We start from the raw sequence: 45,118 nt of genomic DNA on the forward strand, positions 1-45,118 counted from the left end.
TGATCAGGCAGTTGATCAGGCAGTTGGGCAAAAGCCGCGCAATGGTCGAGATCGACGCCTCGTTGGAGACGAAGCCGGAGGTGAAGACGAGGGCGGCTTCCTTGTCGTGCAGGTCGGCCAGTTCCAGCTCGAGCTCGACCAGCGGGTTGCTGGTGCCGGAAATGTTGCGGGTGCCGCCGGCGCCCGATCCCATCTTGCCGGCTGCGGCCTGGAATGCGGCGATGACGTCGGGATGCTGGCCCATGCCGAGATAGTCGTTGGAGCACCAGACGGTGATTTCCTCGGCGCGGCCGTTGGAACGCCAGATGGCACGGGGAAATTTGCCGACGATGCGCTCGAGGTCGGCGAAGACGCGGTAGCGACGCTCTGCATGGAGCTGGTCGATCGCTTCCTCGAAGAACCGCTGATAATTCATGTCGACTTTCCTTTGCCGATTGAGCATTCGCTGGTGCCGCCGCACCGTCCTCCCGCCGCCTGGAATTTGTAGCCGTTTGCGCGAAAGGCCGACCTTGATTCATGTCAATATCAAGGAGCCTGAGATGTCTTTTGGCTCAGTTCGATATGAACCTATGCAGTGATCCGGTGCGCAGGACGGAACGCGTCACGCCGCCAAAGGTCATTTCCCGCATCCGGCTGTGGCCATAGCCACCCAGAACGATCAGATCGGCCTCAATCTCCTGACAAATCCGGAGGAGCAGTTCCGCCGGTTCGGAGCGCCGTGCATCCAAGACTTCCGATCGCGCCCTAACGCCGTGCCGTCTCAGGAAAAGCTCGACGTCCGCAACATCTTCGGCGGGTGTGGCGTCCCCGTTATTCACGGTGGCGAGAACGACATCCCTGGCGGCGATCAGGAAGGGCAAGGCGTCGACGACCGAGCGCCGCGCTTCCCGCGTGTCGTTCCATGCAATCAAGATCCTTTCGGCCTTGACCGGAGCACAGGTTTCCGATGCCACAAGTATCGGGCGGCCGGCTGCGAGAATGAGACCTGCCGTGTCCAGGGTGCGATGATAATCGACCACCAGATCGGTCGCCGGCGAGCCGGTTATGATCAGGTCGGCGGCACGTGCATTGAGGCCAAGTCGCCCGGTCGGATTCCCTATTTCACCGCGCCACGTGGCACGATTGCTGCCATTGACGGTGCCTAGAAATTCCTCTCTCAAGCCGTCGAGGCGGCCTTCAATCTGCTCCACTTGAGCCCACATCGCCCTAGCCGAGGCCTGATTGTCGACGCCAGTTGGGATGACGAAATGGGGCTCTGCCGCACAGAAGCCGATCAGATCGGCATCATGCCGTTGAGCAAGATCCCACGCCATCGCGATGCGCGGCGTGGCGATGCTGTCCACGTCCAACTGAACCATGATCGTTTTGAAAGCCATCGCGGCACCCTTTTGCGTCGAAGCGAGCTAGCCACAACGGAAGGGCAGCGACTTTGATGCGTGTCAAACGCTCCAACGGACCAGCGGCGCTCGATTGCTCGCACATTCCGGCAAGGTCATGCGCGGGTTGATCCGGATCAATGACCCGCCAACGAATGGGACTAGCATCGTGTGGCGCAGATTTTGTTTGCGCGCCTCACACGGAGTGTATCGATCATGCAGACCCATCTCGAACCGTCGCAATTCGGCATGCAACTGTTGCCGATGGCGGAAAATAGTCAGAAGGTCGTCATCTCTGCGGCGTCGCTTCATGCGCACGCCTTCAAGGCTATGATGCGCTATCAGATCGAAACGCTCGCGTTTCTCAAGAACCGCTACGAGCAGGATGTTAAGCTCGCCGACGATCTCGTCGCCGGTTTCGAATTCAACGATGCCTTCGATATCTTCTCCGCCTTCCTGCAGAATGCGACATCTGAATACGCTTTGGAAGCCGGCAAGGTCGCGGCGCTGACCTCCAAGCTCGCGTCAGAAACGGCCAGACGCTTGCGCAAGGAAGCCAGAACCTCAATCGAGGACGTGGCGGCGAAGACAATTGCGTAAATCTGAACGCGGAGGCCTGCAATAATGAGTGGCTATAGGAGCATTGGGCGCCGCTGGCGGCGACGTAGATCGGTTTGCGCACTTGCGGCGGTGTTGCTTGGTTCGGTGCTGCCTGCACAGGCCAACAGCCTGACAGAGCGCGGTCAGGCATTGGTTGAGTTCAATTGCGCCCGCTGCCACGCCACTGGAAAAACCGACACGAGCAGCCACCCCGACGCGCCCGCCTTTCGAACCTTGTCAAAGCGCTATCCGATTGCTGATCTCGAGGAGGCCCTGGCTGAAGGCATTTTGACCGGCCATCCTGACATGCCCGAGTGGATTGCCAGCCCCGACCAGATCGAGGCAATCATCGCTTATATCAGCAGCTTGCAGCAACCGTGATCGAGGCGACGGAAGGCGAATGAGCCTGACGCGCTCCGTTGAGCGATCGACCGCAACGCCGATTGCGGCGCCAGCAGGTTAGCCCCAAAGCGGGCTAGGGCAGCATCCGGTCAGCGGCACGGAAGAATGTCCGCGCATGCGCCACGATCTGGGCCTGCGTAGGATGATCTGCCGGTTCAATGCCGACGATGCGATCCTTCAAGTGCGGATGGTGGTCGCGGATATGCTTGGCCAGTTCGTCCTTTGCCGATCCTGACCCCATAATCAGCCATTCCTTCGCCGGCAGCAGGGCGTTTAGAACATCGTGGAAGAAGGCCGCGTTTTCCGGTCCGCGCTTGCCATCGACGGTGCCTGCCTTGTTGTGGGTCTGGTGATGCGCAAGCGTCGTGGCAAGATGCAGGCTCTCTGCTGTCTCACGGTTGAAGAAAAACACCTTGGCTTCGCGATGGTCCAGCCAGACGACGGCATGTTGGATCTGCATGTTGATGCATCCTTAAGGCTATTGTTGAGGGGTGTGCGCTAGCGTCGCCGTGAGGCGTCGAATGCCTCACGCGGATCGGAGCCCCAATGCCAGGATCGAGCCGGGTTCGATGACGGCATTTGCTGTGGCGACAATTGAGCGGCCACCTGCCGGCGTGACAATCTCGTGAAGCGCGTCTTCGACGCGAAGTTCGGCTATTCGCTCGGACGCCCATAGCGCTTCGTCGACTTTCATGTACTGCATCGCATTTCTCCTTTGCGTCGAATGATAGGCCAGTCGCCAACCTGCTCCTTGATCACGATCAAGGAGCAGACAGGATGCAAGCCCACGCGCAGGCGATGGCGGCTACACAGACACATGAGTGAAACCTCGTCCCACAATCGCATCACGCAATTTCAGAAATGATCCAGATCAAGGCGCAAACCCGCGCTTGAGAGATCATCGGACCATGTGGACCCCAATACCAAGCGCACCATATGGTCGCGAACTCGAACTCGCCGTCTTTGACGAGGAGGGAATGCATGCGCTCGTATTTCCGTGCATGAAGAGTCGCGAAGGCTGGAAAAACGCCACTACCGGCGCCCGTGTTGACATACGGCCCACCCACTGGCGCGATTGGCAGGAGGAAAAGGCTCAGGCCAGAGCTGGCAACCCCCTCGAAGGCTCTCCCTAGGGCCTGGCTTCCACGATCAGCGCCATGCGCACAAGATGTGACAGGCTGCCCGCGCCCATCTTGCTCATGACATTGGCGCGATGGATCTCGACCGTGCGCGGGCTGATCCCAAGGTCATAGGCGATCGTCTTGTTCGGCAGGCCCGACACAAGCCCGTCCAGAACTTGCCGCTCGCGCTCCGACAAGGTTGCCAAACGCCCGCGGATATCCGCGGACTGCGGATGCGCTGCATTCGCCTGGTTGCGATTAGCCAACGCGGAGCGGATAGCGCCAATCAGCATCTCGTCATCGAACGGCTTTTCGATGAAATCGGAAGCCCCCTCCTTCATAGCTTGAACGGCGAGCGCCACATCGGCATGGCCCGTCATGACGATCACCGGAATCGTATGACCGCCCGCTCTGAGCTGGCGCAGGAACTCGATGCCGTCTATGCCCGGCATGCGTACGTCGGTGACAATGCAACCGTCGAGATTGTTCGGCGCCGTCGAGAGAAAAGCTGTGGCCGATTCGTGCAGGCGCACAGCGAAGTCCGCTGTCGCCAGAAGAAACCCAAGCGACTTGCGGACATCGATGTCGTCGTCGACCACGTGCACCAGATCATTATCGGCCATTAGAGACCTCTTCCTTCCCGACGATGCGCAAGGTGAACCGAAAGGCGGTTCCCCCAGTAGGCACTGCCTCGGCCCATATGTGTCCGCCGTGCGATTCAACGATGGTGCGGCAAATGGAAAGGCCGACACCCATGCCTTGCTTCTTGGTGGTTACGAATGGCTGGAAAAGTTGTGCCGAGACCTCCGGCGCGAGGCCCGGGCCAGTGTCGATCACGCTCACCTCGGCCATCCCATCATCGCGGGCAACGGTCTCGACTTTCAATTCGCGGCGCGGGGCATCCTGCATGGCCTCCACGGCGTTGCGCAACAGGTTGAGCAGAACCTGCTGAATCTGGATACGGTCTGTGAGGACCAGCTCGGCGGCAGGGTCAAGCTTGTAGCTGACGAGGACATTTATCTCCCGCGCACCGACCAGGGCCAGCGACGAGGCTTCCTCGATCAGCGCTGGCAGGTGTTCAACCTGACGCTCGCTTTCGCCTCGTGCAACAAAATCCCTGAGATGACGAATGACGTCTCCTGCCCGAAGGGCCTGCTCGGCTGCCTTCTCCACCGCATCCCGCAGCATGGGCGCGTTCTCTTCCTGGCTCTTTTCGAGCAGCCGGCGACTGCCCTTGAGGTAGTTCGTAATGGCGGTCAATGGCTGGTTGATCTCATGAGCAAGCGTCGAGGCCATTTCGCCAAGTGCGGTAAACCGCGCCATGTGGAGCAGCTCCTGCTGCTGCTCTTGAATTCTTGCTTCTGCCCGGTGGCGTTCGGTGAGGTCGCGGCAAAAGCCGGTGAAGAAGCGTCCGGTTCCCGGATGCATCTCGCCGACGGAAAGCTCCATCGGGAAGGTCGTGCCATCCTTGCGCGCCCCGGTAACGGTGCGGCCGAGCCCGATGATCCGGCGCTCTCCCGTCGTCAGGTAGCGAAGCAGATAGGCATCATGCTCGTCGCGATAGGGCGGCGGCATCAGCATTTTCACGTTTTGGCCAATAACTTCGCCTGACTGATAGCCGAACAGCGTCTCGGCTGCGGTGCTGAAGGACTGGATCCGGCCCTGTTCATCAATGACGACCATTGCGTCCGGCACCGTGGCCAGGATCGATCGCAGGTGATCTTCGCGCAACAGAAGAGCTGCGTTTGCAAAGGAGAGTTCGCTGACATCCGTGCCTTCAACGAAGATCGCGGTAATGCGGCCATCGTCGGCCTTGATCGGCTGATAGACAAAATCCAGGATGCGTTCTTCGACCGGCCCGTCGGCCTTGTTGCGAAGGCCGACCTTAACGCTCTGGCCCCTATATGGCTCGCCGGTCGTGTACACGTGGTCCAGATGTTCGAAAAATTCATGTCCTTCGAGCTCGGGAAAGGCCTCCCGCACCGACTTTCCAATCACCTGCCTGCCGCCGATCAAACGCTGGTAGGCGGCATTGGTCACTTCGAAAACATGACCTGGCTCGCGCATCAGAGCTATAAAGCCCGGAGCCTGATCGAACATTCGTGACAAGAGTGATTTCAGTGTCGTCCCGCCGGGCGACAGACTGAGCTCTTCGTCTTTGATCACCTGAAGTTCCTGCGTTCGAGACGGTGCTACCCAGGCTAACTATCACTACTCTGAGCGCACGCAAAACGGTTCGGGACGACGTCTTCGACGCAGTTGCAGTTTGCGGGCGCAATTGGCGGTCTTTGACCCGCATCAAGGCATCCGGCGCTGGCGAATGCAATTCTTCACGCATTCGACCAAATCAGCGAAAGGCACCCGGAATGTCTTACAAATCAATCATCGTGAACCTCGCCGTCGATGCGAACCCGGCACCCATTGTGCGGGTGGGGATCGAACTTGCCGAACGATTTGGAGCTCATCTTGTCGGACTGGCAGCGGCGGATGTCCCGCCTCTCGTCGCGACAGGCGACGGCATGGTCTACGAAGGCGAAGTCATGCAGATCCAGAGAACGGAAATCGAAAAGCGGCTTGCGGAATTGCGTGCCGAGTTCGAGGAACTGGTGCCGGCTTCGATTACCAGCGAATGGGGGCAAGCGGTCTGCAGTCCGACCCGGTTCCTCAGTGTTTCGGCCAGAGCAGCCGACCTCATCGTCACCAGCGGTGTAGATGGAGACAACGTCTTTCGCGCCGTGGATATCGGCAGCCTCGCGCTGGGTGCCGGGCGGCCAGTCCTGGTCACCGCAGGCAACATCGAGCATATCCGCGCAAAAACCGTGCTGGTTGCCTGGAAGGACACCAGGGAGGCACGGCGTGCGATAGCAGATGCACTGCCATTTCTGGGCAAGGCCAACGAAGTTGTCGTCGCCACGATAGACACCAACCGCGACGAAACCAGCCGTGACAGCCTCGACGATGTCGTCGTGTTTCTTGAACATCATGGCATCAAGGCGCGAACCGAGCTGATCGCCGGCGAGGCTGACGGCGACCGGCTGTTGACATTCGCCCGCTCGATCCATGCGGATCTGATCGTCTCTGGCGCCTATGGCCATAGCCGCTTGCGGGAATGGGCGTTTGGCGGTGTCACCCGCACATTGATCGAAGAGAGCAGCATCAACCGCTTCATGTCGTATTGATGATAAGCGAAACCGACCAGCAATCCGTCGCGCCAGACGGTGCCTATTGGTCGCTTGAGGCCAATGAACTCCTGCGCCGCCTCAAGTCGTCTGCCTCGGGCCTGGCCGGTTCCGAGGCGGCATCGAGGCTCGCAAAATTCGGCCGAAACACACCGGCGTCGAAGTCAAATGCGTCGGCTCTGATCGTGCTTGCCCGGCAGTTCCGTAGCCCGCTGGTCCTGATCCTCATTTTCGCGGCCAGCGTGTCCGCCTTCGTCGGAGAGGACCAGGAGGCCGCGATCATCGGCGCGATCGTCCTGGCAAGCTGCGTCCTGAGCTTCACCCAGGAGTATGGTGCGTCGCGGGCAACCGAAGCGCTGAAACAGCGTATTTCGCGCAAGGCTATTGTGTTGCGTGATGGCGTCGAATGCTCGGTTGCTGCCGAAGATATCGTGCCGGGCGACTTGATCCGCCTGTCGGCCGGAAACCTCATTCCTGCGGACGGTATCATTCTGGACGCGCGCGATTTCAATGTCAGCGAGGCCGTGCTGACCGGTGAAACCTTTCCCGTTGTGAAGGCACCGGGGCGGTCGGCGCCCGAGGCTTCGGTCGCACAGCGCGGCAATGCGGTCTTTACGGGCACATCAGTCCGCAGCGGCACTGCAACCGTGCTTGCGGCAGCGACGGGCGCCAACACTGAATTTGCATCGATCGCTGCGGCCCTGGAGCGCCAAATCCCAGAAACGGGGTTTGCTCGGGGCATAAGACTGTTCGGCTATCTGATGACAGAGATCATGCTGGCGATTGTCATCCTGGTGTTTTTCGCCAACCTGATGCTGCATCGTCCGCTGATTGAATCGCTGCTGTTTTCCTTGGCGCTGGCGGTTGGTCTTACGCCGGAGCTCCTTCCGGCCATTATCAGTGTGACGTTGGCTAGAGGGGCTCGCGCGATGGCTGCCAATGGCGTCATCGTGCGCCGTCTCGACGCCATCGAGAATTTGGGCAGCATGGACGTGCTCTGCACCGACAAGACCGGCACGCTGACGGAGGGCGTGATCCACCTCGATGGATGGCTTGATGTCGACGGCAATCCGTCAACCGACATTCTGCTTTGGGCACGTCTCAACGCGACCTTGCAGACCGGATTGAAGAACCCGCTGGACGAAGCGATCGCCGGTGCGCCGGGCGAGGGCGCATCATTGGCTGCTTTCACCAAGGTCGACGAGATCCCCTATGATTTCATTCGCAAGCGCTTGTCAGTTGTTGTGCGGACCAAGGATGCCGAAGATCTTCTGATCACCAAGGGCGCCGTACTAAATGTCCTCGAAACGTGCGGCTTCGTCAGCACGGTGAAAGGGCTGGAACCCCTCGATGAGAAGCAGCGTGCGGCGATCGACGAACGATTCCGGCGCTGGAGCGCGGACGGCTACCGCGTCCTGGGTCTGGCAATCCGTCGATTTGAGAGCCGGAAAACGTTCAGCAGGAAAGACGAAATCGATCTCGTCTTCGCAGGCTTCCTGCTTTTCCTCGACCCGCCAAAGGAAGGCGTCAAGGAGACGCTAGTCGAGCTCGCCCACCGCGGCATCGCGGTAAAAGTCATTTCGGGCGACAACCGCTACGTTGCCGCACACCTGGCGCAAGCGGTCGGCTTGCACGCCAACAGGATCATGACCGGCGAGCAGCTTTCGAAATTGACCAAGAGCGCGCTCTTTGCGTGCGTGCAACACACCGATCTCTTCGTCGAGATCGACCCCAACCAGAAGGAGCGCATCGTTCAGGCCTTGCGGAGCAGGGGCCATGTCGTTGGCTACCTTGGCGACGGCATCAATGATGCGCCCGCCCTTCATGAGGCAGACATAGGGATCTCGGTCGACACCGCTGTCGATGTCGCGCGCGAAGCGGCCGATATCATCCTTCTCAAGCAAGATCTGGGCGTACTCGTGCGCGGCGTCGACGGCGGCCGCATGACATTCGCCAATACGATGAAGTACATTTCAATTACCACCAGCGCCAATTTCGGCAACATGATCAGCATGGCTGTCGCCTCGCTGTTCCTGCCTTTCCTGCCGCTTCTGGCAAAGCAGATACTGCTCAACAATTTCCTTTCTGACGTTCCTTCGCTCGCCATCGCAAGTGACAATGTCGATGCCGACCAACTGCGCCGGCCTCGCCAGTGGGACATCCGTTTTGTGAGGCGGTTCATGATCAGCTTTGGCCTGGTCAGTTCGCTGTTCGACTTCGCGACCTTCGCGTTCCTTCTGTTTTTCGCCCATGTCACCGAGGCCGCATTCCAGACCGCCTGGTTTGTCGAGTCGTTGCTGACGGAGCTAGCCATCGTGCTCATTGTGCGCACGCACAGGGCTTTCTGGGCGAGCCGCCCAAGCCCGTTGCTTGCCTGGCTTACCCTGGGTGTCGGAGTTGTGGCGATCATGATCCCCTATCTGCCGTTTGCAGCCTGGTTCGGCTTCGTGCCTTTGCCACTGCCGGTGCTTGCCGGGCTTGTCGCAATCACCGCGCTCTATCTGCTGGCCTCGGAGGCGACCAAGCGCTGGTTCTTCGGACAAGAGCGCCGCCAGTCGCACCGGGAGAGGGGGAGGCAGCTGATCGACAGAGGGCCCAAGCCTCATGCGGCCTACCCGAGATTATAGGCCGCGCGGAGAGGCTTGAAGCGATGATGAAAAGAAGCGCGGGCATTCTGCCCTATCGTAGGTCGAACAAGGAACTGCAGGTGCTGCTCGTCCATCCGGGCGGCCCATTCTGGCAAAGCCGCGATCTTGGCGCCTGGTCCATCGCCAAGGGCGAATATGACGAAGGCGAACAGCCAGAAGCCGCGGCGCGGCGCGAATTCAAGGAAGAGACGGGTTGGGAGCCCAAGGGGGCCCTGCTCAACCTGGGTGAGTTGCGCCAGCGAAAAAGCAAACTCATCACTGCTTTCGCGCTGGAAGGCGATTTCGATACCGCGACGTTGCGCAGCAACATGTTTGAGATGGAATGGCCACGACGCAGCGGCCGCATTCATTCGTTTCCCGAGGTGGATCGTGGTGAATGGCTGGATCTCGACCTGGCCCGGGAAAAACTGCTTGCCGGTCAGCGGCCCTTTCTCGACCGCCTTGTCGCTTCGGTTTTGCGCCTCACCGCCTGTTGATCGAGATCAACGCCGCCGGCCGCCAACATCGCAATGATGGCCACTAGGCAGGAGTGATCAACATGACCTTTCTCGATTATCTGATTTCAGTTGACGCCAGGACCGCTTTAATGGGTCGCATGATGCAGAAGCTTGGCGTCGACAAACAATTGAAGTCGGTGCCGGGCCATGCGGCCGTCACCACTCGGGCGGTGGAGCGCTGCCGCTCCTGTGGGCATCAGGACGAATGCTCGGTCTGGCTCGACGAACATCAGCAAGCAGATAACCCACCAGACTATTGCCGCAACAGCGACTTGATCGCGCGACTGCAGCACGCAGCCGGCCAACGGTAGGGTCTCGAGCGCCCAGCCTTGACGAAGTCGGTGCCGTCTGTGTCCTTGACGAGAGTCGACGCAAACCGACCATTTGCAGATGACAGGTTTTACATCTCACGAGACCAGGCAGTTTGGACAACCTATTTCTTCTAGAAGCATTTCTGCTCTTTGTGGCACCAGGACCAACAAACGCCCTTTTGATGGCGGGGGCGGTCAAGGGAGAGAATGCGATCAAGCTTTTGGCCGCTCAGGCATGCGGATACGGGATCGCATCCGCGTGCTGGTTTTCGCTGCGTCCCGTTGTGTCGCCGGATGCCATTCAAATACTTAGGCTGGTTGCAGCCGCATGGCTCGTGTTTCTTGGCCTGCGTCTGACGGCGAGCGCCAGGATCAACGCTTCCAAGAACGGCGACGCCATTTCTGTTGCGGCGACCAGTGCCCTGAATCCGAAAGCATTTATTTATTGCCTGGCTATCGTGCCGATTAACATTGAGCCACGTGCGCTGGGGATCTTCTGGGTTGCGCTCCTGGTGATGACAGCTGCCACCGGATCGGTGTGGCTTCTGCTGGGTCGGCGCTTCAGCGGAGGCAAAAGAATGGCAGAAAGAGTTGCGGGCGCGGCACTTGTTGCATTCGCCCTGTTGCTCCTTCGACCATTGATACCTCTGGTCGCGATCTGAGCGCGGCGAGGCCTGGGCGATCATTGGCAGGTCACCGTGGCAATGGTGTCTCGCCTTGCCGCAGGAGTTTTATGACGTGACTTTTCTTGACTCCGCTACGAAACAAGGATGACGGACACGGGATCGGCGCAGAAGAGACCATCCTCGACCGCTTTGACGCCAGCGACGTTTTCGGCCGCAACAATGGCCGCCTGGCGCTCACGTTCGTCGAGGATGGCGCCGCTCAGTTTCACCACGCCATTGTTCACCGTCACGTTGATCAAGTCCTTGCCGGCCCATTTCTGCGCCGCTAGCTCGGTCGTGATGTTCTGCCGAATCAGTTCGTCATCGATGGCTGCAGGGGCGGCATCGGGAAGAACGCTGAGCAATACCCGCAGAAGATCAGAGCGGGTGATGATACCCACGACTTTCCCATCGTCGACGACCGGAATGCGTTTGATGTGCCGACGCGTCATGAGGTCGACGACCTCGGCGAGCGATGCGGTAGGGGATGCTGTGACGACATCTTGCGACATCACTTCCTCGATCCGTCGGCCATTGGCGCGGACATATTCATCGGCGGCCTTTCCGGGGCTGACGAGAAACTCCAGCCAGCGCGAGCGCTTGCGCTGCGTGCCCAACTCTCCGCGACGCAGGAAATCGCTCTCGCTGACCATCCCCACCAAGGTGCCGTCGCCGCGAATGACGGGAAAGCCGCTGATCTTCTTGAAGAGCATCAACCCGGCCGCCTCGGCAATCGATGCAGACGGGTCTACGCTGACGACTGGCTTGCTCATTATGGCTTCGGCTTGCATGTTCGCTCTCCGGAGTTTTCCAAACCTCCGGCTTCTTAGAATTCCCATGCATGAAGCGCCTTGATCTGAATCATTTTGCAATCGGGGCAAATGGTCCAAATGTGGGGTCGCGAATGACGGGGCGCGCGCCTGTCAGCCAGCGATAGCGGTCTTGGCGACGTTCACGCCAAGTTCGTAGACAAGAAGTCCGCCGTAGTAGGCCGTCGCAGTGACCAGCACCGCCCCGCAAATTTCAATCAGAGGAATGGCGATCGATACAGTTCGAAACTCGCGGTTCCGGATCCAAAGTGCGAGCCTCACCAGACCCCAGATCAGGAAGGCAAAGGCAGTAATACCCCCCAGGCTTTCGTGGACTTCCGCGATATCGCTGCTGAAGCCGGCCGCTTCGGCGTGATCCAGGGCAAGACCGCCGAAGAACCAGGTCCCAATGGCGAAAACCCCGGCAGCAAGGGCCACAAAAGTAGAGATCGTGCCGGCGCCCGATTTCCTGGTGACGGCGTTGCCGCCGGCCAAAGCCACAAGGTCGATAGCTGCAAGCATGTAGATCAGAACAATAGGGAAATGAACAAGAACGGGGTGGATCTGTTGAATGGGTATCACGAAAACTCTCCGGAAAATCGGTAGGGATGGTTGCCAGCCTTGCAGCGAGCCTAGGCCAACGACATTTGCGCTCATTCTGCGCTGCGGCGGGCCACGCACTGCGAACGAGAGGTCTAGTCGTTTTCGTCGGCCTCGCCGCCCTGCCGGTCGTCGCAAGCGTCGTCATCACCCTTGATGGCTTTCGGGGCGGTTGCATCCTGCATCGGGATGGCCTGCAGGTCGATCGGGTCGGACGGGTCAACAGATGCTGGCGCCCCACATGATCCTTCGTCCGATTCAGCGGCCGCCGGCAGGGCAAAGGTTGTGAGGCCTGCAAGTGCTGCAAGGACAAACATGGAATTGCGCATGGTCTGGTATCCTTCTCGGCGCGGCCATGATTGGACGCGATAATGCGTTGATATGGATCCTTCGCTTGCTGCGGGCTGAGGATGATTGACAGCAAATTGAAAGCTTGAACGTGCGACATGCCTTGCCGATGAAAAGCCAGTTGAAGCGTTTGGCGGTGCTGGGTCTCGCTGGACTTGTCTTGGCCATGCCTGTCGCTGCCCGTGCCGATGAGGACGATGACGGCGACCATGACCGGGCACGGGATTTGTACGAGCACGGCGAGATCAAGGGCCTTGCCGACATACTGGACGTTGTCCGCGCCCAAGCTCCCGGCGATGTCGTGGCGGTCGATCTCATCCGCAAAGCCAACACATGGGTCTACCGATTCCAGGTCGTCGGTGCCGATGGCCGGCGAAAGACCGTCGACGTCGACGCCGGTGCCGGTGTCATCATGCGCGATGGGGAGGGCGACTGATGAAGATACTCCTCGCCGAAGACGAGCCCCGTATCGCTGCCGATATCGCGACCGCCCTCAAGGCGTCCGGAATGGCGGTCGATGTCGTAAAGGATGGTGAAGCTGCCTGGTTCGCAGGCGATGTCGAGAATTATGACGCCGCGATTCTGGATCTCGGATTGCCCAAGCTCGATGGCCTCACGATCTTGAAACGTTGGCGGGCCAACGCCCGCCGGTTTCCGGTTCTCATCCTGACCGCAAGGGGGATGTGGACGGAGCGCGTCGAGGGCATCAACTCCGGCGCCGATGACTATCTTCCCAAGCCTTTTGAAATGGAAGAACTGCTCGCCCGGTTGCGGGCCATCCTGCGGCGCTCGGCAGGGCAGGCGGCACCCGTTTTGAGGTCTGGCCCGCTGCTTCTGGACACGCGCCAGATGCGCATTTCGCTGCGCGGCATTCCCGTTTCCCTGTCGCCGCTGGAGTACCGGCTCCTGGCGTTTCTGATGCATCATGCAGGACGAGTGGTGGCGCCGACCGAACTGGCTGAGCATCTTTACGATTCGGGCAACGACCGCGATCCAAACGCGATCGAGGTCATTGTCGCGCGATTGCGACGGAAGCTCGGCAGCGATGTCATCGAAACACGACGCGGGTTCGGGTACCTGATGCCCGATGATGCCGCCTGATGGGCAACTCGATCCGCTTCCGGCTGTGGTTGGCGGCAACCATCTCGATCCTTGTCGCACTCGGCATCGCCGGCGCCGGCTTGCGCTATCTGTTCGAACTTCACGTCGAGCGGCGCGTGGTGGGCGAGCTGACGGTCGACCTCAATGAACTGATCGGCGCAACGACCTTTACAAGCGATGGCCGCCTTGTCGTGAGCCCAGTGCTGACCGACCCGCGGTTTGCCAATCCACTCTCCGGTTACTACTGGCAGGTGGAGGACATCGCCACCGGCAGCCTCGAGCGTTCGCGATCATTGTGGGACGCCAAGCTGCTCCTGCCTGCCCGGAGCGCAAGCGGTGGGCTGCGAACGGTCGAGGAGTTCACGGGCCCGGGCGGAGAACTCAGTATTGCGGTCGAGCGTACGATCATCGATGCCGGTGGCCGCTCCTTTCGCGCCATCGTGGCGGAAGATCATCGAACCGTTGAGGCGTCTGTAAGCGAATATGTTCGTGATCTTGCTCCGGCTCTCCTGATGCTCGCGGCAGTCCTCATGGCCGCCTTTTTCATCCAGATCACCATCGGCCTTGCGCCGCTGGAGACCTTGCGGGTCGCCGTCGGAAGCGTGATTGCGCAGCGAACGGCACGGCTCGATGTGGTGGCACCAAGCGAGGTGCAGCCGCTCGCTGACGAAATCAATCGTCTTCTCGATGCCCAGGAGAAGGCTCTGGCACGAGCCCGCTCGCGCGCCACCGATCTGGCGCACGGCCTCAAGACGCCCCTGCAAGTGCTGTCGGCCGACATTCGTGCCTTGCGCAAGAAAGGCGAGACGGATCTGGCCGACGAGATCGAGAAGAGCGCCGGAGCGATCCGGCGCCATGTCGAGCGGGAGCTGGCGCGCGCCCGCCTCGCGCCCGGCGTCTCGGGCAAGGCATCCTGCCTTGTGTCTGACGTCGCGGCCGGCGTCGTTGCCGTCGTCAGACGGACGCCAAGCGGCAAGCAGCTTTCATTCACGATGAAGGTCGCGGAGGATCTGGTGGCGCCAATCGATGAAGGCGACCTGTCGGAAATCCTGGGTAATCTGATCGAGAATGCCGCGCGCTATGCAAAGTCGTCAGTCCGTGTCGATGCATCCGCAACCGCCGGCGAGGTGATCGTCACTGTCGCCGATGATGGCCCAGGTATAGCGGATGCCGATCGGGAGTCCGCCATGTCGCGTGGCGTCCAGCTCGACAGCAAGGGCGGCAGCGGCGGTCTCGGCCTGGCCATCGTTTCCGACATCGTTGAAGCTTATGGCGGCCGCCTTGCCATGGCCAACGCCGATCCGGGTCTGGTCGTGACCATTTCCTTGCCGCGCCACGGTTGAGCGTGCTTCAGGCAAAGCCGGGGAAATAGTCGACCTTTATCCTCGAGCGGCGAACGCCCATGGCCAGCAGCTTCTGGCGCAGCGCCTTGACCATTGCCTGCGGGCCGGAAATGTAGAAAGTGCGCTCGAGATAATCGGGCATGGCCAGACGGATCAGGCGCTCATCGATGTATCCGTGATACTGCCCGCGCTCGCTGCCACGCGCCACCGCGTGGACCGTCTTGATACCAAGTTCCTGCCTGGCCGCGCCAAGCACATCGCGATATGCGATGTCCTGCTGTCCCTCGGTTCCGTAGAGGATGACGATCGGTCGCCGCTCCTTGCGATCGAGCAGATATTGCAGCATCGAGCGGAACGGCGTGATGCCTATGCCTCCGGCCAGGAAAGCGATCTTGGTTTCGCGACGGGCGGGCAGTGTGAAGTTGCCGGCCAGTTGCGCGGCGTGGATCGTGCTGCCCGGCTTCATGGTCATCAATTCGCGCTTGAAGGCGCTTGATTGCGGATAGAACTTGACGCCGAGCCGGACCGTTTCCTCCGTCGGCGCCGAGGCCACCGTGAAATAACGGCGGTTGCCGCGATTGTCGGCACGATCGAGGCCAAGCGTCCATTCAAGATATTGGCCGGCCTCAAAGGCGAGCTTGCGCGGCGACCGGAAGATGAAGTCAAAGCTATCGACGGCCGATTGCTCGATGCGTTCGAGCGTCAGCACGAAGCGACCCTTGGGTCCTGCCGCATAGGCAAACAGGTTGCCGGCGAGCAGCGCCAGTTCCGGTGTGAAATAGAACGAACCGATATGGATGTTGGGAGCAAACAGAAAGCCGACGATGGCGGCAAAGGCGAGGCGCGGCCATCGCATCGTCGGCGCCGTCAGCGGCTCGGTCAGCATCACGAAGGCAAAGAACAGCAGAGGTGACGAACCCAGTGTCTCCGTAAGTGCGGTCCAGTACTGCGACGGATCGCTGGTTGCCAGAATGGTCGCCAGCGCCACGACAAAAAAGGTCGAGACAAGATCAAGCCGGCGCAGTTTGCGGACAATGAGCATGCCGCCGAGCAGAACGAGCGGAAGCAACGGCAGATTGCCGCCAACCCACCAGGTGGCTGATTGGTCGAGCAGCAGCGCCGACAGCGCCACGCCCAGCGCAGCCGGATTGAAAAGGTGCTTCCGGCCGATGGCGAGAATGAATTTGGATGAAATCGCCCAGACGGACGCGAATCCCACCGCTGCGATTCCCTTGATGTCGGTGGTGGCTACCGGATCGAGGATGAGCGCAAGGATGAGCGCGGTGATGTAGACGGACTCGTTGTTGGCCGGGACCGCAAAGACATGCGCAAAGACCTTGTTGGTGAGCCAGCAGGCGGCCAGCGCCAAAGTCATTGTGAAGGCGAGCGCAATCGGATCATTTGGCACAAGCTTGGCGAAGCCGAGCACGAGCGCTGCACCGACCAGCGCCATCAGATAGTAGAGAACCAGCCGGTACATGGTCAGATGATCGAGAACTCGGTCGATGGTTTTGATCATGGCAGGCAAAGGGCTCCGAACCCGGTTGTCGGTGTGGCGCGGCCATTGGTGTCGATTACATAGCCCTCCAGGCCGGGCGTCTGCTCGATGAAGAGAATGCCCTCCCGGCCCATGGCGAAGGCAGCAGTGGCGAAACGATCGGCTTCGAGCACATCGGCGCCGATGACGGTCAGGCTGACGATGTCCTGGATCGGACTGTCAATTGCATGCGGGTTGTAGATGTGTTGACCCCGCACATAGGTTCCGGAGGTCGCCAGTCCGCGACCACGGGGATAGACGATTTTTACGATCTCGTGGGCGTCGAAGGGATTGCGGATGCCGACGCTCCAGTCCTGACCCGAGGCATTCTTGCCGCAGGACTGCACGTCGCCTCCTGCCTCGATGAAGAAATCGCGGATGCCGGCTCGCTGAACGATGGCTGCCGCGTTGCGGATTGCCCAGCCCTTGACGATGCCCGATGGATCGAGCGATCCGTCGGGCTTGCGAATATCGAAGTATCCGCCGGTCTCGTCTTTCGTCTGCCGCGCGAGAGCAAACACTTCGGTCATCTCGCCGCTCCACTCGACGACCGGAACGTCGCCGCGGTTGATGGCCGTGATTTCGCTGTCGGCCCGGTATGTGCTGAAGCGCCGATCGATATGCTCGAAATAGCCGAAGACCGTCTCGATCAGCTCATCGCTCGACGCGCCGCCGACGTCGACCGTAATGGGCATTCCCATCAAAATACGCGTTTCGCGCATGGACCTAGGACGACGCTTTCTTCAGCGCGCCGCGCAGCGACTGGATGAAGGCCCTGCTGGTCAGGGTCGCGCCCGAAATGATGTCGACATTGGCGCTTTGGGCGCGGATCGCTTCGTCGCGCAGCATGGGCAGCGCCTGCCTGTTGATGCTGACGGAGGTGCGGCGATCGGATGGATATTTGAGCACTTTCAGCGCCGTAAGCTGTCCGCCCTGCACGAGGGCCTGAATCTGGATGATGCCGTAATAGGCATCGGCGGGCGGGCCAGTGTAGACGCCGTCGGCATAGGCCTGTGCGGCGAGCTTCATGCCGACCCGGACAACATGTGCGGGCGCCTCCGGATATGCCGGCCGCTGCTGCGGGACAGGTATGTAGACGGCAGGAGTTATGGCGAATGAAGGCGTTGACGACGCAGTATTGCTGACAGCCGGCAGTACTGGCTGCTTCGGTGGCGCCGGCGATGGTTGTGGTGCCACCCCAACTGCTGTCTGCTCCACGGGATCATTTGGCCGTCTGGCGTCAACTGCTATGCCCGCCGTCGTTTCCCTTGCGATCGGGAACCTTGTCCTGAACTGGGGTGAGGGCGCCGGCAAGGTCCGGAACACCGGCGCGGTTGAGCCTGGCGCCTCTGTCGCGTCTGCCGGCAGCGCCGAACCAAGCACATCTTCGGCTGGCCGTTTGCCGGCTTGATCCCAGACATAGGCGCCGGAGGCGGCGATCACCAGAAGTGACAGAGCAATCTGTTTCATCGGAATTGTGCTTCCACGTTGAACCTTGCAGAGGCGACCCATCTGGTGCGCTTCGGGTGCAATATCCCACGACCAAGCTTACAACTGGCTGTCAGCCGAGGACGAACTCCGAGGGCCGTGAAAGCTCAAGGGACGGCAAAGTGACTTGTCCTAGATCAAGATCGTCGCATAAGCAGCGAGGTAGGAAGGTTCTCTCAAACGAGGTAGCTGCCTATGACTGTTGCCCACGAGCCGGCCGGATACACCGGAACCCAGATAGTGCTGCATTGGATTATCGCGGTGCTGATCGTTCTGCAGCTTGTGATCGGTGAGGACATCAAGCCGGCTTACCGGGCGTTCTCGCGCGGCACCGAGCCGGCAGCTGGCGACATCCTTAACGCGAACATTCATGTCTATGTCGGTTTGGCCGTTCTGGTGCTGGCGACCTGGCGGTTTGCGATCCGTCTACGGGATGGTGTGCCGGCGGCGCCGCCCGAAGAGAGCGTCTTGTTGAAGCGGATTGCCGCGGCAGCCCATTTCCTGCTGTATCTTTTCATTTTCGGGATGCCGATTACCGGGGCGCTGGCTTGGTACTTCAGCTTTCGAGTGATGGGGGAGATTCACGAACTCGCCAAGCCGGTGATCATCATTGTCGTCGGCCTGCATGCCGCAGCCGCGCTGTGGCAACATTTCTATGCAAAATCGGATGTGCTGGTCAGAATGCTGCGACCTGCCGGACGGCGTGCGCAGTGATGTCATGAGCCGCCTGCACAATGAAAACCATCTCGTATCGCGCGTCGGCTGGTTGCGTGCCGCCGTGCTCGGCGCCAATGACGGCATCGTTTCGACGGCCAGCCTGATCGTTGGCGTGGCGGCGGCCAATGCCGCGGCCTCCAATGTTCTGGTGGCTGGCGTCGCCGGACTGGTCGCCGGTGCGATGTCGATGGCGGCGGGCGAGTATGTCTCGGTCAGTTCGCAGTCTGATACCGAACAAGCCGACCTTGCCCGCGAGAAAGGGGAACTGGCGACGCAGCCAGATTTCGAGCGACAGGAACTTGCGGAGATCTATGTCAAACGTGGCTTGGAACCAGCGCTTGCCTTGCAGGTCGCCGACCAATTGATGGCGAAGGACGCGCTCGGCGCCCACGCTCGTGACGAACTCGGTATTTCGGAGGTGACGACGGCCAGACCGATCCAGGCCGCGCTGACCTCTGCGGCAGCATTTTCGGTTGGCGCGGCCATGCCATTGGCGATGGTGCTTGTTACGCCGGCCGCCTGGCTTGCCGCAACGGTGTCTGTTGCCTCGCTCCTGTTCCTGGCGGTTCTGGGCGCCATTGGGGCCAAGGCCGGCGGCGCCAATGTGTTGAGGGCAACTGTTCGCGTCACCTTCTGGGGGGCGCTGGCAATGGCGCTGACCGCCGGTATTGGTGCCATCGTTGGTACTGCCATCTGACGGTTTTGCGACCTTGATCCCGACCTCCGCCAACGGCGCTTTTCCTCCCGCAATATAGTCTCGAGAGGGTTCGGCCCATTTCTACGAAGTTGCGCAAGCACAACGAAGGCGGCGCGCGCGGGATGTATCACGAGGCTTCGCAAATCGCGGAGACCCTATCGTGAAGGAACTCAGTTCGATCGGGCGGGACATGATCGTCGACGAGATCATGCGGAAATGGCCGGCAACGGTGGCGGTGATGCTGAGCTACAGGATGCTTTGCGTTGGCTGCCCGATCGGCACTTTCCATACCGTTGCCGAAGCATGCCGCGAACATCGGATCGACGAGGCCCGCTTCATTTTGGACCTGGAATCGGCTGTTCGAGGCGAACGGTGAGGATCACCCCTTGCTGCGGTTCTCGGCCAGAACCACAAGGCGATGCGCATCTTTCACGGTGACTTTCTGGCGCCCGCTGACGATTATTCCATTGTCTTCCCACTTGCTGAGCAGGCGGCTGACGGTGTGCAGCGTCGTTCCCGTCATCTCGGCAATATCCTGCCTCGAAATCGGGAAGTCGATTTCGATGCCGCTGTCGGTCTTTCGGCCGGTCTGGTTTGCCAACCGCAACAAGGCATGCGCAACACGCTGCTCCACCTGCTCCGTGGACATCTCCACCACCCGCGTCTGCGCCTCCTGCAGCCTGGCTCCCACTGTCCTGTAGGTGGTTGCCCCAAACGCCGGGAACCGTCGCGCCAGCTCTGGCCAAAGAGCGTTGGGCCAGGCCAGCACCACGCAGTCGACAGCCGCGACAGCGCTGGCGGGATAGGTCGTCCGGCCAAGCGCCGCGGCGACACCAAAAATCTCGCCTTCGCTGATGTATCTGGCGATGACCTGCTGCCCATCCGGCGTGGTGCGGACGACGCGTATGTGGCCAGAGATCAGCACGAAAAACGAATGGGCCTCGGTTTCCTGCTCGAAGATGGCGGAGTCCTTGGCGTAGCGTGACGATCGAGCGCCTTTGAGAATCTCGCTTTGCTCCTGGGGGGCCATCCCCTGGAAGAGCGGCAGCTGCGATATCAGCGATCGGTCCAGCGCAACCAAGCGGATTTCCTCACAGGCCTACGGTCCGCACCAATCGTGCGGCAAACCTTCTTATCCCGAGTTTGCGTCAGCGCAAATTGTCCCCGGCCGTATCAGGCTAAATGGCATGGAACGGCGCAATGCCGCTAAGACGGAACAAAGGACAAATCGATGAAATTCTCCATTCTCGCTGCAGCAATCTCCATCCTGGCGCTCTCCAGCGGCGCAAGCGCGGAAGAGCATGTGGTGCAAATGCTCAACAAGGGCGAAAAAGGCGCAATGGTTTTCCAGCCGGCCTTCGTCAGGGCGGCACCCGGCGATACCGTCAAGTTCGTGCCGACCGACAAGGGCCACGACGCGGAGTCGATCAAGGGAATGATCCCGGATGGTGCTGAGCCTTTCAAGGGAAAGACCAACGAGGAAATCACCGTCACACTGACCCAGGAAGGCGTCTACGGCGTCAAATGCGCGCCCCACTACGGCATGGGCATGGTCGCACTCATCGTTGTCGGCAAGCCGGCCAACCTCGATGCCGCAAAGGCGGTCAAGCACGCAGGGAAGGCAAAGACGGTGTTCGCGGATCTGTTCACCCAGATTCCCGCCAACTGACCAGCAATCGAGTACAGCCATGCCTGCCGCGTGAAAGGGCAGGTGTGGGCCGGATGGACCGTGGACGGCGGTTCATCCGGCCCTGTTCGTTTGAGGATGCAGATCATGGGAATTCCCCGCCTTAGGGCCTACACCGGGCCTGCATTTCTTTCCTACGGGTTCAGGCCCTTCTTCTTTCTCGGGCCGCTTTATGCCGCGCTCTCCATTCTGCTTTGGCTGCCGATGTATGCGGGCGAAATCGATGCTCATAGTGTTTTTGTTCCCGTCGACTGGCACATACACGAGATGCTGTTCGGCTATCTGCCGGCGATCGTCACCGGGTTCCTGCTGACCGCGATTCCGAACTGGACCGGTCGGCTGCCTGTGCAAGGCTTGCCGTTGCTGGCCCTGGTTGTCCTGTGGCTTGCCGGCCGCATCGCTGTCTTCTTCTCGGCGGATATTGGCTGGCAAACAGCCGCTGTGATTGACGGCTCTTTTCTGCTTGCGGTCGCCGCGGCGGCGGCCCGCGAAATCGTTGCCGGACGCAACTGGCGCAATCTCAAGGTGTTGCTGCCGCTTGCGGCTCTGGCGTGCGCCAACGGCGCGTTCCATATCGAAGCGCACCTCGAAGGAACATCCGATATTAGCCGCCGGCTCGGCATGGCTGCGGCGATCATGCTCATCACGCTGATCGGGGGGCGCATCATTCCGAGCTTCACCCGCAACTGGCTCGTTCGCGAAAATCCGGGCAGGCTTCCCGCGCCGTTCGATCGTTTCGACATCGCGTCGCTTGTCATCTCAGCCATGGCGCTGGGGGCGTGGACGTTCGCTCCCGACCGCGGCGCGTCAGCAACGCTCATGGCCGTCGCGGCAGTCTGCCAGGCATGGCGTCTGTCGCGCTGGGCTGGCGAGCGTACACTGCGGGATCCGTTGGTGCTGGTTCTGCATCTTGCGTATGCCTTCGTGCCGGTCGGTCTTGCCCTGGTGTCGGCGTCGATCTTCTTTCCCGATGCCGTGCCGGCGGCTGCAGGACTTCACGCGCTCGGGACTGGTGCTATAGGCTCGATGACGCTTGCCGTGATGACCCGCGCGACGCTCGGCCACACCGGGCAAAAGCTCAAGGCTGGCAAAGGCGCCTTGTTCATCTTCGCCACCATCCTTCTGGCGGGAACATTGAGAATCCTGGCCGCCTTCGTGCCCTATGACGTGGTGATCGACATGGCCGGCACCGCATGGGTGGCGGCATTTGCAAGCTTCATCCTGATCTACGGAACCGCGTTGATGACGCCAAAGGCACGGTGAGGCGACGGGTAGAGTAGGCGACAGGCGAAATGCGATGGAGCAGACGCTTCTATTTTTTCACGCAATGCCGAGGTAGCCGAGGAAACGGTTCGCCCATCCTCGATGGTCCCGGACCAGCCTGAATCCCAGATTGTCGGGAGGTGTGCCAACGGCGCAGCCTCCGCTTTTCCCGTCGCCGACGAAGTTCGACATGTAGGCCCTGTGAAGCCCTTCAAGGACGTGGACGCCGCAATTGTCGACCGAACTCGCGACACCGGTTCCACCCGCAGCCAATGTGGTGCGGACATAGCAGGTCGAAGTCCACTCCCAGACGTTGCCGGAAAAGTCGGCGAGGCCTAAGGAATTCACACCAAAGGAGCCACAGCTCCTGGGCAAGGGGTCCGGTTTGCGATTGAGGTCCACCTCGGCCTTGTAGCTGGTGAGCCAACGCCTGGCGGGATTGTTGGCATCGTTTTCGACACCCTCAAATTCCCCTGCGAACCGCTCGGCCGCAGCAAACGCCCACTCCTCATCGGATGGCAGCCGCCAGTCGTCGCCTGTCGCCTTCGAATACCATTGGGCGTAGGCATTGGCGTCGAGATAGCTCACTCCGGTAACGGGAGCATCGGGCGGGATCGCGCGCGTCTCCTGTGCCGGCTGACAGCCGCCAGCCGCCACACAGGTTGCATAGTCTGACGCGCTGACCTGATAGGTCATGATTTCGATAGGTTTGTTGAACTGTCGGCTGAGTCGCGGATTTGCTTGCGGTCGCCCATTCCTCAGGAACTCGCCCGGCAGGGGATAGGCGATCGAACCGGCGGCCAAGGTAACTGTCGTGGCGGCGGGGTGGGACTGTCGATGTCCGTTCCGGCTGATGGCGGACAAGCCCATCGGAACCGTTGCGGCCGCCGTGGCGACCGAAACAACCTTCAGGATGAAAGGAGACATGGCTTTGCCCATGCCCGGACAGCGATGCTGTCCGGGCAAATTGGAGTGCCGTCAGTTGGTGGCGATGGGTTTAGGCGCCTCGACCTGTGTCATCAGGTCGTCGTCCCACTCGCCCTCGACCATGAAGTGAGCGGTCGCCCCGAGTTCTACGGCTTCGATCAGATTGTGGTTGACGTAAGCGTAGACCCCGGGCTGCAGGAATGTATAGAGCGCCGAGCCTGCCGAACCGCCGCGGATGAACCAGGTTTCCAGATCCTTGGCCGGCGGGTTGGCAAATTTTCCTTGTTCCCAGACATAGTCGCCGTGTCCACCGATGAGATGTGGCCGCGTATCGCGGTTGGCCTGTGAATGGACGATCAAGACGGTTTCGCCGACCTTGGCTTTCATGGCGTTGTCACCGGTCAGCGATCCGACCTTGCCGTTGAACACGACATGCGTCGGGATCAACCCGCGCATGACCTTGACGATGTCATCGTAGCCGTCGCCGGCCGATTCGTAGCTCTTGAAATTGCCCTTCTCGTCGCGGGGAATATAGAAGTCGCTCTCGCCGATGTAGAAGATCTTGTCGTACTTGATCGGCTCGCCCTTGTCGTTCCTGAGCCCGTCGCGCGGCAGCACCATGATTGCGCCATTCATGCCGGAGACGACATGCCACGGGATCATCGGACCACCTGGCGCACAGTGATAGACAAATGTTCCCGTTCGCGTCGCCTTGAAGCGCAGGGTCACCTGTTCGCCGGGATTGATCAGTGTGAGGGCGCCGCCGCCAAGCGCACCGGTCGCGGCGTGGAAGTCGATGTTGTGGGCAAGTGTGTTGGTATCGGGGTTGATCAGCGTCAGTTCGACATAGTCGTCCTGGTGCACGACCATCAGCGGGCCGGGGATCGAGCCGTCATAGGTCATCGCATTGAGCTTCGTGCCATCGGCATCGATGACAACAGGCTTTTCCTCGATCGTCATGGTGAACTCGAGGATTTTCGGTCCGCCCTTGGCGATCTGATCATGCGGATGCACGAAAGGCGGTGCCACGAGCTGGATCTTTTCGCGGGGGAGCCCCTGAATGTCTGCCTTTGTAACCGTTGCCGACAATGCCGGCAGTGCCGTCACGGCGGCAGCGCCAATGGCTGCTCCGAAAAGGGCCTCGCGTCGCGTGATCATGTCAGTCTCCTGTCTTTCCACCGTTGCAGATGAGTAGAAGCTATCTGACCTGACGCAGCGTTTCTTTGCGCTGGCGCAAATTGGCGGAGTTCGGATTAGGCGGCCGCAGCCTCGGAAGTAGCAATCTTGCGGGTTATACTCTGGCGAAGAAAAGCTAGTGTTGGGGGACCGGCACTCGGATCCCACTTCGTTCTGGATTAGCGGTCGCTCTTGTCTTCCCGATCGATGAGGATCCTCTCGGCTGCTCCATCAAGATCTTCATACTGGCCACTTTTCAAAGCCCACAGGAAGCCCCCAAGGCCAAGTGCCCCAAGGAAGAGGGCTACGGGTATGAGGTAGGTGAGGTTTGTCATGACAAGCGGGCCAGTTCGTTGAAGTCGGATTGCCTGTTCCGGCGAACGTCTTTTGCCGGTGAATTCGGCATAGAAGTCTGCAATCGCAGTGCATTTCCGATGACAAGCAGTGATGAGGCGGACATGGCGATCGCCGCGATAAGAGGCGTGACATGCCCCAGAATGGCGATTGGCACGGCGACAGCATTGTAGACGATCGCGATCGCGATGTTCTCGCGTATCAGGGTTCCTGCCTTGCGTGAGACGCCCAGAGCGAGTGGGACAGCGAGAAGGCTTTCGCGCAGGAAGACGAAGTCGGCTGTGTTGCGGCCAATGTCGGCGGCGGTGGCTGGTGCAATCGACACATGTGCCGCGCTCAGCGCAGGGGTGTCGTTGAGGCCATCGCCAACCATCAGAACTCTATGTCCGTCTTTGGCCATGGTCTCGATGCGTTCGACCTTGCCTGACGGCAGCAGGCACGGAACGAAGTCGTCGACACCGAGCATTCTTGCAACTTCGCCGCAGGCGCCAGCAGTGTCACCCGACAGCATTTCCACCGACACCCCGGCGTGGTTCAGTTGCTCGATGGCCGCCCTGGCGTCGGCACGTAACGCGTCTTCGAAATCAAAGGTCGCGACAATGAACCCGTCTTTTGTCAGGACCGTTCCGCCATAGCCATGTTTGCCTTCGCCACCGGTTCGGGCCTTCCATCCAGCCCATCCACGTCGACCCAGTCGCCAGGTGCTTCCGGCGTCAATAGCTTCGATACCAAATCCGGGGTGCTCGGTGACCGCTTCGAATTTGTGTTGCCTTCCAGAAGCGGCGAAGCCGGCTATGGCCTTCGAAAAAGGGTGGCGGGAATGCGCGGCCATGTCTGCCGCGATTGCCAGCATGCCCGTATCGATGGAAGCCGAATTCACCAACCGAGGCTGGCCGAGCGTGAGTGTTCCGGTCTTGTCGAACACTGCGGTATCAATCGTCGCCAGGCGTTCCATGGCCGAACCATCCTTGACCATGATGCCGTTCTCGAACAAGCGCCGCGCGGCGACCACCTGAACGATCGGCACGGCCAGGCCGAGCGCGCACGGGCATGTGATGATGAGAACGGCAATAGCGATGGTAATCGCCCGGTGCCAGTCGCCCGTCGCCGCCATCCAGCCAAGGAATGTTGCGAAGGCGGTGAGATGAACCACAGGAGCATAGAGCGCTGAAACGCGATCGGCGATCCGGCGATAGTGCGCGCGGCCCCCCTCTGCGGCCTCCATCAGCCGAACCATTTCCGCCAGGAACGAATCCTTGGCGGCGGCTGTCGCCTCGATCGTCAGTGAGCCGGTAAGATTGAGGACACCGGCCTGCACGGTCTCGCCTGGCGCCACGTTTCTGGGCGTGCTCTCGCCAGAGACCACAGAGCAATCCAGATCCGACGCGCCATGAGTGATCTTGCCGTCGACGGGGATCCTCTCACCAGCCGCTATCAGCAGCTGCATTCCCGGTTCGATCTCGCCTACCGGCAGGTATTCGCGGGCGCCATTGCCGCGCAGCACCATGGCGCCACGCGCGGCCAGCTGTGACAGGCCTTTCACGGCGGTCCGGGCGCGTTCGCGCATCACGTGATCCAGCGTGCGGCCGATCAACAGGAAGAACAGCAGCGACACCGACGCGTCGAAATAGGCGTGGTCGCCATGGTTGATTGTCTCATAGAGGCTCATGGCATAGGCCAGCGAAACCCCAACCGCTATCGGTACGTCCATGTTCATGCGGCCGTGGCGCAATGCGTTCCAGGCCGAGCGGAAGAAGATGCCGCCGGCGAAGGCCAGCGCGGGAATGGCGATCAGCGCCGAGACCCAGTGAAACAGGTCGCGGGTCGCACCCTCTGCGCCGGACCAGACCGAGACCGAAAGCAGCATGATGTTGCCAGCCGCAAAGCCGGCAACAGCGACGGCGCGGATCAGCTCCGAAAGCATCTTGTCTTTCTCTTCGACCTCGGGCTCGAACAGGTGCGCCTGGTAGCCCAGCCGTCCCAGCGCGGCGACGAATGGTGGTACTTCGTTCCCACGCCAGCGGACCGCGACCCGCTTCGTCGACAGGTTGACACGAACGGCCTCGACTTGATCGAGCTTTGCCAGTGCTGTCTCGATCGCCTGGATGCAGGCCGCGCAATGAACCGTCGGCACTGAAAGGTCGGTCTGGCGAAGATCATCGCCAAGCGATCGGCTTGCCAGCCTGATCTCCTGGCTGGACGGCAGGACCGATGTGGTGCTGGTCAGATCCAGCGCCATTTCAGCGCCCGGTGCACAACAGCTCATTTCAACGCTCCATGGGAAATCATGATCCTGCGGACTTCGCGGTAGGGCTCTGCCAGACCGGCGTCGGCGTCGACTTCGACGATCCAGACGCCGTCCTTCGGCATGTGCTGTGCGGCGAATTCCTGGCCCGAGGCGAGAGCAAGAATGACGGCCTTGTCCTCTTTCTCGTAGGCGGGATGGCGAAACAGCACCTTAACGCCATGCAGGGGAACCGGCTTGCCGGCGGCGTCGGTGAGGCCATAGCGGACTTCACCCCATGCGATGGTCAGTTTGCCGGTCCAGCCCAAGGCTGCCTGCGCGCGCCCTTCCTCTGCCTTCTTGTTGAACTGCTGGCTCGCCACATAGGTGTTTTCAACGACAAGTCCGGTCCAGCTTGTGTTGGCGAGCGTCGCCATCGTCAGGTTGACCGCGATGACCACGCCGAAGAAGGCAAGGATGAAGGCCAACATGTGCCTGCCGGTGAATTCCCGGGGTTTTTGAGCTTTGACGGTCATCTGGCGATCTCCGGCGCGTTGAAGGTGGCGGTGTATTCGTCGGCCTCGAAGCTCGCCTTGTCCTCGACACGGAATTTGAAGGTTTGCGCTATGCTCTGGATCTGACCCGCGGGCTGGCGCACGAAGACCTTCAGCATTTTCAGGCGGTCGGGCTCGACCGGAATGGCAAAGGAGCGGCCTGGCTGGATGTCGTCGCCGACCACACTCATGTCAGCCCCTTGCAGGCCTTGCATCGTGACGACGATGGTCCTTGGCTCGGGGATCATGTTGAGCAGCTTGACTGTATAGCCATTGCGGATCGAACCGTCGGACAGCGTGACGAATTGCGGATTGCGGTCATGCAGCACGTTGACTTCGAGCCGATCGCGCGTCAGCAGCGAATACAGCAGGCCCAGGCCGATCAGCGACCACATGCCCATGTAGACGTAGGTGCGCGGCCGAAAGATCTTGCGGATATGGAAATGCGCCACCTTGTCGGAGAACAGCCCATCAGCGGCCCGGACCAGCGACGGATCGACTGAACTGGTGCCGCCGGCGGTCGCCAGCATCATGTTTGCGTTGTAGTCGGAAAGCGTTGCGTAGGAGATCAGCCCGCGCTCCTTGCCGATCTTGTCCATGACTCCGTCACAGGCGTCGATGCAAAGCGCACAGGTGATGCATTCGAGTTGCTGGCCGTCGCGAATGTCGATCCCCATCGGACAGACAGCGACACAGGCATTGCAGTCGACGCAGTCGCCGACGGGCTGCCCTGCGGCAAGAACCTTCTTGGCATGACGTGAGCGCGGTTCGCCGCGCCAGTCATTGTAGGTGACGGTGAGCGAACTTTCGTCGAGCATGGCCGCCTGGATGCGCGGCCATGGGCACATATAGGTGCAGACCTGCTCACGCATCAGCCCGCCGAACGTATAAGTCGTTGCCGTCAGCACTGCGACGGTGATGTAGGCGACAGGTGCCGCGGTGCCGGTGAAGAGCTCGCCAATCAGCGTCGGCGCGTCGGCGAAATAGAAGATCCATGCGCCGCCGGTCGCCGCGCCTATGACCAGCCAGATGGCGTGCTTCGATACACGCAGCACGAGCTTGCGGGCGGTCCAGGGGCCGGCATCGAGCTTGATACGAGCATTGCGGTCACCCTCGATGGCGCGCTCGACGACCAGAAACAGATCGACCCAGACGGTCTGCGGGCATGTGTAGCCGCACCAGGCACGACCGACAGTCGACGTGATCAGGAAAAGACCGATGCCGGCCATGACCAGGAGGCCGGCCACATAGTAAAATTCCTGGGGCCAGATCTCGATGAAGAAGAAGTAGAAGCGCCGATTGGCGAGATCGAGCAGCACCGCCTGGTCCGGGGCAAACGGACCCCGATCCCATCGCAACCACGGCGTTAAATAATAGATGCCGAGCGTGATCGCCATCACGATCCATTTGAACTGGCGAAAGCTTCCTGAAGCCCGCTTCGGAAAAATCTTCTTGCGCGCGGCATACATTGGCTGGCGCACACGGGCGGAGTTGACCGCCTCGGCCTCAAGCCGTTCCACCTGCGTATTATCCAGCACCGCTATCTCCAGTCGCGCAGCCTCTCATATCGCCGGGGGCAATCGGCCTGATTCTCTCAGGCAGGTATGCCAAATGCTGCGTTGAGTAGACTTTGCCGTGGACTGGGTTACGCCGCGTTGATGCAGGTCAATCGCCGGGACCGCAATACAAGTCGAGGCCCGGACCAGCCGGGCCTCGTCGCCTTGACGGGAAGGCAGGGAATAGGCCCCGTTCCTATTCCCCTCCGCCAAGCGAATGGATATAGACCGCCAGTTCCTTGACCTTGGTCTCGCCCAGGCGTCCGCCCCAGGCCGGCATCACGCCCTGTTTCGGCGCGCGGACCTGTGCGGCGATGGCTGTTTCGCCCGAGCCATAGAGCCAGATGGCATCGGTCAGATCGGGAGCCCCGAGTTCCTTGTTGCCTTTTGCGTTGTCGCCATGACAGGCCACGCAATTTTCGGCAAAGACCTTGGCGCCAGGCTCGATCAGGCTGGCGTCCTGGGCCTTGCCGGAAAGGCTGGCGATGTAGGCACTGACCTGAGCGATCTGGTCAGCGGTAATGATGTCACCAAAGGCTGGCATTTCCGACAGCCGCGTGTCGGGGTCGGACGCAAAACGGACCCCGTGCGTGATCGTCTGCTGGATCTGCTCGGCCTTGCCGCCCCACAGCCAGTCATCGTCATTGAGGTTGGGGAAGCCAGCCGAGCCCTGGGCGCCTGAGCCATGGCACTGTACGCAATTGACCTTGAAGGCCGCGCCGCCGGCCGCGACGGCGAACTCGCGCAACGCATCGTCCGCGGCAATCTCCGAGACGCTCTTCGACTCTACCGCCGCGACATACTTGCCCTTCGCGACTTCAGCCACGGCCAGTTCGTTCTTGACCTCGTTGCGGCTGGAATAGCCGAGCACACCCTTGGTTGCCGAGTGCAGCAGAGGCCATGCCGGATAGGCGATGGTGTAGCCGATTGCCCAGACCACAGTGATGTAGAACGTCCAGACCCACCAGCGCGGCAGGGGGTTGTTCAACTCTCGAATGCCGTCCCATTCGTGGCCGGTGGTCGAGATGCCAGAGATTTCATCGATATGCTCGTCGCTCATGATCACTCGTCCTCAAGGGGAATCCGGGCAGCTTCGTCGGCCAGCTTGCGGCTGCCGGGGCGGAGTGCGAAGGCAATTGCGCCGACAAAGAAAAGCGCCATGGCGACCAGACCCCAGCTGTCGGCAAACTCTCGCATCAAATTGTAATCCATGAATAAAACTCCCTCAGCGGTAGCCGGCGGCTTCGTCGTAATTCTTGAAATCGACCAGCGTGCCAAGCATCTGCAGATAGGCGACGAGGGCATCCATTTCGGTGACCTGTTGCGGGTTGCCGTCGAAGTCGCCGACCTTGGCTTTCGGATAGCGCGCCTCAAGGCCCGAACTATCGGCGTTCGGGTCGGCCTGTGCCATCAGATCGGCGTTGGCATGCGCGATCATGTCGTCGGTGTAGGGGACGCCAACGCGTGCGTTGGCAACCAGATGCGTCGAGAAGTCCTTCACATCGATCGGCGCGTCTTTAAGGAACGCGTAGCTCGGCATGATCGATTCCGGCACGACCGAACGTGGGTCGGAAAGGTGATCGACGTGCCAGACATTGGAGTAGCGGTCGCCAACCCGGGCGAGGTCCGGTCCGGTGCGCTTCGATCCCCACTGGAAAGGATGATCGTACATCGACTCGGCCGCCAGGCTGTAGTGGCCATAGCGTTCAACCTCGTCGCGGAACGGCCTGATCATCTGGCTGTGGCAGAGGTAACAACCCTCGCGCACATAGATGTTTCGCCCGGCAAGTTCGAGCGGTGAGTAAGGCCGCATGCCTTCCACCTTCTCGATCGTGTTGTCGAGATAGAAGAGCGGTGCGATCTCGACGATGCCGCCGACGGTCACCACAAGGAGGGAGCCGACGAGAAGAAGCGTGGCGTTCTTCTCGATCAGTGCGTGTTTGTCCATCAAGCCCATTTTTTGGCTCCTTATTCGGCAGGCTGAAGGGCGGGAACGGAGCCGGGTAGAGGCTCCTCCTCGCGCTGGTATCCAAGGATCGTCATGGTGATGTTCCAGGCCATGATCAGGGCGCCGGAGAGGTACATGGCTCCGCCGATGGCGCGCATGACATAGTAGGGGTGCATGGCGGCGACGGTTTCGGCGAAGGAGTAGACCAGGAAGCCCTGCTCGTCGTATTCGCGCCACATCAGGCCCTGCATGATGCCGGACACCCACATGACCGCGGCGTAGACAACGATGCCGAGCGTCGCCAGCCAGAAGTGCCAGGTGACGAGCCGCAGCGAGTAGAGACGTTGACGGTTCCACAGCTTCGGCACCATGAAGTAGATTGCGCCGAACGAGATCATGCCGACCCAGCCGAGGGCACCGGAGTGAACGTGGCCAATGGTCCAGTCGGTATAGTGCGACAGCGAATTGACCGCCTTGATCGACATCATCGGACCTTCGAAGGTCGACATGCCGTAGAAGGCGATAGCCATCACCATCATGCGGATGATGGGATCGGTGCGCAGCTTGTCCCAAGCGCCCGACAGGGTCATCAGGCCGTTGATCATGCCGCCCCAAGACGGCATCCACAGCATGATCGAGAACACCATGCCGAGCGTCTGCGCCCAGTCGGGCAGGGCGGTGTAATGCAGGTGATGGGGCCCGGCCCAGATGTAGAGAAAGATGATTGCCCAGAAATGGACGATCGACAGTCGGTAGGAATAGACCGGCCGGTTCGCCTGCTTGGGCACGAAATAATACATCATGCCGAGGAAGCCCGCGGTCAAGAAGAAGCCGACGGCGTTGTGACCGTACCACCACTGCGTCAAGGCGTCCTGGACCCCGGAAAAGGCGGAGTAACTCTTGGAGCCGAGGAAGGAGGCCGGCATCGACAGATTGTTGATCACATGCAGCATCGCGATGGTGACGATGAAGGAGAGGTAGAACCAGTTGGCGACGTAGATGTGCGGTTCCTTGCGCTTCAGGATCGTGCCGAGGAACAGGATGAGATAGGCGACCCAGACGATGGTCAGCCAGATGTCGACATACCATTCGGGTTCCGCATATTCGCGGCTCTCGGTGATGCCGAGCAGGTAACCGGTCGCGGCCATGACGATGAAGAGCTGGTAGCCCCAGAACACGAACCAAGCGAGATCGCCGCCGAACAATCTGGCGCGGCAGGTGCGTTGGACGACGTACATGGACGTGCAAAGCAGAGCATTGCCGCCGAAGGCGAAGACAACCCCGGATGTGTGCAGCGGACGCAGGCGGCCGAAATTGAACCAGGGCTGGATGTTGAGATCGGGGTAGGCAAGCTGCAGCGCGATGACCACGCCGACAAGCATGCCGACAACACCCCAGAACATGGTGGCGATGGTGCCGTAGCGGACTGGCCCGTCCATATAGGCGGAAGGGTCGATCGGAGCGGCAGCCTCGAAACTCGTGTTGCGGATGAGGATGGCGACAAAACCGAGCAGCACAATAAACAGCACCCACATGTGCTGTCGGAACGGCTCGTCCACCCCGAAGCCAGCGGCCACAAGAGCCGCAAATGTGAACAGGCCCAAAGCGAAGATGTGAGTGCCGAACTTCATGAGATGTCCCCGACCTCGGATTGTGATGCGCGGACGCCAATCCGCGTCGACACCAATTCAGCAGTCGACCCATCGCCGCATTGATTTATGTCAAGGCCATTTCATTTTGGATTGGGCAGCGTCGGTCGCACAAACGATCAGGAGGCTGCCGTTGAACAGGGAGAAGGAGCTGGGATCGTCGCTGAGCGAAACAAGCCGTGAAAATTCGATGCTGGCAGCTCGATATGGCAGGGAAGCGGTTCCGGCGGCGGTGATGAAACGTGCGCATCTGGAAAAGCTGCAGCTCTGCGAGGCTCTCGAAAGAATCGCCGACACCTTGCCGAAGGTTGATCGGTTGAAATGCCTGAGCACGGCAAACGCGATCGTCCCGCTGTTGCGAAACATCCATCAATATGAAGAAACGGTCATCTTTCCGGTCTACGAGGCTGTTTTGACCGGTAGCGATGCGAACCTTGCTTCAACTCGGCGATTGCGCGCCGAGCACGTCGAGGACGAATGCTTTGCCGGCGAGGTGACTGAGATTCTGCTAGCGATCGGCCATGGCGAGACGGTCGAGAATGCCGAGGCTGTCGGCTTCATGCTGCGCGGCTTCTTCGAAAGCTTGCGCCGGCATATCGCCTTTGAACGCGAGCACGTCTTGCCGATGATCGGGGTCGTCGATTGAGCCAAGATTGGTTCAGCGTTTCACGATCGAACCCTCCACTTCTTTGTTTTGACGCAATTCCCCTCGGGAAAGCGCTACGCGCTTTGCCCGGGAAAACCGTTTCACACTTTTCCTGGAATTGCTCTAGACGCCGGAGCGTCGCTGCAGCCGGGTCAAGTTGTCGACAGTGACCTCCCGGTTGTTCTCGATCCGGATCACGCCATCCGATCGCAACCTGGTCAGTTGGCGGCTCACCGTCTCGATCGTCAGACCCAGGAAATCGGCGATGTCGGCGCGGGTCAGCGGCAGATCGAAACTTGTCGACTGGGCGGTTGGATCGAGGCTGGGGTCGATGTTCCTGGCGATCATCAGGAGAAAGCTCGCCACCTTTTCGGAAGCACTCTTGCGCCCCAGCGTCACCATCCAGTCGCGGGCTTCGTCGAGTTCGTTCAGCGTCTGCTTGAGCAGACGATGCTCGAGTTCCGGCGATTCCTTCATCATCCGTTCGATGGCGGCCTTTGGAAACGAACACACGGAAACGGCTGTGGCGGCTTCGGCATTGATTGCGCTTTCCACCTTGAAGGGCCGGCCCAGAAAATCGGGGGCGAACTGGAGGCCGACAATCTGCTGGCGTCCGTCCGACAGGCTCTTTGTGAGCTTCACCACGCCGGAAAGCACGTTCGAATAACTGTCGACGGTCTCAGTGTCGCCAATCAGTTCTACGCCCGGTTCAACCGTATGCTTCGATGAGGTCTTGGCCAAGCCCACCAATTGATCGGGATCGAGCGCGCCGCAGACGCCATGGTGGCGCGCTTCGCACGATTGGCAAAGCACGGGAATGCCGGCGCTATGAACATCCTGACGCACTGTCATCATGATCGTCCGAGGATCCAAATGCCGGCAAGATAGCATCGGCGGCAGGAAAATCCTTGCGGCAGTTTGTCCGTGGATGGCTTTGACCGAAATCAAGGCTGATGACGTCCAATGTGACCAGTGTCGCGCCATGCAAGATGGAGCGGATAGAGACATGCGGCCAGAATTAGTTGCCAGACTTGGTGAGAACGTACCGCGCTATACGAGCTACCCGACAGCGCCGCATTCTAACGCAAGCGTTGACGCTACCGTCTGTCGTGGCTGGCTTCAGGCCCTCAACGAGGGCGACGAAATATCGCTGTATCTGCACATCCCGTACTGCGACAAGCTTTGCTGGTTCTGTGCATGCCATACCAAGCAGACACGCCATTACGAGCCGGTGACCACCTATCTGCGCTCGCTGAATGCGGAGATCGCCACCGTAGCCGGTCTTGTCGCAGGCAAGGGCCGCGTGCGTGCCGTCCATTTCGGCGGCGGCTCGCCGACGATGCTCAAACCTAGCGATATGGTGGCGCTGGGAAGCGTCCTGCGCAACAGCTTTGCCTTTCTTCCCGACGCGAAGATCAGTGTCGAAATCGAACCCAACGACATGGACGATGACCGCCTCGATGCACTGGCCGAAATCGGCATGACAAGGGCGAGCCTCGGCGTTCAGGATTTCGATCCGAAGGTGCAGAAGGCAATCAACCGCGAGCAGAGCTTCCTGCAGACCAAGACGGTGGTTGACGGCGTTCGTTCGCGCGGCGTTGAATCGGTCAATCTGGACCTGCTTTACGGCCTGCCGCACCAGACCAGGGAGAGCGTCGCTTCTACGGTCGCGCAGGCACTGACGCTGGAACCGGATCGGATCGCGCTTTTTGGCTACGCGCATGTACCGTGGTTCAAGAAACATCAGACGATGATCGACGAGGCCTGGTTGCCGGGACCCGCGGAGCGCTTTGCCCAGTCGCAACTGGCTGCGCAGGCGATTGTAGACAATGGATACGAGGCAATCGGGCTCGACCATTTCGCCAAACCGGGCGATGCGCTGGCGATTGCGGCGCGCGCCGGGACTTTGCACCGGAACTTTCAGGGCTACACCGAGGATGGTTGCGAAACTTTGATTGGCCTCGGCCCATCGTCCATCAGCCAATTTCGGCAGGGCTATGCACAGAACATGCCTTCGACCACCGAGTATGGGCGCATGGTCGCGGACGGCGGGTTGGCCGCTGTCCGCGGGATTGCGTTTTCTGACGACGATCGCGTTCGCGGCTGGATCATCGAGCGGCTGATGTGTGACTTCGGCTTCTCCGCGATCGACCTGCTGGAGCGCTTTGGCGAAGCCGGTCAACGGCTTCTCGTCAAAGCGAGTTCCACCGCCCTTCACGATCCTGCGCGGTTGCTTGAACTTGACGGTGACCGCTTCGTCGTGCCGGCGGAAAGTCGGCCCTTTGTCAGGAGCATCGCGGCGAAGTTCGACAAATATTTCGAAACCGGCAAAGCCAGGCACTCGGTGGCGGTCTGAGCATTGGCTCCCGTTAGAAATGTTCGCCGGCCTTGAACGGGCCGATGCGGGTCCCTGCCGCAATCAGATAGGCGGTCGACCAGCCGATGAGCAGGAACCCGTTTACGCCCTCCAGCGCCGCCAGGACACGCCACGCATGGGCGGGCACGATGTCGCCGTAGCCAACCGTCGAGAAGGTGATGGTGGAAAAGTACAGGGCGGTTTCGAAATCGGCGAAGATATCCAGCAACCGGTATAGTCCTGCCCAGAGCCACACCTCCGCGGTCATGACAGCAAAGAGCCCCATCACCACGCTGATCATCGCGACGATACGGCTGCGGCGCCCATGCATGCGAAACCGGGCTACCAGGTGCCCCATCGCGTGCGTGACGGCGATCAGACCAAATGTGTGGATCAAGACCGTCAGACTTATGACGATGGTGCCGATGAGCAGATTGAGGATCATGCGCAGAACGTAGCCATCAAAAGCCCTTCGTCCTTGTGCGAGATCAATCCTAGTACCGACGGAGGGCAGGGAAACGCGCCCGGGCTCGATCGACGATCGGTTGGCTTGCTCGCGCCGGCGGATCCAGCCGGAGGCCTGGGTTTCAAAGCGCGGGCCCTTGCGAGCAATAATTCCTGCTCCGAGTGCAGTCGCCGCCGTGTCGATGCCGTGGACGGAGTGATCTCGCGCACCTCAAACGCATAAATGGCTGCTAGAATCGACATTGTGGATACTACGGAACGATACGGGAAGATTTCTGATTCCGGCCCACGAAAAACTCAATAAAATCAACGTCCTTAATGCGCCCTCCGGACCCATCCGAGGCTGCTCATCAGGCCAGGCTCCATTTATCCCGTTCCTCTACTCGCACGGCGGTGCGGGTCTTTTATTGAGATTGTTGATGAAGGCACGGCCTTCCTTTTCTAATCGGCGACCGACTTCTCGAAATCGAGACCGTAATCGATTTTCGCTATCTCAGCGTTCAACCGCTCCAGCCTGAAGCCGCTACCGTAGCGCCCAGACATTCCCCGCTCAGCGTGACCTTGCAGAGCGTTCATGACCGCCGTGTCGATCTCAGCATCCCGGCAGGCGTCTTCGAATGAGTGTCGGAAGCTATGGAAGCAATTCTTCCGCGTCTTCACGCCAGCCGAGCGGATCAGCCGAATAAAGAGCTTCGACGCCGGGGCGGAGCGGTTCTTCGCGCTACCAACCTCGATATCGGGGAATATGCGTTGTTCTGGATTCTCCACGCGTTCGACGAAATCCAAGAGGCCGGCTCGCACTAACGCCGGATGAACCGGAATACGGCGATTTGAGCTTCGCGTCTTCACTCGGTTCTCGCCATCGCCCTTGATGTCAAAAAACGTCACATCACCGACCGTCTGGATATCGCCGCGACGGAGTTGCACGATCTCCATCAGCCGCGCGCCAGCGTAGAGCGCAACCAACGGAACCCAGAACTTCCCGGATAAGTCCAGAATTTGAGAACCCGGCTGTAGCCAATGGTGTTCAGATTTCGCGCCTGTGAATGGTGGCGCGCTGAATATCCGCTTCAATTCGTCCAGACTGAACGGGTCACGTTCCTCGCGAGCGACGGTGTCAACTTGAGGCTTCAGTCCTTCAAACGGATTGGTCTGGACCTCATCGAAGTTCTTTTTCGCCCAGATGAAGAGCGATGATACCGCGTCCATTTTCAGGGCGACATTCTTTGCAGTCGGCTTCTGTGTGCCTTCGGCCTCTGCCTTCTCAGCGATAGCAACCAAACCGAGACTCTTGAAGGCCATCTTCTTGTGCGCGTTCGGTGGAATGTTGAAGAGGACATCCTTGAAGCGCTTTGCGTCGGCCTTGGCGTAGACCCCTACAGGGTGATCGCCGCATACTTCGATAAACGCCTTCACGGATGCTTCCCGTTCGTCGCGGGTCTTTTCGACCCATGAATTGGTGCGCGCCTTTTCGGCAATCCAGTCAGCCAAAACGAGCGACAGGCGGGGTCCCCCAGAGCCATGATTGGCGCTGACCAGCACCTGTGCACCTGTTCCGCCGTCGCTGCGCTCTGCGGGCGTGCTGGGTGCTACGGCGGCACTCTCGATACCGGCATCTGGCTCGCCTGCGACGATGGCTACCAAAGCGTCAATCTCGGCACGGGCAAGAAGTCGCGCGAGGACAAGCTTGCGGGCTGGATCAATGCCGTGTGAACGCTCTTCGGCAATCGCCGTCAGTTCTTTCAGATTGCCCGTCGCCAGCATGCGGCGAAGCTCGGCAATGCGATCCTTGGCACGGGTGCGAACGATGTAACCGACGATCTTATCAAGTTCGCCGTCCTCCACCAGATGATCGAAGTACCGTGACTCCGGCAGCGCGACCAGTTCGCCTTTCCAAAGGCGTGACGGCTCCGCATAGGTGGCTTCGAAGAGTTCAGCGCGATCGGCAAATTCCTTGTCGCTGACGTCGCGAGCATGCCGCCGGGCTATCTCTGCGAAGCTGATCGATGCCTGTGGAGTGGCGGGTTGGGTTTGTCGCGCGATCTTGGCCCTGTGATTATCAAACCCACGATTGATCGCGGACACCTCGTCATGGAGCTTTCGCCGCGCCTCCTTGAAGTCCTTGGTGCGCGGCGACTTCGTTTCGAACCGCTTGCCATAGGTCTCAACGATGTTCGCAGGCACGCGAACATGCACATAGAATATTTCGTTCCGCTTAATCAGGCTACTTGGCATCTCCATGTCTTCCATACCTCTCTTGTATCACAGGCTGTATGACAGTCGAGAGGAGGCAACTGTTGGAAAGCAACGCTTTGAGAAGAATCAACCGTTTAGGGAGAAGTGGTGCCCAGAGGGGATTCGAACCACCGACACGCGGATTTTCAGTCCGAACGCAAGTCTTGTGGCGTAAGGCTTTCAGTGCGCTGTGTCGCATCTATGTTGCGTTGCTTCTAGAGTGGCGCGTCGTAGTCATGGACGAGTTGTGTGTGGGCGTGGGCGACGCGTAGGTACAGTCTCACCAGTCGGTCCAACAGTTCCTTCTGTGTGTCCCCGGATAGGCCCACGTCTGGCTTCCCTGATTTCCTGGCCTTCCGATCAACTTGTAAGACCGGGTAGCCGATTTTCATGAAGTCGAACAGGAAGTGCGAATGAAGCAGGCCGTTCCTGTGGCGCCGCTCATCATGAAGCGCGTCGATCAATTCCTCGAACGATAGAACCCAATCTGGACGCGTACGGCCTCGCGCGTTCTCCGGACAACCCCGGAATGCAGTCAGGAGCGCATTCACCCGATCGGCGTTGCGCATGGCGCTTAGTCGCAATTGGCTATCCTGCCAGTTGTCGTGTCCCCACAACAGCAACAAGCATTCGTCCACCTTGGCCTCGACCATTTGGAAAAATACAACATACCGCCCCACCGTTGCGAATAGCTTGTCAGTTTCGATGTCCTCCCAGGCCTCCGATCCTCTCTCGGGCTGCGAGGTCATGCGAGGAGCGCCCTTTCCGCTGCCGCCATTTCTTCGGCGTCATCGCCTCTCGGAAACAGATGCCCGTAGACGTCCGCCGTCATCATCACGCTTGAATGTCCCATGCGTTCCTGGACCACCTTCAAAGGCAAGCCGAGGCCGCCATCTTGTGGCCGATTGATGCACCATGAGGCGTAGAAGTGGCGCAACGCGTGCATGCCGGTGTACTTCGCGGCCATGATCGCATTGCCGTCCGTGTCCTGCTTCTCCGTCGCCACGCTGACGCCAGCGGCAATCTGGACCGGTACCAAGCCGCGGTTGATGATGTTGGCTAGACTTTCCACGTTGCCGGCGCCGTTAGCGAAAATCAGATGCTCCGGTTTCGCATCTTCCCGGATCGACTTGCCTTCATCATCTTTGCCGACGATCGGCCGGCTGTAGCCAAGCTTCCATTCCTTCAGCGCGTTGACCACCATTGGCGGAATCGGAACTGTCCGCTCGCCGGCTTCGGACTTCGGCTTGCCAATATCGTTGAACCTATCGGCGCGCTGTTGAACGCGAACTTCGCGCTTGTCGAGATCCACGTCCTGCCAGCGCAGGCCACGCAGTTCTGAAGCTCTCAGGCCGGCAAAGATGGCGGTAAGCAACAATGGCCTCCAGCGACCTTCCAGAGCGCCTACAATGGCCTTAACCTCTTCGCGTGTCGGAATGTCCATCCCGACCTTTAAACGACCTTTCTGGCGCCTCTCGTGGCGTCTGTCCTTGCCCCTCTGCCGTGACCGGCTCTTCTCCCGGACAGCATTGCGCGTCACAAGCCCGAGCTCCTGCGCATCTGCCAACAACGATCCCAGGCTGACCAGCACCTTCCGAACCATGGCGACCGATCGTCCCTTGGCGCGAAGATCATCTTCAAACGCTCTGACAGCCGGCACCGTCACGCGGGAAAGCAGTGTGTCGCCGATGAGGGGAACGATATGGAGATCAAGGTGCTGCCTGTACTGGTTGATCGTCGATCGCTCGAGGCCCGCGCCCTCAGCGCTGGCGATCCAGAAGGCGCCCGCCGCTTTTATCGTGGCACTGTCGCTGTCGGCGACGTGCACGCCCTGCCTGACCTCGACCTTGGCCGTTGCGGCAAAGCCGTCCGCGTCTTTTTTCTTCACGAATGTCTTCAGCCGGCGGATGCCCTTACCGTCGACGTAGTCGACAACCCATGACGTTTTCGCCTCACCCTTCCCCGTGGTCCAAGTTCGCTTGCGGATCGACACTTATTCTTCTCCAGCGCTTTTATTGCCTGAGCGCCTCTCTATTTCGACCATCCTCCGGGCGTCTCCCTCACCAATCCAAACCTTCAGCCTCTCTTCACCAGTCGCAATGCGATTGAGGCTCATTTGAATTAGATCGCTGGTTAGGCTTTCGAAGAGCGCGCTGGGAATGTCCAATTCCTTCTGTAGCGCGGTGATTCCGTCGAGAACGTCGCGGCGCAGTACCACCACTGGCGACTGCCGATTTTCACCGACAGTCTTCCCAAGGTCAGCGTTGGTCGATTCCATCCTACCGAGAACCGTCATAAATTTATTGCTGCGCGACACATCCCCTGAAGGGGACTCGGCTTGGATGTCCCGGATCATCGCGATCGAATAATCGAGCGCGTCAACTAGTTCCTCCAAGTTCGGGTCCTCAGGAAAAGCCTCCCTCAGAACATCCAAGATCTCGGAGTTCATCGACCTGCCGCTGTCCTCAGCGGCCCGTTTGATCTGATCGCGCATGCCCGGAGGTAACCGCAAGGGGAACTGGTCTGAGCCACGCCCAGCCCTGCCACTCTCGTTCGCCATACAAACTCATCCCCAACTGACGACATCACCGTAATTTACAGGAGCTTGACCTGCAATGAAATCACGGTAATGTAAATCACGGTGATTTACAACAGCCAGGCCAACCTGAGAGGATGTGGATGGATACGAAGTCGGACGGCCTCGACCTTATCTGGGGCATAGAGGATATCGGCAAACTGATCGGCCGCAATTATCAGCAGACCTATCACATGGTCAGAGCAGGCAAGCTTCCCATGGTTAGGCAAATCGGTGAGCGCTATGTCGCCAGCCGGTCGAAGCTCATCAAGTTTTTCATGGACGATGCAGCCTGAAAACGCGCCGGTAAGTCAACCAACCCAGAAAGATGCCGAATGAGCTGGAAGAACAGCAGGATCCGCGGAGCCGGCGATGGCCACTTTTTCCAAATGTACGAATGGATGATGAAGTCAGTCGCTTGGCAAAATTCCAACGTCTATGAACGCGCCCTCTATCTCGAGCTAAAGCGGCGCTACAATGGCAGCAATAATGGAAACATACCGTTGTCGCACCGTGAGGCCGAAGCGCTTACCAACAGCAGCAACACAGCCGTAGAGAAGGCATTCAAAGGCCTCCAGGCCAAGGGGATGATCAAGCCTCAGCAGAAGGGCTCTTTTAGTTGGAAGGTAACCGCCGATGGCCGAAGTGCGGGCAGGTCCACTCGATGGCTATTGACGGAGCTACCGCAGGATATTCCGAACCGCGTTCTCGCGGGCGGCTCAAAGGATTTCATGAAGTGGCAACCAGGCGTCGACCTCTCAGAAAAAACAGCGGTCCGTTCACAGCGGACCAATGGCCCGCCCGCAGCGGACGATTCTGAAAAGATCGCCCGTCCGCAACGGGCCATTGAAGCCGGAGTGTCCGCTCGTGCCGGACGATAACGCAGAATTCCAGCGTCTGAGCGACCGCTCACAGCGGGCAGTATTATCTACCATACATCCAGGCGACAGCGGAGGCTGGGATGACGCATGACGACCTCCCTCTATTCAGTTGGTTCCCCATGGGGCGAGTGATCATATTCCCAATGCCACGTCGTTCGGGCCGTATCCGCGATGTAGCGCTCAAGATGCTGGACAAGCCGACTGAGCGGGCGGCCTCGTCCTACCGCATCCAGGTGACCGATGCCCTTGTGAAGCAACTTGGAAAGGCAGGGCTCGGTGAAGACGAGCGGGATGAGCACGTAGGAGAATTTTGGTCGGCAGTTCAGATGGAGATTGACCGACTAGCCTACCGTAACAATCGCCCTGACGGCGGCCATGTCGCATGAAGACTGGCTCGCGTCCGACAGTGAGATGATCATGAGCAATCCGAATGTCGCCGCCAAGGCCCATACCGTCGTCGCCGACGATCCCGAAGATCGAAAAGGCCGGCTGAAAAAGGTCGGCGGCTCTCAATCCGATCATTGGAACAACACCCTCGCCAATCAGGCGGTACAGGCATTGTGGTTGAAGAACTCAAGCCCCGAGGAGCGCGATCGGCAGTTGAGCGCAACGATTGCCGCTCTGATGGGCATCGCCCCCAAGGACGAGCTGGAAAGCATGGTGGCCGCCCAACTCGTAGCCGCCCACAACGCCGCAATGGAATGCTATCGGCGCGCCATGATCGGCGAACAGACCTTCGAAGGCCGCAGGGAGAATCTGGCGCAAGCCAACAAGCTGTCGCGAACTTGTTCGACCCTACTGGAGGCTTTGAACCGTCATCGAGGCAAAGGGCAGCAGAAGGTCACGGTCGAGCACGTGCACGTCCATGCTGGCGGCCAAGCGGTCGTCGGGACGGTGAACGCCGCATCTAAGGAGGGGGGAGGGGCCACCAACAAAATCGAGGATCAACCCCATGCAAAGATTGCAGATGCATTCCAGCCCGCGATGCGGCGCGAGGACGAGGTCGGCGAGCCCGTGTCAGTCACCGGCGATGCCAAACGGTAGGTGCAGATTGCACGGCGGAAAGTCTCCCGGAGCGCCGAAAGGCAACAGCAACGCTTTCAAGCATGGACGGTACTCGGCCGAAGCACTAGCCGAACGTCGGCACTTTCGCGAGCTACTCGCGGAGATCAAAGAAGTTATCGAATTGGTGGGCTGACATGCCAAGACCTCTGCAGCGAGCTACGCTGGAAGCCGGCCTCAAGCTCGACATAAACCGCTTGATCCGAAATGACTTCATCACTCCCGGCTCGTATCGAAGCTGTTCTGTCACCTGGACAGATGGCTTCTATGATGAGCCGCGTGCAGCTGCCACTATCTCGGCCGACATGAGCAGTCCCGAGGGCGGCTGGTTCGAAGTCCGCATCAACAATGAAATCCAGCGCATCCCTCTATGGACGATGTCCCGACACTTCGGGGGGCGGCAATGGTATTTTGCATGTCCCCGTCTGCATGTGCCCGTGTCAGTACTCTGGATGCCGCCAGGCGCCGGAAGATTCGCTTCGAAGAAGCATTGGGGCCGACAGGTCGCGTATCAGTCTCAATTCTTCGACCAGACGGGTAGAGCTCATCGTGGACAAGACAAGATCCGTAGACGGCTCTGTTCGATCGGGTCTTTCGATCCGGAAGAGTGGGATTTTCCGCCGAAGCCGAAATGGATGCGGCAACTCACGTACTGCAGCACGGAGGCCAAGTTCGATCGTTACGAACATATCTTGGATTTTGGCACTTACCAACTGATGGCAAGATTGACTGGGCTCATGTGAGGTCACGACCGGCCAACTAGGTAAGACTCGAAAAAAACGAACGTAATCAATGAGACAATCAAGGTTAGACAACATATTTCGATTTGAGAATGAAACGTAGGCACATATCTGCATCTATCGGAGCGCCAGCCTTCGCTTCGCATTTCGTCGCGCGTTCCATGGGCAAGGACGTCCGCTAACTGAAAACCGATCGGAGCAATTTGGTTTTGCCGGGTACGCCTTGGTCATACCAGACGCAATGTGTGGTGCCGGCCTGTCGCAGACAGGGATCAATCTGTTCGCTGGGTTCGTCGATCGCCAAGCCTGGTGCAACTTATCGGGGTCAGCTAGCTCGAACCGCGGGGATCAGTGATTTGGCCGGCCACAGGTACAAGCTGCTGCCGCTGTCGCAATCTTGCGGAAGGGAAGTAAGAATAAAACGTGGTTCGCGACACTCCCATCCGTTTGGCAACATCGGCGACGGGAATGGTACCAGCCTTCAGAAGTGCGGTTGCAGCGTCGACATCTCCCTGACTAAGCTTCTTCCTGCGACCGCCTTTACGGCCACGAGCTAGGGCAGCCTTCAGTCCCTCCATCGTTCGTTCGCGATTCAAATCAAGGAAGTACTCAGCCATTGCTCCGTGCATCTGCAACGCGAAACGTCCATGTGCGGTTTCGCTGTCGAACTGCTCCGTGAGGCTGAGAAACTTGATCTCCTGCCGTCGAAGCGTATCAATTGTGCGCATCATTTCGACGAGCGAGCGCCCGAGACGATCGAGTTTCCAAACGACGAGAACATCATCCGGTCGGAGGTAGGCGAGCGCGGCGTCGAATTCTGGGCGCTTTGTGCCGGCGCGCCCGGACTTCTTCTCTTCGAAAATCTTGGTGCATCCAGCCCTGCTCAGAGCATCGCGTTGCAAATCCAGGTTCTGATCGTTCGTCGAGACCCGTGCGTATCCTATCAGCATGTTCAGGATTCTAAGCGAAGAACGTTATCCGCACAATAGATTTCTTTACATAATTTCCGTACACATTGCGCCGTTCGGCTGAGGAGTCGTGCGCACTGAAATTGACTGTACGGAAAACGGTCATTTTCCGAACAAACCGGAGGTCGCATTCAGACCTGATAGCGCGATTGAGCACGCCTCATTGTCGAACGACTGCTTTGCGCCTCATGCACGAACCCGCTTCGCGGGAGTGTCGCCTGTTCTGAGATGGCGCGGTATTCATAGGCCTTGAGCGGGTAGAGACCGCGATCCGACCATGGAGTTCCCTTCAACGAGAGGAACTTGCCATGGCTACCCTGTCGACCGATGCTCCGATCACGCCGCTTCGCCAGCGCATGCAGCAGGACATGCTGATGCGGGGCCTGGGACCGCATACGCAGCAGGACTACGTT

The 45,118-nt window shown here is 59.8% G+C and carries 53 protein-coding genes; 23 read left to right on the plus strand and 30 right to left on the minus strand.

Going from position 1 to position 45,118, the window contains the following annotated elements; translation table 11 throughout:
• A partial coding sequence (locus AC1D0N_RS30360; protein WP_477250138.1) for an aminotransferase class I/II-fold pyridoxal phosphate-dependent enzyme occupies positions 1-415 on the minus strand: 415 nt, incomplete at its 3' end.
• A 136-nt stretch (positions 416-551) separates the two neighbouring features.
• Positions 552-1,376 carry a universal stress protein gene (locus AC1D0N_RS30365; RefSeq protein WP_477250140.1) on the minus strand — a complete coding sequence of 275 codons (825 nt, stop codon included), beginning with the start codon at positions 1,374-1,376 and terminating at the stop codon, positions 552-554.
• Between the two features lie 171 nt (positions 1,377-1,547).
• Between AC1D0N_RS30365 and AC1D0N_RS30370 the strand changes: the two genes are divergently transcribed.
• Both AC1D0N_RS30370 and AC1D0N_RS30375 read left to right on the plus strand, forming a co-directional pair.
• Entirely contained in the window at positions 1,548-1,976 is a 429-nt protein-coding gene (locus AC1D0N_RS30370) for a TroA family protein (protein WP_477250142.1), read from the plus strand.
• A 24-nt stretch (positions 1,977-2,000) separates the two neighbouring features.
• Entirely contained in the window at positions 2,001-2,357 is a 357-nt protein-coding gene (locus AC1D0N_RS30375) for a c-type cytochrome (protein WP_477250144.1), read from the plus strand.
• Positions 2,358-2,451: 94 nt separating this feature from the next.
• Here the strand turns inward: AC1D0N_RS30375 and AC1D0N_RS30380 are convergent, their stop codons facing one another.
• From AC1D0N_RS30380 to AC1D0N_RS30395, 4 genes are all read right to left on the minus strand, one after another.
• Positions 2,452-2,838, minus strand: coding sequence for a translational machinery protein (locus tag AC1D0N_RS30380; RefSeq protein ID WP_477250146.1), 387 nt, complete (start codon positions 2,836-2,838; stop codon positions 2,452-2,454).
• A 66-nt stretch (positions 2,839-2,904) separates the two neighbouring features.
• Positions 2,905-3,081: a hypothetical protein gene (locus tag AC1D0N_RS30385; RefSeq protein WP_477250147.1), complete on the minus strand. Its 177-nt coding sequence runs from the start codon at positions 3,079-3,081 to the stop codon at positions 2,905-2,907.
• Between the two features lie 426 nt (positions 3,082-3,507).
• A complete protein-coding gene (fixJ, locus tag AC1D0N_RS30390; RefSeq protein ID WP_477250149.1) occupies positions 3,508-4,122 on the minus strand; it encodes a response regulator FixJ in 615 nt (204 codons plus the stop codon).
• On the minus strand, positions 4,112-5,599 hold the full coding sequence (locus AC1D0N_RS30395; RefSeq protein ID WP_477250215.1) for a PAS domain S-box protein: 1,488 nt from the start codon (positions 5,597-5,599) through the stop codon (positions 4,112-4,114). The genes fixJ and AC1D0N_RS30395 overlap by 11 nt, the downstream gene beginning before the upstream one ends.
• 266 nt (positions 5,600-5,865) lie before the next feature.
• Between AC1D0N_RS30395 and AC1D0N_RS30400 the strand changes: the two genes are divergently transcribed.
• The 5 genes from AC1D0N_RS30400 to AC1D0N_RS30420 all read left to right on the plus strand — a co-directional run bounded on the left by AC1D0N_RS30400 (position 5,866) and on the right by AC1D0N_RS30420 (position 10,796).
• Positions 5,866-6,678: a universal stress protein gene (locus AC1D0N_RS30400; protein WP_477250151.1), complete on the plus strand. Its 813-nt coding sequence runs from the start codon at positions 5,866-5,868 to the stop codon at positions 6,676-6,678.
• Complete coding sequence (mgtA, locus tag AC1D0N_RS30405) at positions 6,678-9,305, plus strand: magnesium-translocating P-type ATPase (RefSeq protein ID WP_477250153.1); 2,628 nt, start codon at positions 6,678-6,680, stop codon at positions 9,303-9,305. Before AC1D0N_RS30400 ends, mgtA begins: the two co-directional genes overlap by 1 nt.
• Before the next feature lie 23 nt (positions 9,306-9,328).
• Positions 9,329-9,802: an NUDIX hydrolase gene (locus AC1D0N_RS30410; RefSeq protein WP_477250155.1), complete on the plus strand. Its 474-nt coding sequence runs from the start codon at positions 9,329-9,331 to the stop codon at positions 9,800-9,802.
• Between the two features lie 62 nt (positions 9,803-9,864).
• On the plus strand, positions 9,865-10,134 hold the full coding sequence (locus AC1D0N_RS30415) for a DUF6455 family protein (RefSeq protein ID WP_477250157.1): 270 nt from the start codon (positions 9,865-9,867) through the stop codon (positions 10,132-10,134).
• A 113-nt stretch (positions 10,135-10,247) separates the two neighbouring features.
• The gene (locus tag AC1D0N_RS30420) at positions 10,248-10,796 is read left to right on the plus strand and encodes a hypothetical protein (protein ID WP_477250159.1); all 549 of its coding nucleotides are present in this window, start codon (positions 10,248-10,250) and stop codon (positions 10,794-10,796) included.
• Between the two features lie 95 nt (positions 10,797-10,891).
• On the opposite strand, the gene AC1D0N_RS30425 is transcribed toward AC1D0N_RS30420, so the two are convergent.
• From AC1D0N_RS30425 to AC1D0N_RS30435, 3 genes are all read right to left on the minus strand, one after another.
• Positions 10,892-11,590, minus strand: coding sequence for a CBS domain-containing protein (locus AC1D0N_RS30425; protein WP_477250160.1), 699 nt, complete (start codon positions 11,588-11,590; stop codon positions 10,892-10,894).
• Positions 11,591-11,722: 132 nt separating this feature from the next.
• On the minus strand, positions 11,723-12,265 hold the full coding sequence (locus AC1D0N_RS30430) for a DUF2231 domain-containing protein (protein ID WP_477250162.1): 543 nt from the start codon (positions 12,263-12,265) through the stop codon (positions 11,723-11,725).
• A gap of 38 nt (positions 12,266-12,303) precedes the next feature.
• On the minus strand, positions 12,304-12,537 hold the full coding sequence (locus tag AC1D0N_RS30435; protein WP_477250164.1) for a hypothetical protein: 234 nt from the start codon (positions 12,535-12,537) through the stop codon (positions 12,304-12,306).
• Between the two features lie 110 nt (positions 12,538-12,647).
• Between AC1D0N_RS30435 and AC1D0N_RS30440 the strand changes: the two genes are divergently transcribed.
• Genes AC1D0N_RS30440 through AC1D0N_RS30450 form a run of 3 tightly spaced genes read left to right on the plus strand, consistent with a single transcriptional unit; the run spans position 12,648 to position 15,000 of the window.
• Positions 12,648-12,992, plus strand: coding sequence for a PepSY domain-containing protein (locus AC1D0N_RS30440; RefSeq protein WP_477250217.1), 345 nt, complete (start codon positions 12,648-12,650; stop codon positions 12,990-12,992).
• Positions 12,992-13,657, plus strand: a complete 666-nt coding sequence (locus AC1D0N_RS30445; protein ID WP_352534866.1) for a response regulator transcription factor — start codon at positions 12,992-12,994, stop codon at positions 13,655-13,657. The genes AC1D0N_RS30440 and AC1D0N_RS30445 overlap by 1 nt, the downstream gene beginning before the upstream one ends.
• Positions 13,657-15,000 (plus strand): ATP-binding protein, encoded by a 1,344-nt coding sequence (locus tag AC1D0N_RS30450; protein ID WP_477250165.1) that lies wholly within the window; start codon positions 13,657-13,659, stop codon positions 14,998-15,000. Before AC1D0N_RS30445 ends, AC1D0N_RS30450 begins: the two co-directional genes overlap by 1 nt.
• A 7-nt stretch (positions 15,001-15,007) precedes the next feature.
• On the opposite strand, the gene AC1D0N_RS30455 is transcribed toward AC1D0N_RS30450, so the two are convergent.
• The 3 genes from AC1D0N_RS30455 to AC1D0N_RS30465 are packed head-to-tail and all read right to left on the minus strand — an operon-like array spanning position 15,008 to position 18,007.
• Positions 15,008-16,519, minus strand: a complete 1,512-nt coding sequence (locus AC1D0N_RS30455) for an RnfABCDGE type electron transport complex subunit D (RefSeq protein ID WP_477250167.1) — start codon at positions 16,517-16,519, stop codon at positions 15,008-15,010.
• Positions 16,516-17,238 carry an FAD:protein FMN transferase gene (locus AC1D0N_RS30460; protein ID WP_477250169.1) on the minus strand — a complete coding sequence of 241 codons (723 nt, stop codon included), beginning with the start codon at positions 17,236-17,238 and terminating at the stop codon, positions 16,516-16,518. The genes AC1D0N_RS30455 and AC1D0N_RS30460 overlap by 4 nt, the downstream gene beginning before the upstream one ends.
• Positions 17,239-17,263: 25 nt before the next feature.
• Positions 17,264-18,007 (minus strand): FMN-binding protein, encoded by a 744-nt coding sequence (locus AC1D0N_RS30465; protein WP_477250171.1) that lies wholly within the window; start codon positions 18,005-18,007, stop codon positions 17,264-17,266.
• 213 nt (positions 18,008-18,220) lie between these two features.
• Between AC1D0N_RS30465 and AC1D0N_RS30470 the strand changes: the two genes are divergently transcribed.
• The 3 genes from AC1D0N_RS30470 (at position 18,221) to AC1D0N_RS30480 (ending at position 19,815) form a co-directional block, all read left to right on the plus strand.
• Positions 18,221-18,739, plus strand: coding sequence for a cytochrome b (locus tag AC1D0N_RS30470; RefSeq protein ID WP_477250172.1), 519 nt, complete (start codon positions 18,221-18,223; stop codon positions 18,737-18,739).
• Positions 18,740-18,743: 4 nt separating this feature from the next.
• Complete coding sequence (locus AC1D0N_RS30475; protein ID WP_477250174.1) at positions 18,744-19,439, plus strand: VIT1/CCC1 transporter family protein; 696 nt, start codon at positions 18,744-18,746, stop codon at positions 19,437-19,439.
• Between the two features lie 190 nt (positions 19,440-19,629).
• Positions 19,630-19,815, plus strand: coding sequence for a DUF1858 domain-containing protein (locus tag AC1D0N_RS30480; RefSeq protein ID WP_184872276.1), 186 nt, complete (start codon positions 19,630-19,632; stop codon positions 19,813-19,815).
• 3 nt (positions 19,816-19,818) lie between these two features.
• On the opposite strand, the gene AC1D0N_RS30485 is transcribed toward AC1D0N_RS30480, so the two are convergent.
• Positions 19,819-20,520, minus strand: coding sequence for a Crp/Fnr family transcriptional regulator (locus tag AC1D0N_RS30485; protein WP_477250176.1), 702 nt, complete (start codon positions 20,518-20,520; stop codon positions 19,819-19,821).
• 150 nt (positions 20,521-20,670) lie between these two features.
• Between AC1D0N_RS30485 and AC1D0N_RS30490 the strand changes: the two genes are divergently transcribed.
• On the plus strand, positions 20,671-21,108 hold the full coding sequence (locus AC1D0N_RS30490; protein WP_477250178.1) for a pseudoazurin: 438 nt from the start codon (positions 20,671-20,673) through the stop codon (positions 21,106-21,108).
• A 105-nt stretch (positions 21,109-21,213) separates the two neighbouring features.
• Positions 21,214-22,389, plus strand: a complete 1,176-nt coding sequence (locus AC1D0N_RS30495; protein ID WP_477250179.1) for an NnrS family protein — start codon at positions 21,214-21,216, stop codon at positions 22,387-22,389.
• 57 nt (positions 22,390-22,446) lie between these two features.
• Here the strand turns inward: AC1D0N_RS30495 and AC1D0N_RS30500 are convergent, their stop codons facing one another.
• From AC1D0N_RS30500 to ccoN, 10 genes are all read right to left on the minus strand, one after another.
• On the minus strand, positions 22,447-23,328 hold the full coding sequence (locus AC1D0N_RS30500) for an SUMF1/EgtB/PvdO family nonheme iron enzyme (protein ID WP_477250181.1): 882 nt from the start codon (positions 23,326-23,328) through the stop codon (positions 22,447-22,449).
• Positions 23,329-23,367: 39 nt separating this feature from the next.
• A complete protein-coding gene (gene nirK, locus AC1D0N_RS30505; RefSeq protein WP_477250183.1) occupies positions 23,368-24,474 on the minus strand; it encodes a copper-containing nitrite reductase in 1,107 nt (368 codons plus the stop codon).
• 197 nt (positions 24,475-24,671) lie between these two features.
• Positions 24,672-24,827 carry a cbb3-type cytochrome oxidase assembly protein CcoS gene (gene ccoS, locus AC1D0N_RS30510; protein ID WP_477250185.1) on the minus strand — a complete coding sequence of 52 codons (156 nt, stop codon included), beginning with the start codon at positions 24,825-24,827 and terminating at the stop codon, positions 24,672-24,674.
• Complete coding sequence (locus tag AC1D0N_RS30515; RefSeq protein WP_477250187.1) at positions 24,824-27,112, minus strand: cation-translocating P-type ATPase; 2,289 nt, start codon at positions 27,110-27,112, stop codon at positions 24,824-24,826. The genes ccoS and AC1D0N_RS30515 overlap by 4 nt, the downstream gene beginning before the upstream one ends.
• Positions 27,109-27,606 (minus strand): FixH family protein, encoded by a 498-nt coding sequence (locus tag AC1D0N_RS30520; protein ID WP_477250188.1) that lies wholly within the window; start codon positions 27,604-27,606, stop codon positions 27,109-27,111. Before AC1D0N_RS30520 ends, AC1D0N_RS30515 begins: the two co-directional genes overlap by 4 nt.
• Positions 27,603-29,162, minus strand: coding sequence for a cytochrome c oxidase accessory protein CcoG (ccoG, locus tag AC1D0N_RS30525; RefSeq protein ID WP_477250189.1), 1,560 nt, complete (start codon positions 29,160-29,162; stop codon positions 27,603-27,605). Before ccoG ends, AC1D0N_RS30520 begins: the two co-directional genes overlap by 4 nt.
• Positions 29,163-29,376: 214 nt before the next feature.
• Positions 29,377-30,240, minus strand: a complete 864-nt coding sequence (ccoP, locus tag AC1D0N_RS30530) for a cytochrome-c oxidase, cbb3-type subunit III (protein WP_477250191.1) — start codon at positions 30,238-30,240, stop codon at positions 29,377-29,379.
• Positions 30,241-30,242: 2 nt separating this feature from the next.
• Complete coding sequence (locus AC1D0N_RS30535; protein ID WP_023759205.1) at positions 30,243-30,392, minus strand: CcoQ/FixQ family Cbb3-type cytochrome c oxidase assembly chaperone; 150 nt, start codon at positions 30,390-30,392, stop codon at positions 30,243-30,245.
• A 13-nt stretch (positions 30,393-30,405) separates the two neighbouring features.
• Positions 30,406-31,137 (minus strand): cytochrome-c oxidase, cbb3-type subunit II, encoded by a 732-nt coding sequence (gene ccoO / locus AC1D0N_RS30540; protein ID WP_184871873.1) that lies wholly within the window; start codon positions 31,135-31,137, stop codon positions 30,406-30,408.
• Between the two features lie 11 nt (positions 31,138-31,148).
• A complete protein-coding gene (gene ccoN / locus AC1D0N_RS30545) occupies positions 31,149-32,759 on the minus strand; it encodes a cytochrome-c oxidase, cbb3-type subunit I (RefSeq protein ID WP_477250192.1) in 1,611 nt (536 codons plus the stop codon).
• A gap of 253 nt (positions 32,760-33,012) precedes the next feature.
• Here ccoN and AC1D0N_RS30550 point away from each other — a divergent pair, with 253 nt between their 5' ends.
• Positions 33,013-33,423 carry a hemerythrin domain-containing protein gene (locus AC1D0N_RS30550; RefSeq protein ID WP_477250219.1) on the plus strand — a complete coding sequence of 137 codons (411 nt, stop codon included), beginning with the start codon at positions 33,013-33,015 and terminating at the stop codon, positions 33,421-33,423.
• 123 nt (positions 33,424-33,546) lie between these two features.
• On the opposite strand, the gene AC1D0N_RS30555 is transcribed toward AC1D0N_RS30550, so the two are convergent.
• The gene (locus AC1D0N_RS30555; protein WP_477250221.1) at positions 33,547-34,275 is read right to left on the minus strand and encodes a Crp/Fnr family transcriptional regulator; all 729 of its coding nucleotides are present in this window, start codon (positions 34,273-34,275) and stop codon (positions 33,547-33,549) included.
• A gap of 154 nt (positions 34,276-34,429) precedes the next feature.
• Here AC1D0N_RS30555 and hemN point away from each other — a divergent pair, with 154 nt between their 5' ends.
• The gene (hemN, locus tag AC1D0N_RS30560) at positions 34,430-35,779 is read left to right on the plus strand and encodes an oxygen-independent coproporphyrinogen III oxidase (RefSeq protein ID WP_477250223.1); all 1,350 of its coding nucleotides are present in this window, start codon (positions 34,430-34,432) and stop codon (positions 35,777-35,779) included.
• Between the two features lie 13 nt (positions 35,780-35,792).
• Here the strand turns inward: hemN and AC1D0N_RS30565 are convergent, their stop codons facing one another.
• The 5 genes from AC1D0N_RS30565 to AC1D0N_RS30585 all read right to left on the minus strand — a co-directional run bounded on the left by AC1D0N_RS30565 (position 35,793) and on the right by AC1D0N_RS30585 (position 41,039).
• Positions 35,793-36,224 carry a potassium channel family protein gene (locus tag AC1D0N_RS30565; protein ID WP_477250193.1) on the minus strand — a complete coding sequence of 144 codons (432 nt, stop codon included), beginning with the start codon at positions 36,222-36,224 and terminating at the stop codon, positions 35,793-35,795.
• A 461-nt stretch (positions 36,225-36,685) separates the two neighbouring features.
• Positions 36,686-38,494, minus strand: coding sequence for a DUF6538 domain-containing protein (locus AC1D0N_RS30570; RefSeq protein WP_477250195.1), 1,809 nt, complete (start codon positions 38,492-38,494; stop codon positions 36,686-36,688).
• 200 nt (positions 38,495-38,694) lie between these two features.
• Positions 38,695-39,228, minus strand: a complete 534-nt coding sequence (locus AC1D0N_RS30575; protein WP_477250196.1) for a hypothetical protein — start codon at positions 39,226-39,228, stop codon at positions 38,695-38,697.
• Positions 39,225-40,472: a tyrosine-type recombinase/integrase gene (locus AC1D0N_RS30580; RefSeq protein ID WP_477250198.1), complete on the minus strand. Its 1,248-nt coding sequence runs from the start codon at positions 40,470-40,472 to the stop codon at positions 39,225-39,227. The genes AC1D0N_RS30575 and AC1D0N_RS30580 overlap by 4 nt, the downstream gene beginning before the upstream one ends.
• Complete coding sequence (locus AC1D0N_RS30585; protein WP_477250200.1) at positions 40,473-41,039, minus strand: Arc family DNA-binding protein; 567 nt, start codon at positions 41,037-41,039, stop codon at positions 40,473-40,475.
• Between the two features lie 119 nt (positions 41,040-41,158).
• Between AC1D0N_RS30585 and AC1D0N_RS30590 the strand changes: the two genes are divergently transcribed.
• The 6 genes from AC1D0N_RS30590 (at position 41,159) to AC1D0N_RS30615 (ending at position 43,740) form a co-directional block, all read left to right on the plus strand.
• Complete coding sequence (locus AC1D0N_RS30590) at positions 41,159-41,350, plus strand: hypothetical protein (RefSeq protein ID WP_477250202.1); 192 nt, start codon at positions 41,159-41,161, stop codon at positions 41,348-41,350.
• 39 nt (positions 41,351-41,389) lie between these two features.
• Entirely contained in the window at positions 41,390-41,935 is a 546-nt protein-coding gene (locus AC1D0N_RS30595; protein ID WP_477250204.1) for a hypothetical protein, read from the plus strand.
• Positions 41,936-42,015: 80 nt separating this feature from the next.
• Entirely contained in the window at positions 42,016-42,321 is a 306-nt protein-coding gene (locus AC1D0N_RS30600; protein ID WP_477250205.1) for a DUF6074 family protein, read from the plus strand.
• Positions 42,311-42,979, plus strand: coding sequence for a hypothetical protein (locus tag AC1D0N_RS30605; protein WP_477250207.1), 669 nt, complete (start codon positions 42,311-42,313; stop codon positions 42,977-42,979). The genes AC1D0N_RS30600 and AC1D0N_RS30605 overlap by 11 nt, the downstream gene beginning before the upstream one ends.
• Complete coding sequence (locus tag AC1D0N_RS30610) at positions 42,903-43,133, plus strand: HGGxSTG domain-containing protein (RefSeq protein ID WP_477250209.1); 231 nt, start codon at positions 42,903-42,905, stop codon at positions 43,131-43,133. Before AC1D0N_RS30605 ends, AC1D0N_RS30610 begins: the two co-directional genes overlap by 77 nt.
• Before the next feature lies 1 nt (position 43,134).
• A complete protein-coding gene (locus AC1D0N_RS30615) occupies positions 43,135-43,740 on the plus strand; it encodes a hypothetical protein (RefSeq protein WP_477250211.1) in 606 nt (201 codons plus the stop codon).
• A 326-nt stretch (positions 43,741-44,066) separates the two neighbouring features.
• Here AC1D0N_RS30615 and AC1D0N_RS30620 read toward each other — a convergent pair whose 3' ends face one another.
• On the minus strand, positions 44,067-44,687 hold the full coding sequence (locus AC1D0N_RS30620) for a recombinase family protein (protein ID WP_477250213.1): 621 nt from the start codon (positions 44,685-44,687) through the stop codon (positions 44,067-44,069).
• Positions 44,688-45,118: the final 431 nt, after the last annotated feature.

The organism is Mesorhizobium sp. P2_E10, assembly GCF_056404235.1.

Coding starts and splice junctions, on each gene's coding strand:
- AC1D0N_RS30600 (WP_477250205.1), top strand. CDS start 42,016: ATGACGCATGACGACCTCCCTCTATTCAGTTGGTTCCCCATGGGGCGA.
- AC1D0N_RS30620 (WP_477250213.1), bottom strand. CDS start 44,687: ATGCTGATAGGATACGCACGGGTCTCGACGAACGATCAGAACCTGGAT.
- mgtA (WP_477250153.1), top strand. CDS start 6,678: ATGATAAGCGAAACCGACCAGCAATCCGTCGCGCCAGACGGTGCCTAT.
- AC1D0N_RS30585 (WP_477250200.1), bottom strand. CDS start 41,039: ATGGCGAACGAGAGTGGCAGGGCTGGGCGTGGCTCAGACCAGTTCCCC.
- AC1D0N_RS30450 (WP_477250165.1), top strand. CDS start 13,657: ATGGGCAACTCGATCCGCTTCCGGCTGTGGTTGGCGGCAACCATCTCG.
- AC1D0N_RS30375 (WP_477250144.1), top strand. CDS start 2,001: ATGAGTGGCTATAGGAGCATTGGGCGCCGCTGGCGGCGACGTAGATCG.
- AC1D0N_RS30520 (WP_477250188.1), bottom strand. CDS start 27,606: ATGACCGTCAAAGCTCAAAAACCCCGGGAATTCACCGGCAGGCACATG.
- AC1D0N_RS30565 (WP_477250193.1), bottom strand. CDS start 36,224: ATGATCCTCAATCTGCTCATCGGCACCATCGTCATAAGTCTGACGGTC.
- AC1D0N_RS30365 (WP_477250140.1), bottom strand. CDS start 1,376: ATGGCTTTCAAAACGATCATGGTTCAGTTGGACGTGGACAGCATCGCC.
- AC1D0N_RS30395 (WP_477250215.1), bottom strand. CDS start 5,599: ATGTTCGATCAGGCTCCGGGCTTTATAGCTCTGATGCGCGAGCCAGGT.
- AC1D0N_RS30425 (WP_477250160.1), bottom strand. CDS start 11,590: ATGCAAGCCGAAGCCATAATGAGCAAGCCAGTCGTCAGCGTAGACCCG.
- AC1D0N_RS30380 (WP_477250146.1), bottom strand. CDS start 2,838: ATGCAGATCCAACATGCCGTCGTCTGGCTGGACCATCGCGAAGCCAAG.
- AC1D0N_RS30490 (WP_477250178.1), top strand. CDS start 20,671: ATGAAATTCTCCATTCTCGCTGCAGCAATCTCCATCCTGGCGCTCTCC.
- AC1D0N_RS30515 (WP_477250187.1), bottom strand. CDS start 27,112: ATGAGCTGTTGTGCACCGGGCGCTGAAATGGCGCTGGATCTGACCAGC.
- AC1D0N_RS30480 (WP_184872276.1), top strand. CDS start 19,630: ATGATCGTCGACGAGATCATGCGGAAATGGCCGGCAACGGTGGCGGTG.
- hemN (WP_477250223.1), top strand. CDS start 34,430: ATGCGGCCAGAATTAGTTGCCAGACTTGGTGAGAACGTACCGCGCTAT.
- AC1D0N_RS30535 (WP_023759205.1), bottom strand. CDS start 30,392: ATGGATTACAATTTGATGCGAGAGTTTGCCGACAGCTGGGGTCTGGTC.
- AC1D0N_RS30465 (WP_477250171.1), bottom strand. CDS start 18,007: ATGAAACAGATTGCTCTGTCACTTCTGGTGATCGCCGCCTCCGGCGCC.
- AC1D0N_RS30410 (WP_477250155.1), top strand. CDS start 9,329: ATGATGAAAAGAAGCGCGGGCATTCTGCCCTATCGTAGGTCGAACAAG.
- AC1D0N_RS30400 (WP_477250151.1), top strand. CDS start 5,866: ATGTCTTACAAATCAATCATCGTGAACCTCGCCGTCGATGCGAACCCG.
- AC1D0N_RS30495 (WP_477250179.1), top strand. CDS start 21,214: ATGGGAATTCCCCGCCTTAGGGCCTACACCGGGCCTGCATTTCTTTCC.
- fixJ (WP_477250149.1), bottom strand. CDS start 4,122: ATGGCCGATAATGATCTGGTGCACGTGGTCGACGACGACATCGATGTC.
- AC1D0N_RS30555 (WP_477250221.1), bottom strand. CDS start 34,275: ATGACAGTGCGTCAGGATGTTCATAGCGCCGGCATTCCCGTGCTTTGC.
- AC1D0N_RS30615 (WP_477250211.1), top strand. CDS start 43,135: ATGCCAAGACCTCTGCAGCGAGCTACGCTGGAAGCCGGCCTCAAGCTC.
- AC1D0N_RS30610 (WP_477250209.1), top strand. CDS start 42,903: ATGCATTCCAGCCCGCGATGCGGCGCGAGGACGAGGTCGGCGAGCCCG.
- AC1D0N_RS30570 (WP_477250195.1), bottom strand. CDS start 38,494: ATGGAAGACATGGAGATGCCAAGTAGCCTGATTAAGCGGAACGAAATA.
- ccoP (WP_477250191.1), bottom strand. CDS start 30,240: ATGAGCGACGAGCATATCGATGAAATCTCTGGCATCTCGACCACCGGC.
- AC1D0N_RS30590 (WP_477250202.1), top strand. CDS start 41,159: ATGGATACGAAGTCGGACGGCCTCGACCTTATCTGGGGCATAGAGGAT.
- AC1D0N_RS30550 (WP_477250219.1), top strand. CDS start 33,013: ATGAAACGTGCGCATCTGGAAAAGCTGCAGCTCTGCGAGGCTCTCGAA.
- AC1D0N_RS30470 (WP_477250172.1), top strand. CDS start 18,221: ATGACTGTTGCCCACGAGCCGGCCGGATACACCGGAACCCAGATAGTG.
- AC1D0N_RS30500 (WP_477250181.1), bottom strand. CDS start 23,328: ATGGGCAAAGCCATGTCTCCTTTCATCCTGAAGGTTGTTTCGGTCGCC.
- AC1D0N_RS30605 (WP_477250207.1), top strand. CDS start 42,311: ATGTCGCATGAAGACTGGCTCGCGTCCGACAGTGAGATGATCATGAGC.
- AC1D0N_RS30430 (WP_477250162.1), bottom strand. CDS start 12,265: ATGAGCGCAAATGTCGTTGGCCTAGGCTCGCTGCAAGGCTGGCAACCA.
- nirK (WP_477250183.1), bottom strand. CDS start 24,474: ATGATCACGCGACGCGAGGCCCTTTTCGGAGCAGCCATTGGCGCTGCC.
- ccoN (WP_477250192.1), bottom strand. CDS start 32,759: ATGAAGTTCGGCACTCACATCTTCGCTTTGGGCCTGTTCACATTTGCG.
- AC1D0N_RS30435 (WP_477250164.1), bottom strand. CDS start 12,537: ATGCGCAATTCCATGTTTGTCCTTGCAGCACTTGCAGGCCTCACAACC.
- AC1D0N_RS30385 (WP_477250147.1), bottom strand. CDS start 3,081: ATGCAGTACATGAAAGTCGACGAAGCGCTATGGGCGTCCGAGCGAATA.
- AC1D0N_RS30575 (WP_477250196.1), bottom strand. CDS start 39,228: ATGACCTCGCAGCCCGAGAGAGGATCGGAGGCCTGGGAGGACATCGAA.
- AC1D0N_RS30460 (WP_477250169.1), bottom strand. CDS start 17,238: ATGGGAATGCCCATTACGGTCGACGTCGGCGGCGCGTCGAGCGATGAG.
- AC1D0N_RS30445 (WP_352534866.1), top strand. CDS start 12,992: ATGAAGATACTCCTCGCCGAAGACGAGCCCCGTATCGCTGCCGATATC.
- AC1D0N_RS30415 (WP_477250157.1), top strand. CDS start 9,865: ATGACCTTTCTCGATTATCTGATTTCAGTTGACGCCAGGACCGCTTTA.
- ccoS (WP_477250185.1), bottom strand. CDS start 24,827: ATGACAAACCTCACCTACCTCATACCCGTAGCCCTCTTCCTTGGGGCA.
- AC1D0N_RS30455 (WP_477250167.1), bottom strand. CDS start 16,519: ATGATCAAAACCATCGACCGAGTTCTCGATCATCTGACCATGTACCGG.
- ccoO (WP_184871873.1), bottom strand. CDS start 31,137: ATGGGCTTGATGGACAAACACGCACTGATCGAGAAGAACGCCACGCTT.
- AC1D0N_RS30595 (WP_477250204.1), top strand. CDS start 41,390: ATGAGCTGGAAGAACAGCAGGATCCGCGGAGCCGGCGATGGCCACTTT.
- AC1D0N_RS30475 (WP_477250174.1), top strand. CDS start 18,744: ATGAGCCGCCTGCACAATGAAAACCATCTCGTATCGCGCGTCGGCTGG.